Origin of the sequence: Aquibacillus saliphilus, assembly GCF_020404745.1 — a bacterium.
Taxonomy (GTDB): Bacteria; Bacillota; Bacilli; order Bacillales; family Amphibacillaceae; genus Aquibacillus; species Aquibacillus saliphilus.
In genome coordinates, this window is the sequence record NZ_JAIZAP010000006.1 from 1 (window position 1) to 57,671 (window position 57,671).

Annotated in this window: 49 protein-coding genes and 2 riboswitches (1 of these 51 running past the window's edge); of the genes, 9 read left to right on the plus strand and 40 right to left on the minus strand. The window is 37.3% G+C overall.

Annotation, left to right across the window (positions count from 1 at the left end; translation table 11 throughout):
* Positions 1-502 precede the first annotated feature (502 nt).
* Positions 503-1,486, plus strand: a complete 984-nt coding sequence (locus LD272_RS07785; protein WP_369413950.1) for a LacI family DNA-binding transcriptional regulator — start codon at positions 503-505, stop codon at positions 1,484-1,486.
* On the opposite strand, the gene LD272_RS07790 is transcribed toward LD272_RS07785, so the two are convergent.
* From LD272_RS07790 to LD272_RS07825, 8 genes are all read right to left on the minus strand, one after another.
* Entirely contained in the window at positions 1,483-1,854 is a 372-nt protein-coding gene (locus LD272_RS07790; RefSeq protein ID WP_226036046.1) for a hypothetical protein, read from the minus strand. The genes LD272_RS07785 and LD272_RS07790 overlap by 4 nt on opposite strands.
* 76 nt (positions 1,855-1,930) lie before the next feature.
* Positions 1,931-2,341: a Zn-ribbon domain-containing OB-fold protein gene (locus LD272_RS07795; protein WP_226036047.1), complete on the minus strand. Its 411-nt coding sequence runs from the start codon at positions 2,339-2,341 to the stop codon at positions 1,931-1,933.
* On the minus strand, positions 2,338-3,504 hold the full coding sequence (locus LD272_RS07800) for a thiolase family protein (RefSeq protein WP_226036048.1): 1,167 nt from the start codon (positions 3,502-3,504) through the stop codon (positions 2,338-2,340). The genes LD272_RS07795 and LD272_RS07800 overlap by 4 nt, the downstream gene beginning before the upstream one ends.
* Positions 3,504-5,471, minus strand: coding sequence for an acetoacetate--CoA ligase (locus LD272_RS07805; RefSeq protein WP_226036049.1), 1,968 nt, complete (start codon positions 5,469-5,471; stop codon positions 3,504-3,506). Before LD272_RS07805 ends, LD272_RS07800 begins: the two co-directional genes overlap by 1 nt.
* A 63-nt stretch (positions 5,472-5,534) precedes the next feature.
* Entirely contained in the window at positions 5,535-7,040 is a 1,506-nt protein-coding gene (locus LD272_RS07810) for a sodium:solute symporter family protein (protein WP_226036050.1), read from the minus strand.
* A gap of 137 nt (positions 7,041-7,177) precedes the next feature.
* Entirely contained in the window at positions 7,178-8,344 is a 1,167-nt protein-coding gene (locus tag LD272_RS07815) for a thiolase family protein (RefSeq protein WP_226036051.1), read from the minus strand.
* A gap of 106 nt (positions 8,345-8,450) precedes the next feature.
* Positions 8,451-8,556: riboswitch (SAM riboswitch) on the minus strand.
* 8 nt (positions 8,557-8,564) lie between these two features.
* A complete protein-coding gene (locus tag LD272_RS07820; protein ID WP_226036052.1) occupies positions 8,565-8,978 on the minus strand; it encodes a hypothetical protein in 414 nt (137 codons plus the stop codon).
* A gap of 154 nt (positions 8,979-9,132) precedes the next feature.
* Entirely contained in the window at positions 9,133-11,298 is a 2,166-nt protein-coding gene (locus tag LD272_RS07825) for a sensor domain-containing protein (RefSeq protein WP_226036053.1), read from the minus strand.
* A 460-nt stretch (positions 11,299-11,758) separates the two neighbouring features.
* On the opposite strand from LD272_RS07825, the gene LD272_RS07830 reads away from it, so the two are divergent.
* The gene (locus LD272_RS07830; RefSeq protein ID WP_226036054.1) at positions 11,759-12,583 is read left to right on the plus strand and encodes a Cof-type HAD-IIB family hydrolase; all 825 of its coding nucleotides are present in this window, start codon (positions 11,759-11,761) and stop codon (positions 12,581-12,583) included.
* Between the two features lie 243 nt (positions 12,584-12,826).
* On the opposite strand, the gene LD272_RS07835 is transcribed toward LD272_RS07830, so the two are convergent.
* Entirely contained in the window at positions 12,827-14,356 is a 1,530-nt protein-coding gene (locus tag LD272_RS07835; RefSeq protein WP_226036055.1) for a multicopper oxidase family protein, read from the minus strand.
* A gap of 230 nt (positions 14,357-14,586) precedes the next feature.
* Here LD272_RS07835 and LD272_RS07840 point away from each other — a divergent pair, with 230 nt between their 5' ends.
* The 3 genes from LD272_RS07840 to LD272_RS07850 all read left to right on the plus strand — a co-directional run bounded on the left by LD272_RS07840 (position 14,587) and on the right by LD272_RS07850 (position 16,918).
* Complete coding sequence (locus tag LD272_RS07840) at positions 14,587-14,787, plus strand: hypothetical protein (RefSeq protein ID WP_226036056.1); 201 nt, start codon at positions 14,587-14,589, stop codon at positions 14,785-14,787.
* Positions 14,788-15,233: 446 nt separating this feature from the next.
* Positions 15,234-15,323: riboswitch (cyclic di-GMP riboswitch) on the minus strand.
* A gap of 234 nt (positions 15,324-15,557) precedes the next feature.
* Positions 15,558-15,938, plus strand: a complete 381-nt coding sequence (locus LD272_RS07845) for a hypothetical protein (RefSeq protein ID WP_226036057.1) — start codon at positions 15,558-15,560, stop codon at positions 15,936-15,938.
* A gap of 155 nt (positions 15,939-16,093) precedes the next feature.
* Positions 16,094-16,918, plus strand: coding sequence for a nuclease-related domain-containing protein (locus LD272_RS07850; protein WP_226036058.1), 825 nt, complete (start codon positions 16,094-16,096; stop codon positions 16,916-16,918).
* A gap of 86 nt (positions 16,919-17,004) precedes the next feature.
* On the opposite strand, the gene LD272_RS21425 is transcribed toward LD272_RS07850, so the two are convergent.
* From LD272_RS21425 to LD272_RS07895, 10 genes are all read right to left on the minus strand, one after another.
* On the minus strand, positions 17,005-17,127 hold the full coding sequence (locus LD272_RS21425; protein ID WP_255639685.1) for a hypothetical protein: 123 nt from the start codon (positions 17,125-17,127) through the stop codon (positions 17,005-17,007).
* A gap of 203 nt (positions 17,128-17,330) precedes the next feature.
* The gene (gene dmpG, locus LD272_RS07855) at positions 17,331-18,335 is read right to left on the minus strand and encodes a 4-hydroxy-2-oxovalerate aldolase (RefSeq protein ID WP_226036059.1); all 1,005 of its coding nucleotides are present in this window, start codon (positions 18,333-18,335) and stop codon (positions 17,331-17,333) included.
* A gap of 1 nt (position 18,336) precedes the next feature.
* Positions 18,337-19,227, minus strand: a complete 891-nt coding sequence (locus LD272_RS07860; RefSeq protein WP_226036060.1) for an acetaldehyde dehydrogenase (acetylating) — start codon at positions 19,225-19,227, stop codon at positions 18,337-18,339.
* A 10-nt stretch (positions 19,228-19,237) separates the two neighbouring features.
* Positions 19,238-20,011, minus strand: coding sequence for a 2-keto-4-pentenoate hydratase (locus LD272_RS07865; protein ID WP_226036061.1), 774 nt, complete (start codon positions 20,009-20,011; stop codon positions 19,238-19,240).
* A gap of 15 nt (positions 20,012-20,026) precedes the next feature.
* Positions 20,027-20,863, minus strand: a complete 837-nt coding sequence (locus LD272_RS07870) for an FAD synthetase family protein (RefSeq protein ID WP_226036062.1) — start codon at positions 20,861-20,863, stop codon at positions 20,027-20,029.
* A gap of 39 nt (positions 20,864-20,902) precedes the next feature.
* Positions 20,903-21,382 carry a flavin reductase family protein gene (locus LD272_RS07875; RefSeq protein ID WP_226036063.1) on the minus strand — a complete coding sequence of 160 codons (480 nt, stop codon included), beginning with the start codon at positions 21,380-21,382 and terminating at the stop codon, positions 20,903-20,905.
* A 254-nt stretch (positions 21,383-21,636) separates the two neighbouring features.
* Positions 21,637-22,803, minus strand: coding sequence for an acyl-CoA dehydrogenase family protein (locus LD272_RS07880; RefSeq protein WP_226036064.1), 1,167 nt, complete (start codon positions 22,801-22,803; stop codon positions 21,637-21,639).
* 74 nt (positions 22,804-22,877) lie between these two features.
* Entirely contained in the window at positions 22,878-23,873 is a 996-nt protein-coding gene (locus LD272_RS07885) for a VOC family protein (protein ID WP_226036065.1), read from the minus strand.
* 46 nt (positions 23,874-23,919) lie between these two features.
* A complete protein-coding gene (locus tag LD272_RS07890) occupies positions 23,920-25,467 on the minus strand; it encodes an MFS transporter (protein ID WP_226036066.1) in 1,548 nt (515 codons plus the stop codon).
* A 9-nt stretch (positions 25,468-25,476) separates the two neighbouring features.
* Positions 25,477-26,349, minus strand: a complete 873-nt coding sequence (locus LD272_RS07895) for an alpha/beta fold hydrolase (protein ID WP_226036067.1) — start codon at positions 26,347-26,349, stop codon at positions 25,477-25,479.
* A gap of 181 nt (positions 26,350-26,530) precedes the next feature.
* On the opposite strand from LD272_RS07895, the gene LD272_RS07900 reads away from it, so the two are divergent.
* The gene (locus tag LD272_RS07900; protein ID WP_226036068.1) at positions 26,531-28,324 is read left to right on the plus strand and encodes a V4R domain-containing protein; all 1,794 of its coding nucleotides are present in this window, start codon (positions 26,531-26,533) and stop codon (positions 28,322-28,324) included.
* A gap of 685 nt (positions 28,325-29,009) precedes the next feature.
* Here LD272_RS07900 and LD272_RS07905 read toward each other — a convergent pair.
* From LD272_RS07905 to LD272_RS08000, 21 genes are all read right to left on the minus strand, one after another.
* Positions 29,010-31,145, minus strand: coding sequence for an ADP-ribosylglycohydrolase family protein (locus LD272_RS07905; protein WP_226036069.1), 2,136 nt, complete (start codon positions 31,143-31,145; stop codon positions 29,010-29,012).
* Positions 31,118-32,284 carry an ADP-ribosylglycohydrolase family protein gene (locus LD272_RS07910; protein ID WP_226036070.1) on the minus strand — a complete coding sequence of 389 codons (1,167 nt, stop codon included), beginning with the start codon at positions 32,282-32,284 and terminating at the stop codon, positions 31,118-31,120. The genes LD272_RS07905 and LD272_RS07910 overlap by 28 nt, the downstream gene beginning before the upstream one ends.
* Positions 32,285-32,304: 20 nt before the next feature.
* Complete coding sequence (locus LD272_RS07915; RefSeq protein WP_226036071.1) at positions 32,305-33,810, minus strand: extracellular solute-binding protein; 1,506 nt, start codon at positions 33,808-33,810, stop codon at positions 32,305-32,307.
* Positions 33,811-33,856: 46 nt separating this feature from the next.
* The gene (locus LD272_RS07920; protein ID WP_226036072.1) at positions 33,857-34,744 is read right to left on the minus strand and encodes a carbohydrate ABC transporter permease; all 888 of its coding nucleotides are present in this window, start codon (positions 34,742-34,744) and stop codon (positions 33,857-33,859) included.
* A 1-nt stretch (position 34,745) separates the two neighbouring features.
* Positions 34,746-35,648, minus strand: coding sequence for an ABC transporter permease (locus tag LD272_RS07925; protein ID WP_226036073.1), 903 nt, complete (start codon positions 35,646-35,648; stop codon positions 34,746-34,748).
* A complete protein-coding gene (locus tag LD272_RS07930; RefSeq protein WP_226036074.1) occupies positions 35,645-36,544 on the minus strand; it encodes a ribokinase in 900 nt (299 codons plus the stop codon). Before LD272_RS07930 ends, LD272_RS07925 begins: the two co-directional genes overlap by 4 nt.
* Positions 36,545-36,622: 78 nt before the next feature.
* Positions 36,623-37,246: a YesL family protein gene (locus LD272_RS07935; RefSeq protein ID WP_226036075.1), complete on the minus strand. Its 624-nt coding sequence runs from the start codon at positions 37,244-37,246 to the stop codon at positions 36,623-36,625.
* Between the two features lie 24 nt (positions 37,247-37,270).
* The gene (locus LD272_RS07940; RefSeq protein WP_226036076.1) at positions 37,271-38,476 is read right to left on the minus strand and encodes a CaiB/BaiF CoA transferase family protein; all 1,206 of its coding nucleotides are present in this window, start codon (positions 38,474-38,476) and stop codon (positions 37,271-37,273) included.
* A 2-nt stretch (positions 38,477-38,478) separates the two neighbouring features.
* The gene (locus tag LD272_RS07945; protein ID WP_226036077.1) at positions 38,479-39,423 is read right to left on the minus strand and encodes an HpcH/HpaI aldolase/citrate lyase family protein; all 945 of its coding nucleotides are present in this window, start codon (positions 39,421-39,423) and stop codon (positions 38,479-38,481) included.
* An 18-nt stretch (positions 39,424-39,441) separates the two neighbouring features.
* Entirely contained in the window at positions 39,442-40,125 is a 684-nt protein-coding gene (locus LD272_RS07950; protein ID WP_226036078.1) for a FadR/GntR family transcriptional regulator, read from the minus strand.
* Between the two features lie 481 nt (positions 40,126-40,606).
* Complete coding sequence (locus LD272_RS07955; protein ID WP_226036079.1) at positions 40,607-41,596, minus strand: ABC transporter permease; 990 nt, start codon at positions 41,594-41,596, stop codon at positions 40,607-40,609.
* Positions 41,593-43,107, minus strand: coding sequence for a sugar ABC transporter ATP-binding protein (locus LD272_RS07960; RefSeq protein WP_226036080.1), 1,515 nt, complete (start codon positions 43,105-43,107; stop codon positions 41,593-41,595). The genes LD272_RS07955 and LD272_RS07960 overlap by 4 nt, the downstream gene beginning before the upstream one ends.
* 75 nt (positions 43,108-43,182) lie before the next feature.
* The gene (locus tag LD272_RS07965; protein WP_226036081.1) at positions 43,183-44,151 is read right to left on the minus strand and encodes a substrate-binding domain-containing protein; all 969 of its coding nucleotides are present in this window, start codon (positions 44,149-44,151) and stop codon (positions 43,183-43,185) included.
* Between the two features lie 87 nt (positions 44,152-44,238).
* Positions 44,239-44,763 (minus strand): D-lyxose/D-mannose family sugar isomerase, encoded by a 525-nt coding sequence (locus LD272_RS07970; RefSeq protein ID WP_226036082.1) that lies wholly within the window; start codon positions 44,761-44,763, stop codon positions 44,239-44,241.
* 101 nt (positions 44,764-44,864) lie between these two features.
* Complete coding sequence (locus LD272_RS07975; RefSeq protein ID WP_226036083.1) at positions 44,865-45,821, minus strand: substrate-binding domain-containing protein; 957 nt, start codon at positions 45,819-45,821, stop codon at positions 44,865-44,867.
* Between the two features lie 282 nt (positions 45,822-46,103).
* Complete coding sequence (locus LD272_RS07980; protein ID WP_226036084.1) at positions 46,104-47,723, minus strand: response regulator transcription factor; 1,620 nt, start codon at positions 47,721-47,723, stop codon at positions 46,104-46,106.
* Positions 47,713-49,551, minus strand: coding sequence for a sensor histidine kinase (locus LD272_RS07985; RefSeq protein WP_226036085.1), 1,839 nt, complete (start codon positions 49,549-49,551; stop codon positions 47,713-47,715). Before LD272_RS07985 ends, LD272_RS07980 begins: the two co-directional genes overlap by 11 nt.
* 277 nt (positions 49,552-49,828) lie before the next feature.
* A complete protein-coding gene (locus LD272_RS21755) occupies positions 49,829-49,945 on the minus strand; it encodes a hypothetical protein (protein ID WP_439647388.1) in 117 nt (38 codons plus the stop codon).
* 17 nt (positions 49,946-49,962) lie between these two features.
* Positions 49,963-50,787: a type I phosphomannose isomerase catalytic subunit gene (locus LD272_RS07990; RefSeq protein ID WP_439647389.1), complete on the minus strand. Its 825-nt coding sequence runs from the start codon at positions 50,785-50,787 to the stop codon at positions 49,963-49,965.
* A 30-nt stretch (positions 50,788-50,817) separates the two neighbouring features.
* A complete protein-coding gene (locus LD272_RS07995; protein WP_226036086.1) occupies positions 50,818-52,752 on the minus strand; it encodes a PTS fructose transporter subunit IIABC in 1,935 nt (644 codons plus the stop codon).
* 146 nt (positions 52,753-52,898) lie between these two features.
* Positions 52,899-54,821 (minus strand): BglG family transcription antiterminator, encoded by a 1,923-nt coding sequence (locus LD272_RS08000; protein ID WP_226036087.1) that lies wholly within the window; start codon positions 54,819-54,821, stop codon positions 52,899-52,901.
* Between the two features lie 454 nt (positions 54,822-55,275).
* Between LD272_RS08000 and LD272_RS08005 the strand changes: the two genes are divergently transcribed.
* The 3 genes in view from LD272_RS08005 to ulaA are tightly spaced (at most 18 nt apart) and all read left to right on the plus strand, a layout consistent with a single transcriptional unit that may run on beyond the window.
* Positions 55,276-57,336, plus strand: a complete 2,061-nt coding sequence (locus tag LD272_RS08005) for a BglG family transcription antiterminator (RefSeq protein WP_226036088.1) — start codon at positions 55,276-55,278, stop codon at positions 57,334-57,336.
* Between the two features lie 15 nt (positions 57,337-57,351).
* Complete coding sequence (locus LD272_RS08010; RefSeq protein ID WP_226036089.1) at positions 57,352-57,633, plus strand: PTS sugar transporter subunit IIB; 282 nt, start codon at positions 57,352-57,354, stop codon at positions 57,631-57,633.
* Positions 57,634-57,651: 18 nt separating this feature from the next.
* On the plus strand, positions 57,652-57,671 hold the start of the coding sequence (gene ulaA / locus LD272_RS08015; RefSeq protein WP_226036090.1) for a PTS ascorbate transporter subunit IIC. It continues 1,342 nt past the right edge of the window; only the first 20 of its 1,362 coding nucleotides appear in the window; the start codon lies at positions 57,652-57,654; its stop codon lies off the right edge, out of view.

Sequence of the window (57,671 nt, forward strand, 5' to 3'; positions counted from 1 at the left end):
TGGCTGGAGAAGCGACTTGATATGGAGCAACGCATGATAACCTTGATGGTGATACCAGTTTATTTATAAGCTGGTGTCCTGGTGGGAGAATCATGCGTGACGAGGCTCTATGTCAAGTCTTATAGGGGGAATAATATAAAATTTAATAAAAAAGATAGGGAGCAATTTCCTCTGTTTAAAATAAAAAATGAAATTTTAAGAAAGATAGAGTAATTTCAAGTATGTGTCTGAAATTAAGGGGCCCAGCCGCATTTGGGGCGAATAAATGTGTATTTGGGGCGAATAGTTTACTAAAAGGGTTGAATTCACACTTTTTTCAGGCGAATCAACGTGGGGAGGCTCACGAATCTCTAGCAAAAAGCGGAATTTTTCCCAAAGCGTTATAAGATCGGTATATTTTGTCGCAATTTCTATCAACTGCGGCGATTTAAAAGTAACAACACTTACGAAAAGTACCAATATAAAAAAGAAATTACTAATTGGAGGGGATCATATCGCTACAATTCAAGAGGTTGCAAAGGCTGCCGGGGTTTCTACTGCAACCGTTTCTAGAGTGTTAAATAATCATGCATATGTTTCTCCAAAAACACGTGTTATTGTCGAAAAGGCAATTAAAAACTTAAATTATAAACCAAACATGTTAGGCAGAAATTTAAGAAGATCCAGTACGCAAATGATTCTTTTATTTCTTCCCACCATTTCTAATGCGTTTTATACAAAGGTTTTAGAAGGCGTTGAGGATACTGCTAGAAAAAATAATTACTACATCCTTCTTTGCGAGACAAATGGCAACCCAGATATTCAACGTTTTTATCTCAATATGGCTAAACAGCATTTAGTTGATGGCATTATTTCCATGGACCCAAGTGCAGAAGACATCATTTTAAATGAAACGGATCAACACATTCCTATTGTCCAGTGCGGAGAAAAAACCAATGATGACCGCATTCCTTATGTTGGTATTGATAACGTAGCAGCCGGGTATAAAGCAACAAAATATTTACTTTCGATTGGCCGTGACCGAATTTCTTTTATTAGTTCAAGTAAAACATATAATTACGATATCGACCGGAAATTAGGGTATCAACAAGCATTAGAGGAGGCTAATATACCGTTTGATCCCGAGTTAATTGAGTATAGTGATTTAGACTTTGATGCCGGGTATCAAACCATGAAAAACATACTAGCAAATAATAAAGGAATTAATGCGGTTTTCACCGTAGGGGATATGATTGCGATTGGTGCGTTAAAAGCAATTAAAGATAGCGGTCTAACTTGTCCTAACGACATAGCAGTAGTAGGAGTTGATAACATTCCCTTTGCAAGTATGATGAACCCAACACTAACTACGATTTCTCAACCGTCGTACGAAATGGGATCTAACGCAGTACGGATGTTGCTTAATAAATTAAACAACCCTGAACTAGAGGTTAAGTCAATCCTATTACCACACGAACTAATCATTCGAGATTCCACGATGGTTTAGGGACAGGCTAGTCCCACTGGGCAAGTGCGCATTTCACCGCCTCGAGTGAGAATAAATCCTGGACGAGTGCGCATTACATCGCCTCGGGTGAGAATAAACCCCGCGCGAGTGCGCATTACACGACCATGAGTGAGAATAAATCCAGGGCGAGTGCGCATTTCATCGCCTCGAGTGAGAATAAATTCTGGGCGAGTGCGCATTCCACCGCCACGGGTGAGAATAAACCCCGCGCGAGTGCGCATTACACTGCCATGAGTGAGAATAAATCCAGCGCGAGTGCGCATTACACTGCCATGAGTGAGAATAAACCCCGCGCGAGTGCGCATTACACGACCATGAGTGAGAATAAACCCCGCGCGAGTGCGCATTTCATCGCCTCGAGTGAGAATAAATACCGCGCGAGTGCGCATTACGTCAAAAAACGGGGCTCAGACCCTGTCCCACTCACCCAAAAAACGGTAACCAAGTGTCATTGCACTGCACGTAGTGGACGTTTAATGGATCTCCGATTTTTAGCTGGTTTGGTGCGTCTACCAATAAATGGGTCATCATTGATGGGCCTTCTTCAAGTTCTACTACGCCGACTATGTATGGTGTAATAGCTTGCCAGGCAGGGTGTCCTGCTCTATGGACAGTGGACCAGGTTTTCAGTTGTGCTTTTCCTGATGCTTGTTTCCACTCGAGTTGATTGCTCCAGCAATGGGGACAATGTGAACGTGGATAGAATACCCACTTCTGACAGTCCTTACAGTGTTGTAGGATAAATTCGCCTTGCTCGATTGCATCCCAAAACGGTTTTGAAATAGGTGTGATGGTTGGACCGGGGACGGTTAAATCAGCATATTTGTTCATCATCCTTCTCCTCCTAATACCAGAGCAGTAGCTTCGCTTAATGTTGCTCCATTACCTGTGATTAACGAGTATTTTGCGTCTTTTATTTGTCTTCCATCTGCTTCATTACGCAACTGGCGAACAGCCTCAATAATATGTGACATGCCACCGGCGAGGTCTGCTTGCCCAAATCCTAATTGGCCCCCGTGTGTGTTGAGTGGCCAATCGCCATCATGACCAAAGGAGTGGTTTTTCATCCAATCGCCAAACTTTCCGGGTGGACATATTCCTGCATTCTCGATTGTGGTTGCGACAACACTGGTATAACAATCATAAAGAGATAGTAAATTGATATCATGTACTTTAAAGCCCGCTTGACCTAGCGCTTGCGGAATCGCGTAGCTCAGAGGTGCTGATTTTAAATCAGGAGCCTGACTTACTGCCCGGTGGGTTACTTTTTCCCCTGCACCAAGCACGCGAACTGGGGCATGTTTTTTGTTAATGATTGCTTTGTTCGATGTAACGATTACAGCTGCACCTCCACCAACCGGCATGACAATCTCATACAAATGTAGGGGATCGACAATTAGTGGGGATTCCAAAACATCTGCAACCGTTGCAGGTTTCCCGTAAAATATTGCTTCCGGATTTTTTTGGGCATTTTTTCTAGCCCAATGGGCAATCAAGGCGAACTGCTCTTGGGTTGAGCCATATTCCGCCATATGTCTTTGCTTCAGTAAGGCGTAAGATGTATTCGCACCCGACGCTCCAAATGGTACATCAAATTCACGAATCGGATTCCGGTTTGGAGAACGTAAGGGATTGCCTTTTTCATTGATATTGGCAAGTACACAAACAACCGTTTCACACATACCGGCGTCAATCGCTGCTTGTGCTCGCCACAGCATTCCTGCACCAGTCGCTCCGCCTAGGTCAACGACATTAGACATCTTTGGTTCAAGCCCGAGGTATTCACTAACTGTTGCTGGAACATGCTGTGGTGTTTCCCCTACTTGTGGCCCGACTAGTAGACCATCAACCTGGTCTTTCTCGATACCAGCATCTTGCACTGCCAACCGAACAGATTCAGCAATCATCCCTAACGTTGTTTTTCCTTCTGTGTAGCGGGCAGGCTTCAGTTCCCCGATCCCAACAATTGCGGATGCTGGCACGTTTCGTTTAGTCATTATTGATAACTCCTTTCTGACAAACTAGCATACTGTTCTAGACATTCTGGATTTGCTAGAGAAGCCTTGTTTTTAACCAATTCCCCGCGAACAGTGGAACGAACCGCTCCCTCTACCTTTTTATTGTTATTGGTATAAGGAACATCATCGACAACATAAATACGACGCGGTACATGTCTAGGCGATGCTTTTTTCCGAACATCTGACCGAATTCGGCTCACAAGCGACTGAGCCATCTCGCCATCCTCGGTCACCACACATAGAACGATTTCTTCATCATTTTCAACCGGGAATCCGAAAACAACCGAATCCTTGATTTCTGAAATTTTTTCTACGACTCGGTAGATTTCTGCAGTTCCAATTCGAACTCCTCCTGGATTAAGCGTTGTATCTGTTCGACCATAAATAGTGATTGAACCCTCTTTTGTCTGTTCTGCCAGATCTCCATGTGTCCATATTCCTGGACGTTTGGAAAAATAGGCAGAAAAGTAGCGTTGATCCCCGTCTTCACCCCAAAAGGTAATCGGCATGCTTGGAAATGGTGTCGTACAGACTAAATCGCCTTTTTCACTCACGACCGACGCTCCTGTTTCATCCAAAATATCGACTGCCATTCCGAGAGCTTTGCATGAAATTTCACCGCGTATTACCTGATGAATTGGAGAACCCATCACAAAACAACCAATAATTTCGGTACCACCAGAAATAGATGCCAATAAGATGTCTTCCTTCACATGTTGATAGATCCAGTCATACTGTTCATTTATCAGTGGAGCACCACAAGAAAGCACACTCCGGAGTGAGGACAGATCATGATTTTCACCAACCCGGTAACTACACTTCTCTAGTGTTGCAAGATACTTGGGACTTGTACCAAAATGAGTAATCCCAATTTCTTCTGCAATTTCCCAAAGGACTCCACCACCTGTGTTCTTTGGTATTGGCGACCCATCATAGAGCAGAATTCCCGCACCACTTGCAAGTGCCGATACTAACCACGGATACATCATCCAAGCTGTATTCGTGTACCAGAAAACGACATCATTTTGCTTGATATCGCAATGGAGCTGGTGTTCTTTTACGTGTTGCAACAATGTTCCACCAACCGAATGAACGATTGCTTTCGGTAGTCCAGTCGTTCCAGATGTATAAAGAATATAAAGAGGATGATTAAACGGAACACGAGTAAAGGTTGGCACTTCTGCTTGATTCTCACAAAGCTCCTGCCAAGTTAACAGCGTTGTCGCTTGACCTGTTGCTAGATCTGCTTTTCCAGACAAAGTCACAATTGCTGACACACTGTCCAACTCATTAGATACTGCCACTAAATTATCTCGGATATCGTAAAACTTACTATTATACTGGTAATCAACCGATGCAATTAATACTTTTGGTTGCACTTGGCCGATGCGATCGACAATCCCTTTGGCGCCAAAGTCAGGTGAACATGAACTCCACACTGCACCAAGCGAGGTTGTTGCTAACAAGGCAACAAGCCCTTCGATACCATTGGTCACCACTCCCGCTACTCGGTCCCCACGACGAACACCTAGCTGACGTAAGCCTGTTTGAGCCCTTGCTACCCTTACTCGCAAATCAGCCATCGTTACCGTTCTGTTAACTCCCTGCTCATCTGCTTCGTAAACCGCCGTACGCGCGCCATCACCACGTAACAGATTTTCTGCAAAATTCAGGCTAGCACCCGGAAACCAGCTGGCACCAAGCATCCCGCCGCCTGATGCTGGGAGGAACGCTTCTTTTCCCTTTTCACCTTTGATAGTCGCAAAATCCCAGACAGCTGACCAGAACTTGTCTGATTCAGTAATCGACCACTGATGAAGACGATCATAAGGAAGCGTAGCAAATCCAATTTGCTCTCTAAATTGTGTTAAATTAGACTCCTCCACCCACTTTTCTGAAGGCTGCCACAGCACGTTATCACTAGTCACTCTAGGTTGTTCTGTCATTATTTTTCCTCCTCGTTATATCTAAACAAATCTAGGAAACTATTCACGATAGTCTCCTCCAATCTATAATTTATTAGAAAGGGTAACCGCTTCTTGATGACTTGTTTGCGTTTGAGTTACTAGACTAACTACCGCCATTACAATAAATGATGCAACAGAGCTTAAGAACATGGCGATAAAGATATTTCCAATAATACTTTGACTTGTAAAAAGAACATATAGAACCGTACCAGTAATAAGCGCTGCAACCGCTCCAGGACCATTGGACTTATTCCAGACATACCCTAAAGTGATTGGCGCGATAATACCACTAATAATCGCAGAAAAACTAAACTGAATTAAAACCGCTAACGATTCTGGTCGATCTAACGATATATATAAAGTTGCCAGACCAACAAATAGTAACGAGACCTTTGCCACCCTGACTGAGTTTCTGTCCAACACATCAGCTGGTATATGCTTTTTCGATAAAATCGGTGCCAATACTTTGTAAAAATCATTACCAATACTTGATGTGATTCCAAGATACAGACTATCCGTACTAGAAAGAATCGCTGAAATAATCCCGACAACAATAATAGCTGCTACAATTGGAGGAAACGCCTCAAGCACATAGACCGGAATGGCAGCATCTGCACTAGCTAGAGACGGGGCAAGCACCCGTGCCGCTAAGCCACCAATAACCATTAAGGTAGAAATTAAGAATAAAACAATCCCTGCTGATAACGTAAAAGGAGCCAGGTCTTCTTCTTTTTCAATTGACAATACTTTATTTAATAAGTGCGGCATTAATACAAAACTAAACAACAAAAACTGAACCGCCATAATCGCTAACACACTATTGTATGGACCTCCAGTGGATAAGGCGCCAGTCAAGTTTGGATCAATTCCTTCAAGCTTCGTTGATAGCTGACCAAATACATTAAGTCCACCACCAATCGTCCAGAATAAAGAAATTAACACAAGCACAGAAGTGACTGCCATTAAAATTCCTTGAACACCATCTGTCACTAGTTGTGCGAACGCTCCACCAAGTCCAATGTAAAGAATCGTAATTACGACACCAATGATAATTCCCCACACATAAGGGATATTAAGTACCGTTTCAAAAATGGTAGCTAACCCGACATTTTGGCCAACAATGTAATAAACGTTGAATAAAATTAATACGGTAACAAGAACTTGAAGTGCCTTACTGTTGTATCTTCTGCCAAGCCATTCCGGTAAGGTAGATACCCCGCCGAACTTTTTCCCGTATTTCCAGAAGGTTTTGGCAAATAAAAGTAATGCAATCCAAGAAACACCGAAACAACCTAATGTATACCATAGAACCGATGTACCATATTGATAAGCAAGTCCCGGAACACCAATAAATAAATTAGCACTAGCATAGGAGGCAGCAAAACTTGCTCCGACAATCACAGGACTTACCTTACCTCTTGCTGTCGCAAATCCAATCATCGATTTACTGTGACGCTTCCCTTTTTTCCCGATCCAAACAACAAGCCCAAAATAGCCGACTAATAAAATAATAATCGTCCAAAACAAAAGTCCAGTTACAGATTCCATTATTTTTTGCCCTCCCCTTTAGTAGCATAAGATTTTTTCCAGATAACGAGACCAACGACCCATAAAAAGGCGATAAGACCAAAGTAAGTTGTAAACATAGTTATAATCCCCCAAAGTTTATTTTCAAAAAAATCTTTTTACCAGCTTGTTGGAACCTCAATCAAAACAGCCATGCCCTGGCCACCACCGCCACATAAGGACGCGATACCCTTACCACCTCCGCGGCGTTTTAGTTCCTTCGCTAACGTTAAAACAAGTCGAAAACCTGTTCCGCCAAGTGGATGCCCAATCGCAATGGCTCCACCATTAACATTGACTCTGTCATAACCAATTCCAAGCTCCAGGCAACTTGCAACGACGACACTTGCAAATGCTTCATTTATTTCAAATAAATCAATATCATCCAGCGTTAGTTGGGTTTTCTCCAGTACTGCTTTGATTGCCTGTGCAGGCTTTGTATGTAAGCTTGTATCTGGACCAGCAACATCTGCCCAGCCTAAGATTCGTGCCAATGGTGTTCTCCCAAGTTCCTCCGCTTTTTGTTCGGTTGAAATAATCCCAACACTTGCTCCATCTGTCATTTGCGAGGCATTAGCAGCTGTTATCGTCCCCTCACTCCTAAACGCAGGACGCAATTTTGCTAGCTTTTCTAATGTAGAATGATGCCTAATCCCCTCATCCTCATTAATGATTTTTCCATCAAAATTTAACGAAACAATCTCATCTTGAAAGACGCCATTCCGTTGTGCCTTAGATGCTCTCTCTTGTGACGTTTGTGCAAATTGATCTTGGATTTCTCTATCAATTTGATACTCTTTATTTTTTAAATCCGTTAAGACACCCATCGATTCATCTGACAAAGAACACCATAACCCGTCGTTACTTAACGTGTCCGTAAGTGAAAGAGGACCGATTGATTGTTCTTTCCTGAAAGGCGCGGTATAAGGAGCATTTGTCATTGAATCAAATCCACCGGTGATGTACAAATCACCTTCACCAAAATGAATACGACGTACAGCATCGGAAATAGAAGCCAAACCAGCCAAACAGACGTTGTTTAACGTAATAGCAGGAGTAGACAGCGAAACTCCTGCATCCACGGCAACTTTTCTAGCCGGATTTTGCCCCTGCCCAGCTTGGAGAACTTGAGCTAATAAAACACCATCCGCCTCTTTCGCTTCAGGAATCCGCCTCACTAACTCCTTAACAGCATGCGTGCCAATTTCTTTTGCCTCTAAACCAGAAAACATTCCCTTCCACTTTCCAAACGGAGTTCTAACTCCTTCTAAGATGACTGGATTCATTGCACCTCATCCTTTCCTTTTTATCATTGATGTATGATTTTTAGACGTAAAAAAACCTCTTTCAAAAGAAAGAGGTTGAAGTGATAAACATAAAAGTAGCTCCGACCTCTTATCTTTCAGACATACTTGTCTGTTGGAAGTAGCACCGTTCCCATATAGGGTGGTTGCCGGGCATCACAGGGCCAAATCCCTCCGCCTACTCACGATAAGAGTGAAAAATTTATTCAATTGTTTTAATTATTTGATTAATTTGATATTTTAAACAGTAACAGATAACAAACAAATCTGTCAACGTTTTTTTAGATTGTGAGCATGAGGATGTTCCGGGCAAAGGAACAGGGTGGTGTGACCCCCATGAGAATAAATCCTGCGCGAGTGCGCATTCCTTGGCCTTGAGTGAGAATAAATCCAGGGCAAGCGCGCATTCCTTGGCCTTGAGTGAGAATAAATCCTGCGCGAGTGCGCATTCCCTGGCCTTGAGTGAGAATAAATCCTGCGCGAGTGCGCATTCCACTGCCCTGAATGAGAATAAATCCTGCGCGAGTGCGCATTCCTTGGCCTTGAGTGAGAATAAATCCAGGGCAAGCGCGCATTCCTGGCCTTGAGTGAGAATAAATCCTGCGCTAGTGCGCATTCCACTGCCCTGAGTGAGAATAAATCCTACGCGAGTGCGCATTCCTGGCCTTGAGTGAGAATAAATCCTACGCGAGTGCGCATTCCTGGCCTTGAGTGAGAATAAATTCCGAACAATAGCGCATTACGTAAAAAACGGAACACTGAACCTATCCCTATGTCCCGCGAACTTTGCCTGTGGGATTAGGTAGTTGATGTAACTCGGCGGGTAAAGGGTGGCAAAAATAATACCCTTGCCCCTCATCACAAAATTCTTCTTTAAGAAAGGATAGTTGGACCTCATCTTCTATTCCCTCTGCAATAACCCCTAATTTTAATTTATGGGCCAATGAAATAATAGTTGATGTAATTGCCTTTCCATTTAGGTCACTGTTAATGTCTTTAATAAAACTACGGTCTATTTTAACCCTATCAAACGAAAATTCTCTTAAGTAGCTCAGTGAAGTATAACCAGTTCCGAAATCATCAATTGATATCGAAACGCCAATTTCCTTTAACTGGAATAAAATCCTCTTCAGCGATTCACTATTTTCCATAAGAATACTTTCCGTCACTTCAAGTTCTAACCATTTTGCATCTAATCCGGTTTCTTCAAGCACTTCCTTTATTACCTCAATAAAGCTTTGGTGTTGTAGTTGAATGGTGGAAATATTTACTGATATTTTAAAGGGAGAATGCCCTAATTCCTGCCATTTTTTATTTTGAGAACACGCCATGTGAAGAACCCATTTTCCAATTGAGACAATCTGTCCACTTTCCTCTGAAATGGGGATGAATTTATCCGGAGGTATATACCCAAGTTCTGGATGGTTCCAACGTAATAATGCCTCCATGGCACTAAATTCTCCCGTCTCCAAATTTACGATTGGTTGATAATGCAACATAAGTTCCTGATTGCTTAGAGCCGTTTTTAAATCTCTTTCTATCGTAAGTTTATAGGTAGCATTTAAGTCTAACTCTCTTGAATAGACTGTATGGTTATTCTTTCCATATTTTTTTGTGTAGTACATTGCAGTGTCAGCATTTTTTATTAATTCTTCCGGACTCTCAACATTACTATCGCTAAACGCAATTCCGATACTTGCTGAGACGGATACTGAGTGCCCCATAATATCAAATGGTTCTACTATCGCCTTGTTTAGTCCCTCAGCCAATTCAATTGCGTCTTCCTCACTGGTGTTAGGTAGAAGGATAGCAAACTCATCACCCGCAAACCTGCCGACAGTATCTGTCTTACGAAGATTATCTTTTAACCTTTTTGCAATGTTTTTGAGAAACTCATCACCTAAATGGTGCCCAAGTGAATCGTTAATAAATTTAAAACGGTCTAAGTCGACAAAGAGTACGGCATAACGATAATCATTTCCTTCTGAAAGATCAAAGACTTGTTGTAGTCTATCCTCAAATAAATTTCGATTAGGCAAGTTAGTTATTGGATCATAGAAAGCTAGGTCTTCAATTTCTTTTTTATACTTAGTTTTTTCTGTAGTATCTTTAGCAATACCATACGCACCTACTACCTTGCCATCTATTAACATAGGAAATCCTGTAACGTTAATATGTTTTAATTCACCATCTTTTTGGGCGATAGTAATATCATAGTTATTTGTAACTCCATTTATTGCTTCTTCAAAATTTTCAAGGGCAATTGGTAAATCTTCAGAAATAATAAGCGGAGCAAATGACATTTTCATTAATTCATTGTTCGTATATCCTGATAATTCTTCACAACTCGGATTTACATCTGTAAACTTACCTTCTAAATCAAACGTAAAAATGGCATCCGGATTATTGTAAAAAAGAGATCTAAACCGTTCCCTGTTTTCTTTGAGATTGATTTGCGCAGTGACCTCTTCTGTTATATCAATAACTGTTCCCATGATGACTTTTTTGTCATTCATTACAGTTTGCGAGGAATGAAGTTCAACATAAATTAGACTACCATCTTTTTTAAATGCTCTTATCCGGTAGCGTTTATTGGGCACTTCACCTGTGAGTCTTTCGTTAATATTATTTTGTACTAAGGATAAATCATCAGGATGTATGATACTTTCTAACGTTGCTCTTCCGGAAATCAATTCATCTTTATCATAGCCAACAAGGTCGCAAAAACGACTATTTATATACGAATAGGCCGAGTCCTCTATTATATACATGCCTACAGGTCCATTCTGAATCAAGGATTCAAACATTTCTTTATAAAATGTAGGAGCGCTTTGATCGTTTCTATCTTTTTCGTTAACGAGGCCATCCATATCGTCTCGTAATGATTTTAGACTCAAGTTAAGATTATCATTTTTCATAGATTCAAATTTCCCCATTATACATTACCTCCAACAAGATCCAGTAATTCTAATTTAAGTTTCTGCACGCAGCAATTCAACATGGCAGGAATTATCATTTAATAACTTTAAATCAGATGAATCTTATGATTATTTCCTATTAGATTTTCAGAGAAAAACACGTAAGATAATCACATCTTTTCACAACAAATCATCCTGTGAAACCGCGATATATATATATAGCTAAAACACCTAATTTGACATGGTTTATTTTTCTAAACATACTGCTTTTTTCATGGTAATTATTATACATTACACTCACGAACCTTACTACGTAAATCAACTGTACGATAAAAATAAAACCAGAATGAAAGCTCATTCCTGCTCATGAGTGAGAATAAATCATTTTTTCCAATAGAAGGATTATAGATATTTTCCCCATTTTCATTCAAAATCTAGTAGAATAAAAACAATGTTGCAAAAAGAAAGGACTAACTAAATGCCATATAAAATGATCGTATTAGACTTAGATGATACATTACTGCGTGATGACCACACGATTTCTGATCGTACGAAACAAGCTTTAATGAAGGCACAAGAAGAAGGGGTTAAAGTAGTTCTTGCATCTGGTAGACCAACATTTGGAATGAATCCTATTGCTGACGAACTTTCCTTAGATCAATTTGGGAGCTTTATTCTCTCATTTAATGGTGGCAAGATAATAAACTATCAATCAAAAGAAGAATTGTTTAGTAGTACATTATCTGTTAAGGATGTTGAAAAATTATATGAATTAAGCCGCCGTGAAGGGGTCTATATTCATACATATGTTGGAGATGAAATTATTACAGAGGATGAAAATCCATTCACAACGATAGAGTCAGATATTACAGGGCTCCCTATTAAACTAGTAAATAAGTTTATAGAAAGCGTAACAGAACCAGTTGTTAAAACTTTAATGGTTGGTGAACCAGATAAAATGAAGCTAGTCGAAACGAAACTCCAAGCTGAATTAGCTGAAGAATTTAGTACCATGCGCTCGAAACCTTATTTTCTAGAATTCACTGAAAAAGGTGTGACAAAAGGGACAAGTCTAAACCACCTAATCCAAGCATGCGGAATTAAACGCGAAGAAGTTATTGCTATCGGTGATAGTTATAATGACCAGGCGATGATTGAATTTGCCGGTCTCGGAGTTGCGATGGGAAATGCTCCAGATGACATTAAAGAAATAGCTGATGTTGTGGCAGATTCAAATATGAATGATGGTGTTGCTAAGATCGTTGAAACGTTTGTTTTAAACAATCTAGTAACTAATAAATAATAGATTATGAATATAACAAAAGACTGGCTCATGATTACGAGCCAGTCTTTTGTTATCCACCCCTCAATGTGTAAATAAATTATGCAATAGATAGGGATAGGCTTAATAAGAATAAATCCAGAACAAGTGCGTATTCCAGACCCTTGAGTGAGAATAAATCCAGAACGAGTGCTCATTTCACATCCTTGAATGAGAATAAATCCAGGACGAATGCTCACTCAAATCAGTCCTCTTAACGCCCCATCACTCTGAATCAATCACTACAAATGGACGCATCATGTCATGGTCTTCATGTTCGAGTATGTGGCAGTGCCATACGTAATGACCTGTATATGGTCCATACTTTCCAATAACTCGGGTAATCTGTCCAGAAGGGGCCGCTATCGTGTCTTTCCAACCACGTTCGTTTGGTTCTGGTGGTTTTGGTGGCCCCGTGAATATAATTGTTTCATCTTGATTATAACGTTCCAAATCAAATGCCTGTCGACTCAAAACTTGAAATTGGATTAAGTGAATATGCATCGGATGAGTGAACCCTGTAGTATTGATAAATGACCATATTTCGGTCGTACCTACTTTTGGATTCTCTGTGATTGGGTCATTCCATTTTTTGCTATTCAGTAACAGTAGTGGTCGCCCGTATTTATCCGAAGAACCTTCAAGTGTCAAATTTCGTATTGTAGAAATTCTGTTCTGTCTTAATGAAGGAATGGTAGATAATCGTTTAGGAATGATACTTTTATCCTGTGCTGATAATGTTTTTGTGACGTTAAATTTGATGACTTCATTCGTTTCATCATCCGGACTGGCATTAGCTCCAAGATCGTTCTTCAATATGATTTCTTCACCCTCATGCTTAGAAAAATCAACGATTACATCTACACGTTCCGATGGTTCCATCGAAATCTGGTTCATCATTACAGGCCGTTCTAAAAGTCCGCCATCAGACCCAATTTGACACAACGGTTGCCCTGAATCAACATGTAACCGGTAACCACGTGTATTCGAGGCATTTAAAATTCGAAAACGGTATTTGCGCGGTTCAACCTCTAAATAGGGCCATACTTTTCCGTTGACCAAAATCGTATCCCCTGTAAAAGCTGGAACAATCGAAGGATTTGGTAAATCATTAGATGCATTCTCAGGTTGCATCGGATAAGAAAGAGAACCATCCCTGTTAAACGAGCGATCCTGGATGATCAATGGAAGTTCATATTTTCCGGATGGCAGCTTTAATGATTTTTCATGTTTATCTCGTATGATATAGGCACCAGCAAGTCCTGCATAGTTGTTAAGCCTCGTTATCCCCATCGCATGGTCATGATACCAAAGCATTGTCGCCCTTTGCTGATTGTGGTATTCGGAAACCTCTCCTTTGAAAAATGGACCTACCTCTTCGTACCCTCTTGTGAACCATGCCTCTGGATACCCATCACTTGCTGAAGCAGTTTCTCCACCATGCAAGTGGGTTACAGTTCGTACCTCAGGAAGTTTCGGGTCTAGTATCGATTGATCAACCGGCAAAAAATGTTTATTAGGAAGATGGTTAATCCATTTCACTTTAATCGACTCGTTCCGATTGACCTCAATTGTCGGGCCTGGAAATTGACGATTATACCCCCATAAGCGTGTTGGGGGTAAGTCCCTGTGCAACTTTTGGAAAAACTCCTGCATCCTTACTTCATAATAGTTGCCATCAACCGTATTTCGTCTCGTCTTCAACGTTTCTGGAATCGGCAAGCTATCAACAAATTTTTTCAGTTTACGAGTCATTTTCACACCCCTAGTAGTTGTTATTACTACATTAGATGATAAACGCACAGGTTTCGGAAGGGCGGATGCAACAGGTTGATCAATTATTCTCACTGCATCGAACTTTTTCTAAAAAAATAATTTGATTAAAGATGGGTCGAAAATTGATTTTTAGTAAAAAAGTAATGTATATCGACTTGTTTAAATGGGAATAGTAATAACATACATTCCGAAGGCGGTGAATTATTTCAATGCTATATGCACGGGCACGTACTCACGGAGATCCAATCTTTTGGAACACCTTGGATTTTCGAAAAGACTTTAAATTACAACAACACCAATTCACAGACCACTATCGTATAGTAGATCCGGAGAACTACCGTGTTGATACGGGGTTAGATGAGAGCTCAATGAGAAATATTTTCCTGCAAATAACAGAAAATGTTGACTAACAAACCAATAATAAATGTAACGACTAAATGATAACGATTACACATGTACTTCACTTTAATATGTGTACAATTACAGTCTTTGCAAAGTAAATAGACAACAGTAAGGCAATATACCTATGGAGATGAATCTACTGAGGTATGTCGCTTTACTGTTTGTGACCACGAGTAGCGGGTTAAGACCTTATTTTTCCTTAACCGTGGTTACCAGATACCATGGTAATTTTGTGAAAATAGCACAAAAAAAGAGTCGCTATCAAGTAGCAACTCTTCCCAAACTAACTAATATCTTTCTGATATATGATTACACCGGACACAAGGTCCACCGCTAATGTTATACTTATGGATTCCTTTGATCCGGCATTTTATAATCCGTTTAAAATACTCGCGCATAAGCTAATCCCCCCTAGAAACTTCAGAATAATGAATCCTTTTAAGATACGATTATCTTCGGTAACTAGACTGCCATAACTCATCCAGAGAGCGTTAGGTTCTTAGTTTTGCGTCCTTACCTTTCGATAAGTTTGCCTTTTCGTCATGATTACTATAAATCTATTATAGTTAATTTTTACTATTTTTTCAATTGATTCGACAATAATTCCTATTTTTTGACAATCGACCGAATGACACCAGCTTTTAACCTTATTATTGGATTTGATTAAATTAACTACATTATGTTTCAAGATAAGGTGGTATAATAAGCACAAGCCTTCTCATATCTTCTAGTTAGGTCTTTCAGGCAAAACTAATCCAATAAGCGAGGAGAGTTTATCATGTCAGTGAAAAACAATGTTATTGATTTCAGCGACTATAAACGAAAAAGAAATGGATTAGATAAACCGATGTTTGATGAACCAGTAAAAATTTATGTTGGAGATCCGAGTCATCCTAACGCGCATCGCAAGTACAGGGTTGTCTGTAACTTTGTTCGGTTCGACCGTCAATTTTTGGCACTAGAGTGTGAGGATAAACAAGCAGAACACAATGTTATAGTAGAAGGAATCATGGAGAATGGCTCTTTAGCTCAAGTAATCCCGATTAAAGATACGGAATATCCAGAAATTGAAGCACTATTCAAACAGATTTTCTCTACAATTAAAAAAACAGCTCCAAATCAAAAAAACGCTTTGAAATTAGCTCTTAAAAGGCATTAAACCAAATGGCAAGGGGACCGGCACTGGTTCTCCTTGCTTCATCTATTTAATCTCAAGCCTTCAATCAATAACAACTCGAGATAAAACTCATCATAGTAACAAGCCCCTCATACCTTTTACCTATTTAGGAAAAACAACATTTCAAGGAGAAGATTATGTTATTATTTTTAAATTTTTTAAAGAAAAAGAAAAAAGACAAAACAGAACCTAATCAATCTAAAATTACATCACCAATTCCCAAAAAGAGCAATGAACAGATTGCAACTAGAAAAGGTGAAATAGGAGAATACAAGATTGATATACAACTGGACCAGCTGCCAAAAGATTATCGCTACTTAAGTGATTTGCTCGTAAGAAATCCTAAAGCAAAATCAGGATATTCACAAATTGATCATGTGGTTATGACTCCATATGGAATCTTCGCGATTGAAACGAAAAACTATCAGGGTACCATTTATGGCGGAAAAGACCGAAAGACATGGTTGGTTAATGGCAAATTCAAAATGATGAACCCTTTTGTACAAAACTATGGACATATCAAAGCATTAACATCATTGATTGACAAAAAATACCACAATTTATTTATATCGATGGTGTCTTTTACGAAACGTTGTACATTTAAAGTGGGCTTAGATTATCGCAAAATAGCCTCAACTGAAATTATCGTCTATGACATCGAGTTGTCCGAGTTTATTCATCGAAAAGTCTCTGTCTTAAAAATTCAACACAAACAGCCTCTTTTAAATGAAAATGACATCTCAGCAATTTATCATGCCTTTTCCAAAGCAAACATTATTGATTCTAAAATCAGAAACGACCATAAACATGCATTAAATACAAATGTATCACCAGCAAGAACTAACTCACGCGCTACTTGCACCATTTGTAATAAGCCTGTTTCAGATAAGGTTAAGACGTATTGCCTATCGAATAAAAAATTCGACGGTAAAATCTATTGTTATGATCATCAGAAAACTTAGTAAGCATTAAGCCTTCCTTCCTAGGAGGAACCACCGTGGAGGCACACAGTTTAATAGTTAAAACTATATTAAACTCTGCTTCCATGTCATTTACTATATTCCTCTGTATTTGTTTCTAGCCATCCAACAATATCGGATAGTGTTGTCTTTCCCTCTGCAACGGCAACAGTAAATTCCTCAATCTTTTGATCGTTCTTTTTAAGTTTCAAACCATTCTTCTTTAAAAAAACATCCGTCGAAGCAAGAGCTGTCCGCTTATATCATAAATCGTTCAATATCTATTAAACTCACAAAACAGGCCCACTTCCTCAAATGGAAATGAACCTGATAGCTGCTAGTATCATAATTAGACAAAACATTTGTCATTATTCTATTCATTCAACAATATCGATTCTGCAGTAATTGTTAGATGTTATTTGTTTGCGATGTTTGCAGCCACTTCATAAATAAGATCTTCCTGTCCTCCGACAGCTTGCATTTTACCAAGTTCTACTAAGACATCTCTTTCGTCAATTTTGAACTGTTTAGCAGCTTTTTCTGTATGTAAAAGGAAACTAGAATACACTCCAGAATAACCCATCATTAAGCTAGAACCAGTAACCTCTTGGGGACGTGGCATAAATTTTGCTACAACATCATTTGCAACATCTAGAATTTTATAAAGATCAATTCCTGTCTGATATCCCATTTTCTCAAAGATAGCAACCATTACTTCTGTTTGAGTATTACCGCTTCCCGCACCTAAGGCACGTAAACTGCCATCAATATACGTAGCACCTGCTTGCACTGCAGCAACCGTATTTGCCATTGCCATTGAAAGGTTGTTATGGCCATGAAATCCAATTTCACATGAAAGTTCATTTTTTAGTGCGGTAATTCTTTCTGTAACCTCATGGGGTAACAGTGCACCAGCTGAATCAGTTACATAAACAACTTCTGCTCCATAGCTTTCAAATAATTTTGCTTGTTCTACGAGTTTTTCAATTGGTGCCATATGGGCCATCATTAAAAATCCTACTGTTTTTAATCCAAGTTCGCGTCCTAATTCAATATGTTGCTTCGCTACATCTGCTTCTGTCACATGGGTTGCTACACGTACCATGTTCGCGCCTACTTTTACAGCTTCAGTTAAATCTTTCTTTGTTCCAATTCCAGGAATAAGTAGAACAGAGATTTTTGCCTGACTACATTCAGCTGCTGCTGTTTCTATTAATTCCAGCTCATTCACTTTTGATTTACCATATTGCATGGAAGACCCACCTAAACCATCTCCATGTGATACTTCGAAATAGTTCACGCCGGCCTGGTCCAGACCTCTTGCTGTTTTTCTTACTTGTTCCTTGGTAAACGCATGTCTCATGGAATGGCTTCCGTCCCGGAGTGTTACGTCAACAATTTCAAAATTGTGATTCGTCATCTTATTTCACTCCTTCTTTCGCGCTATCCGTTCGTTGTAATGCTAATTGATTCGCTACTCTAGTTGCCGCTGCTGTCATGATATCTAAGTTGCCAGAATAAGTAGGGAAGAAGTCTCCTGCACCTTCCACTTCAATAAAAACAGAAATTTCTTTTCCTGAAATTTGGGGTTCTGTATTCATACGGTAACCAGGTACGTATGCTTGTACTTCCTTCACCATATCTTTGATTGAGTGAAGGATTTCAACTTCTTTTCCTTCTTCTTCTACAGTGGCATGAATCGTATCACGCATCAAAACTGGTGGTTCAGCAGGGTTTAGGATAATAATCGCTTTTCCTTTTTTTGCACCACCGACTTTTTCAATTGCATTTGCTGTTGTTTCCGTAAATTCATCAATATTTGCTCGTGTTCCTGGTCCTGCACTGCTGCTTGAGATTGTCGCAACAATTTCTGCATAAGAAACAGGGCAGACACGATTAATTGCATGAATAATTGGAATGGTAGCTTGACCACCGCAAGTAACTAAATTTACATTTGGTTCTGTTTGTAATTGATTCAAATTCACTGGTGGTACAACAAATGGTCCAATTGCAGCTGGTGTAAGATCAAGAACTTGTTTTCCAATTGAGGTTAGTTTATCACTATGAAATTGGTGCATTTTAGCAGATGTTGCGTCAAATACCATTTCAAAGTTGTCCGAATACTCAAGAAGCCCATCGACACTTTTGATTGTTGTCAGGTATCCACGTTCTTTCGCTAGACGCAACCCTTTTGAATCAGGATCAACTCCAGCTACCATTGTTAATTCTAGTGCATCTGATCGTTCAATTTTATACATTAAATCGGTTCCAATGTTCCCAGAGCCAAGGATAGCAACTTTACATTTCGACATAAAAACCCTCCTAAATTTTAAACGTGGCTGAAACCGTTCCAAGATTTTCAAATACGGCTTTAAAATGATCTCCGTCTTCAATTGGAATAGCTTTGGACAAAGCCCCTGCTAGAATAACCTCTCCAGCGTCCAGTGAAATGTCATAGGCACCAACCTCATTTGCCAGCCATGCAACTGCTTCAACCGGGTTGCCCATTACAGCAGATCCGTACGCAGTATCAATCGATTGATCGTTTTTATATAATGACATTTTTACTTCAGGAAGATCAATTTCACTCAATTGTTTGGAGTCTTTTCCGATGATCGCACCAGCTGATGAACCGTTATCTGCAACGGTATCTTCAAATTTAATCTTCCAATCTCGTATCCGGCTATCAATAATTTCAACAGCTGGCACAACATAATCCGTTGCTTTTATAACATCTTCTATTGTTACTCCAGGCCCCTTTAGTTTCTCCTTTAAAACAAACCCGATTTCGAATTCTATTTTCGGTTGAATAAATTGGTCTAAAGAGATGGCCGTGTCTTCTCTGTACATCATACTGTCAAGAAGATGACCATAATCAGGAGTACTTACCCCTAACATGTCTTGCATAGCTTTACTTGTTAGCCCTATTTTTTTACCAACCACTTTTGCACCATTTTTTTTCCTATAATCGATTATATCTAATTGAATCTGGTAAGCTTCGTCTTTTGTGATTTTTTGATGCGCTGTAAATGCTTCAATGGTTTCTTTTGTTTTTTCTGCTTCAATCAGCGCATCAACAGCTTCCTGTATGTTCATCGACTACTCCCCTTTCTATATAATAGATGCCCTTTTAGAATAAATTTCTTGTGTAGCAGCTATTCGATGTGACCAAATAATGTCTAATTTTTCGTTCAAAAGAAACCTGTGTTTTAGGTTTTCTGTTAAATAGATGCCATTCTGTTTTCCAGGAATAACGACTTCGGTTTCTCTAATCCTTCCTTTTAGTTTAATAGCTACTTTATAAATTCCTTGGGCCGGGAGCATATAATATGGTAATAATTTGAAACACTCTCCGTCCCAGTAGACTTCCGTTTCATAATATCTTTCTAGAACATGTGATAATTGTTCCATTTCTCCTTTAAAGATGAGCTCGCGGATCCATGTAGAGCTAATCTTTTTTCCATGAAAATCTACCTTTTCTACTTTTGTGACGTCAATTCGATTAGAAGAATCAATTTTTAAGCGATCGATATTGCCAGCTCCTCGGTAGCCATAGGAAAAATCAAATCCAGCTACTGCATGACTAACACTCATACCAAGTAGGTAGCTAGATACAAATTGTTCTGGAAGAAGGGAAAGAAAATCCTTATCAAACTTCACCACATAAAACGTATCTACACCCAAGGATTCTAAAATGGAGGCTTTTTTTGAAAGTGGCATTAAATAGTCAAACTCTGTATTGCCTTTGGATAAAATGGTTTTTGGGTGTGGAAAAAAGCTCATTACTGCAAGTGAAAGATTATTCTTTTTTGCGACTTCACCAGCAGTTTTGATCACTTTTTTATGTCCGTTATGAATCCCATCAAAGAATCCCAATGCCATTACATTTGGTGTTGAATGATTTCCCCAGTATTCACGGTTCATGGAATTTAAGTGTATCGTTCTCATAAGGATTTTCTAACTCCTTCTTTTTTTAATTTTAATAGTTTATAAATTAGCCGTTACGGATTTTTCCAATGAACGATATTGTCCTTTTGAAAAGATTAGTGGTTCACCGTCTTCTAAATGAAAATCCGTTACTTGACCAATGAAAATAGAATGGTCGCCTTCTACATATTCAGATTTAACGGAGCAGGCAACTTGTGCAAGTGCACCTGGAATCACTGGCTTTCCGTCCAGATAATCAAATTCGAATTCGCTTTCACTTTTTGCCTGACCAGCAAAAATCATTGACAAGTTCTGTTGATCATCAGAAAGGACGTTAACAGAAAACTGCCCACTCTCCTTAATTTTCGTTAACATGTGAGCATCTTCTTTTAATGAAATAATAATCAGTTTTGGCTCTAGTGATTGTGACATGAAGGCATTCGCTGTCATTCCATGTGCACCTCCATTTGTTTCTGTTGCGATTACAGTAACCCCAGTAGCAAAGCTTCCCATCGCATTACGAAATAAACGATCTTCCATTTAAAACACCCCTTAATGTTTTTTTATAGTAGTAATAGGGTCTTACAATACAGACCTTTTTCCCGTAGCTATGAATACATTGCGCATAAGAATATATAATAAAAGATTAACTTTACATCTTTTTAATTTTCTATTATCATCGTTTTTTAAAATAAAAAGAATATATTGCCACATGGAATTTCTTTGATAAAGAATAACAAACTGCAGGTATCTTAATAAATTCCCAGAAAACCACATGGCAATAGTAAAACCGCTTACCCCATAACAAATACTGGATAATCAAATAAATGTTTACCATAAACATCAATAGCATCTTCATAAAGTGATGTGACATGTGTTGCAATTGCCAATAAATCACGCGTGATTATTTCTATTGGGTGACCTTTAAGTAATGCAGAAGCACCTAAGGTTAGAAGACATTTCACTGCAATATCAACACAGTTTTGAATAATTTCTGCTCGGATCGCTTTAAATTCACTTGGATGATAAGTCTTTTCTTTTGATTCCAACATGTCAATATACGTACGCATTAAACTTTTTGCCGATGTTAGCTTTATTGTTAAAGTGGCTAGTACTCGCTGACTTCTGGGGTTTGCCATCTCTTTTTCACCATCTAGGCGGACACGTCCCATGGTAGATTTCTTAAATTCATCCAATGCTCTTTCAGCCCCCCCAATAGACATAGCTGGGAATCCTACAAAAAAAGCGGGATGGAAAGGTACATGATAATATAAATAATCGACATCATAGTTGTTATGAGCAGGTCTTGCCTTATCTGCCATTTCTTTTAAATCGACAATCATATCATCTGGCACGAAAACTTTATCCGCAATAACAGTATTGCTTCCTGAACCACGTAACCCTAACGAATTCCAATTTTCGATAATCTCAAGATCGTCTGTATTGACAACAAATCCATGCATAGATGGACTTTCTGCTCCTTCAGGCTGATGAAATGCACCTAATGCCACCCAGCCAGAATAGTTAATTCCACTTACATAGTTATATTTTCCACTTAATATAAATCCTCCATCTACCTTATCGATTTTGCCAATTGGAGCAAAAATATCTGCTAATAATCCATCTGAATCGACAATTTCTTGTTGTCGATGTTCTGGTAAGTAGGCAACCCATCCATTGTGTAAGGAGAAGAAATAAGTTATCCACGCAGCAGATAAATTATAATAGCCTACCTCTTTAACCATCTCAGCAAACGTCGTGAAATCTATTTGCGGACCACCAAATTGCTTTGGCAAAATTAATTTATTTATTTGCTCTTCTCGAATTATGTCAATTATATTTTCAGATAGTGTAGCATCTAAATCCGCCTGCAAGGATTCTGCCTCAGCCGCCTTTCCAATTCGACGAGCACTTTCTAAAATTTGCTCTTTAGTTTTTTGTTCATTTACCTTTACGGTCATACATCTTTCCCCTCTCTAAAGCCCATTTTTGAAACCTAAGTTGCTTTAAATTCCAAAGAAAATCAACCTCTGTTTCATTCAATTCCTTGTGTTTCTCTGACAGGTCCAGCATTTAGCATTAGTTCTTTCTTACCTGAAGTGCCTGATTGTTCACCCCAATACGTGAAACCTACCGCCATTTCATCAAATTTCCATTTAACTGGTTCCCAGTCTGGTTCAAAAATGAGATAACCGTTTGAGAATAACTCTAGACGTACACCACTTCCTGGATCCTGCACATAGACATACATCGCTTGGGAAATTCCATGTTTGCCTGGCCCTACAAATTCCAACCCTTGTTCACTTAAAATATCTGCTGCTCGTAAAACATCCTGTGAGTTATCTAGCCAGTAAGAGAAATGGTGAAGCTGATGAGATGTTTCCGCATCTGGTATAGACATTACCGCTATGTCGTGTACCAATTGCGTAACACTCATCCAGCCAGAGATTTGTTTATCACTTGGATCAACCAAATATTCACGCATTTTAAATCCTAATTTCTCTGCAAGGAAATCTGTTACGATTTTAGAATCGATATTTGTTGCAATATTTACATGGTCAATACGGCGTGGTGAAATTCCCTTTGCCCATGCTTTATATGTTTGATTTTTTAACACTGCACGACGGTGTAAGTCTGGCACCGGCTTCTCCATATCAAAGTAAATTTCAAAATTATGTTCACTCGGTAATTGGAAACGAATCGCGTCCCCTTGCCCTGTTTCCGTTCCATCTTTAACAAGTTCTACTTCAACCCCTGCATCTTTTAAAAGGATTGCAAAATTATCTACATCCTCACGACGCTTTGCCTTCCAAGCAATGTGGTCGATACGTGACTCAGACCCTGCAGTAATAGACATTGTATGATGTTCAAAATCACCCCAAGCTCGAAGATAATGCACTCCATCTACTTCAGTTGTTTCTTCTAAGCCCACAATCTCCTTAAAAAACCATAAAGATTTTTCTATATCCGCTGAAATTAATGCTACATGTCCCAGCTTTGCGATTTCTGGTGCTTGGTCGAATTTTTCCATTCAAATACCTCCTCCTTTTATGGTACCGCTTACAATTTTTCGTTAGTTATGCTGATGCATCGACAGACTCTTCTGCTCGCACATATTTTAATTTCAATAATCCTAAACTAATAATAATAAGCCCTATAAAAATGATTAAATTAATTGTCCCAAGTGCATAAATACCAGAAGTTACACTATCTGAGCTCGCCTGTGTTAACAACTGTGTTAAATTAACATCTGTTTGAGCTAGTGTACTTTCAAGTTCAGTTGGTATATTCCCCGTTGTTTGGGCATTTACTAACTGGTTGACTTGGTCTCCTGTTAAACCTAGATTAGCAGTTTCAGCTTGGATAGCACTGTCAAAGCTTCTTGTAGTAGCCATTCCATAAATTGCTAATCCTAATGTAGTTCCTACCGGCAAGCCTAAATCTTTAAACAAGCTGAACGTCCCTGTACTTACACCTTTTTTATCTTTTGGTGTATAAGTTAGAATAATCTTCATCAATGAAGCATTTAAGAAACTAGAGCAAATCCCAACGAAGACCATGACAGACGCGATATACATAAGTGATGAACTCATACTGACTCCAAAATACATCAAAATACCAATCACACCCGACACTAGTGAAACATAGACAAGATATATTGGATTAAAACGATCCAATAAAGAACCAATCATCGGTGAAAATATAGCAGCCGTTGAAAATAACACTGTTGTAATCACCCCAACTTGTAATGCCGACATGTCAGGGTTCTGGGCTGTTAAATAGGTAAGAGACATTAGGATGCTTAACATCATAAAGTTTTGGAATGCGATTAAAATTGCTGGTATATAAACACCTTTTAGTTTTAGAAGTTTAAAGTCGACTACAGGATGCTCCGCCTTTTTCTGAATTTGGAGGAATAGTCCTAACAGCACTGCAAGAAATAGCCCACCCACTAAAGCCGATATTAAACCAAAATTCGTGTAAATAAGTGGAAAAGCAACAAAGAGCGTGATTGCAAGCATAAATACTGTTCCACCCTTATAATCCAATGCCGCTTGTTTTCCTTTTTCACTTTTCGGTACAAAAATACTAATAAGGATTAAACCAATAAGCGCAACCATCGCACTTACCACGAAGACAGAGTGCCATCCCCATACATCAATTAAAGCTCCGGCTACAGCTCCACCAGTTCCTGTTGCAATATAAGAAAACAACATGAATAAACCGATTGCTTTCCCCCTCTTATTCTCCGGAAATAGTTCAGGAATATATGCAAACACGTTCGGGAAAATAAGGGCATATCCAATGCCTTGCAATAATGAACCAAGTAAAAAAATACCGACAAAAGGCGTGAATATTTTAATTGACTGTGCAATAAAGAAAATAATTAAGCCCACGACGATTACTTTCTTCCGCCCTACTTGGTCACCAAGTCTACCAAATAATGGTGCAAACACAATGGCTGCACTACTTGCTAATAAGGTTAATAACCCGCTATTTCCAATGCTTATACCGAAGTATTCACTAATATATGGAAGCGCTGGGGTTGTAAATGCGTTTGCTTCAAGAGCTACGAAAATCCCTAATAACAGTATTATAAAAATAAACCATGGGTTATTTTTCATTAAATTCTTCTACCCCTCAATTAATTCAGTTTTTTTATGCTTACTAAAAAATTGATCAATTAACTCAACAAATCGCTCAAACTTTTCGATTTGAACCCAATGTCCACATTGTTTGAATAATACTAACTCTGCATTTGGAAGATGTCCGAATACTTCTAAACTCGATTCATGAGGAACAAATTGATCTTCATACCCGTGTATTAAAAGTACCTGCTGCTTAATACGACGCAATGCACTTGGTGGAATCGTCAATTCATGGGGCATTGTCGCAAATAAAGTAGGATATAATTCTCGAGTTTCTGGATTCATAATATTTTCATAACGTGTTTTAATAATCTCCTCCAACTGATCTTCTACAACCGATTCATCATACATAAACCATGTAATCAGATTACGAAAAGCTTGAATTGTCGGGTCATTGAAGAACTTTGTCATACGGATAATTTCTGGTGACGGTCCATTCTTTCCTCCTCCACCACCGCTACCCATCAATACGATTTTTTCAAATCGTGATGAATCATACATAATAGCATTTAGAGAAACGATACCCCCCATTGAATTTCCAACTAAATTTGCTTTTTCGATGTTATTATAATCCATAATTTCAAGGATTTGTTCAACTCGTGCAGTTGTCCACTGCCAGAAGGTTATATCTACATTTTCGGGTAAATCTGTATGACCAAACCCAATCATGTCGATTGCAATTACATGATATTTACTACTTAATTCACTTAATACTCGACTCCAATTCGATTCCGAGTTTGCCCCAGGACCAGAACCATGAAGGAAAATTAATGTTTCCTCATTTTCTTTTCCACCTTCACAATAAAAACTATTAAATTTACCTGTCTTAACTTTTTTAGTCTCATAATTTTTCAACACCGTATCACTCCTTGAAAGTTAATTTACATGCGCATGTAATATATTTAATAATAATAGATAAAAAAAGAAAACATAATACTAGTTTTTATTGAATTATCTGAATTAAAAAATAATTTTAATTGTTTTTTAAATTAAGACTATATATACTATTAATTAAACTGTGTGGTAAAGGTGGGGTTTTATGGAAATTAATGATATATTTCAATCTTCCGATCTTATCTTTTCATCTGAGAGCTTTGGTTTACTCCGAGAAACTCTATATCAAAACATAGGAGAAAAAAGAGCTGAAATATTTTTGATTCAATTTGGGGATAAACTTGGTCAAGAAAAGGCTATAAAATTAAAGCAACATCACACGGATAAGGATGAATTAGTTCGTCAAGCTACCTTGACACATGTTAAATTAGGACATGTCTCAGAGGTTAAATCAAGTGGAACCACAGTACTAAATAAAAAGGGGGAATTTATATTCATCGACGCGATAGGCCAATGGATTGATTCATTTGAAGCAGATTTACACATTCATAACCATGGTAAATCTGATACTTGTGTTTGCCACATATTAAGTGGATTTGCCAGTGGCTTTCTGTCAGAAATATATGAAACGGATATTTATGTAGTCGAGCTAACATGTAAGGCAATGGGCTATCCACATTGCACGTTTGAAGTGAATACAAAAAAGCACTGGCTACAAGTAAATCCCTCATATATTGAAAAATTTAATCATCAAACAGTCGCTAAAGAACTAGAAATCACATACGATAAGCTTTTATATCAAAAACAATTGCTCGAGAAGATAACTTATTTTCATAGTCAATTAACCGAATGTGTAGCAAAGGAAAATAGTATTCATGACGTCTTGGACACAGCTTATACTATTTTGAAAATCCCAATTATTATCAAAAACATTCAAACAAATAAAATAATTGCGCTAAAAGGAATGGATGAAACAACTTATGCTAATCTATTATCACAACATTCAGAAACTGAGAGGATAAGCGAGCATAACGAAACTATATTAGAAAAATCAGGGGCAATTCATATAATGACAACCCCTATTTATTTAAACGATAAAGTGTTTGCTAGGTGCACATTCATTTATGAGGATACTAAATATTTAGATAATAATGGCTTTTTATTTCTAGAACGCTTAGCTACTGTTTCTGCTCTTTGTTTCTTAAAGGACAAAATTAGTTTTGAAACTATTGAGCGCTTAAAAATATCCCTCTTAGATCGTCTAATTCATGAGCAATATGAATCAAAAGATGATTTTGAAACACATCTCCATCTTGTATCAAACAAGATAAAGAAACCATATTTGAGTCTAGTGATTCGTTGTAATCATAAAAACTATTTACCAATTGACCATTATGACCAACTACTTCAATTTTCACAAACATTTAAGTATTATTATTTAGATGGGCTTTTCACTAAAAACCACCAAGAAATTTATATTCTTCTAAGTACGTCAACACATCCCAATATAGAAAAACTTTTACTACAAATACTAAATCAAATGCAGGAAAATAATCCTGATCTTACATATACATTAGGAATAAGTAATGAATTTAATCAACTTGAGTTTTTTTCCGAGTATTTAAAGCAAGCTAAGCAGGCAGTCTCATTGCCCCGCAACAAACAAATCGCATATTATAGTGAACTTGGATTACTAGGCAATTTTTTAGAAAATATCAATACTGAAACACTTAAACAGACTGCTTCAGAACAATTAAAAGGTTTACTTAATACTGATTCAAATATGAAGGAATTACTTCATACTTTATACATTTATTTAATAAACGGGAAAAATTTCAAAAAAACAATGGACGTACTAAACCTTTCAATGGGTGGGGTACAATATCGCGTTCGAAAAATCGAAGAAATTACCCAGATAGATTTGAAAGAATCTTATACCTCTTCTTACTTATTACTTTTAATTGAATCACTTATTATTATGAAAGAAATTAAATTATAACTGGTTACTATTCAAAAATACATTTGCCTTTGATCACAGCCACTGAGTTATTGCATCATCTATAAATAGATGAACTATATTATTTTTAACCACGCGTAGAGAATAGCCTTTAACGGAAAAAAACCCTTCACTTGAGGGGTTTTCCATTCTGATGTTGTCTAGAATTCGTTGGCATACTGATTTGGCCAATAAAATGATCGAATGTTCGATTTGAAGATGAATGTGATTTGTCATAAGGGAGTACGAATGGAGACAAACGGTTTGAATAACATCCTCTCTTCTAATAGCCGAAGACCAAGATATTCTATACAATCGTCAAATCATGAAACAAAGAATTCCTCCAAATTACGCGACTTGTACTCCTCAAGTCAGCATACCAAATCAGGCAAAAAGCATCTCTTTACTATTCATAATTGGAGGACAGGTAGATATTCGTTATAGTAGGTATTGAACTGGACACCTAAACACTGGCGTAAACACTTAATATATCAAAACTAGTGCCTAGCTTCAGATAGTAAAGCTTTACGGCATCACAAAAAAGATGGAGTCGCTAATAATTATGTTAGCAACTCCACCCTTTGTTTTTATTGCACCTTGCAAATCAGCATTTTTGACAGAGGTGTATTATTTCCCCTATTTTAGAGATATTCAATTCATATACCGAAACTTCATCTCTAAGCTCTTTCTATTTCTCTACCATTGAGAACGACGTAATCTCAGCTCTTCCCTCTTCTATTAATCCAATTCCTACCATTCCATTTTTGTAGCTATCATCTTTATATTCTATTACTGTTTCACCATTTATTTTAAAAGTCAGCAAATCAGCTTCGCAATACACAGAAAACTTGTAACTCTTATTCTTTTCCCATTCATATGGAGTGGAAGCAAGTCGAGTATATCCAAAATCATTGACAATAAGTGATACTTGCCCCTCACCATCAAAACCTGCAAGATAATGCCGTTGAATACCCATACCGCGGAATAATAGTGAATGATGTTCTCCAACTAATGGGGTTAAATCAGCACTTAGTTCGTAATCACTTGAATAGTAATTCCCCGTATAGGATGTTGCATCTCCATCTGATTCAGCAATCATTTTACCTTCTTGCAATGTCCATTCCCCGCGATTGTGAGAGAAAGGAGTTATACACTTAAATTCCTCATACTGTTTATTGAAGTCTATAGTGTAGTCGGCCTTACCAAAAACTCTAAATCTATCAACATACAGACACCCAAACGCTCGATTCTCTCTAGGTGATGGACTCTCTAAAACAAAGCCTATTTCATCAATTAGAGAACCTTTTGTGTCAGGAATGACAAATTCAACATCTTGCCATTCTTGATTTTTCAATGTAACAGATTCCCCAAACAATTCTTCCTTATTATCTGTTGTTCGTACATAAGGAATAAGAAAAACCTCTTCACCGTACCACTTATCCATCAAAACAGACAGGGACATTGTTTGACCACTGTATACTTTAGGTGAAAAAACAGGTTTGTATCTTTCATCATCAAAGTCTTCTCGTCGATAAAAAGGTTTATAGTAGACATGTTCACGATCACCTTCAAGAAGTCGATCAAAAACAATTTCAAGTGAACCTTTCCCATTTTTACCTTGCGTTTTATGATGACGTGAAAATACCTTTAAAGATTTATCAGAACGGAATCCGTGTGTAGACCCTTCTAAATTGAAGTCAAAGTCTAATTCACTATTGTTTAAATGTTTTTCAAGCTCCTCTGGTATATTTTCATTGGCCAACCTATATCCTAATGCAGCAAGTTCTTTAACGAAAGTTGGGATATCGACATTATTCAAGTAACCAGAGACACTAGAAGCTACTAAAGCATCATTAATTGGACTTCGGTAATGATCAGGGATTGCTTGAACACCATTTAAAACACCGACAATTGTACCTACATTCCCAGCATTACAATCTGTATCCCATCCACACATAGTTGCTATTTCAATTGTTTTCGAAAAATCTCCATTTCCGTATAATAAAGATAAAATACATACACCCGCATTAGGTATAATATGACAAACCCCAGTATATTTATCGTATCCCCATTCTTCTTCTAGGAACTGACGACAAGATCGAAAGTCATCAGGGTTGTTTTCATGAAATTTAATAACTGCGCTTACTAACTCAGCATAAGTGGATGAGCTAGGAATTTCATCATATCCAGCAGCAATTATTTCATCGATAGATTTTGTAGTAAATGCCTTAGAAATACAAGCAGCCATAAACCTTGCACCGTATAAACCATTTTTATCATGGGACACACTTGCCGCTTTTTCGGCATAATCCGCTGCTTTACTAGGATCATTTGGGAAAAGTAGTCCCCACGAATCGATGAAGATTTGTCCACCAATTTGTTCAGCAGATATAAGACCATTCACTTCTGCAGAACCAGACCTTGGAGCACTAATCCCTCTTTTAAGATTCATATAGGAAGTATGCTCGGTACTTACTCCTTCACCGCCCCACCAAAACATACCAATTCCTTCACGAGAATAATTGAGCCAAGCTTTTCCTACATCTTGTGGTTCTAATTCTCGATTTCTAGCATCATCTAGAAGAGCTCTAATAAAGAAGATTGGACCATTTGTATCATCATCTGCAGCAAAATTTTTATAATCTTTTAGATACCCTTCTACATTGCCGTAAACTTGATTGATTAATTTATCTGACCATACAGGTGGTTCTACTGGAGCACCGAGTCGTACTCCAACACTCATACCAAGAAATCCACCATATACTTTGTTAATATAGGAATCCATCATATTACTAATCACTCCATGCTTGAATTGTTTAGCCATTCTTTTCTATCGTTGTTAACACTTAAGTCATCGTTTATTATGCTTTTAGCAACCTCGTAAAAGTTGTCTGCTCTTTGTTCAAGGTCAAGCTTATTAACCTTTTCAAGTTGTTCTATATCATTCATTTTTATAACTTTGTCACCATAAAGAGCTCCCAGAATCACACCAATCATTACTCCTATGGAATCAGTATCTCTACCTGAATTAATTCCATCATAAAGCGATTTATAGTAGTCACCTTTGTTTAGAACAATAAAAGCTAAAGCCATTGGTAGTTCTTCAATAGAGAATAGCCTACTTGGTGTATAATGATTAGACGGGAAACCCACTTTTTCCTCTGACCTGCTCACATCATCTTTCATTGGTGAGTATGGTTCAATAGTTGTTCGCAAAACGTCCATAACTTGGTCCATTCCCGCCCCTTGTTCTCTTAAAGATTTCGCAGCATTGACCATGTCACGAATGGCACGTTTCGTTCCATCCTTCGCATATTCCAACGCAGTGTCTATCAAATCATCTATCGTTGTATTCGGTTTAAATGCTCTAGCTATACAAGCAGCAAGAACCCCGGCAGCTTCTAATCCGTAACTACTTTGGTGACCAAGAGCAAAAAGAATAGCCTCATCATAGGCAGCCTTGGGATGTCCTGCATTTACAACTCCTATTGGAGCTATGTACATAGCCGCCCCACAATTAACCATATTCCCAATACCCGCTTCTCTCGGTTCACAGTTAGCCAAAACGTGACGCATATAGATATATTTCTCAGGATAGAAGAGGCGGTCAATGACCGCTGCTTCTTTCCCAAATTCCGGGATATACTGTTTGCGATGAACAATTTCTTTTATAAATTCATTACCCATATCAAATGCATCGAGGTGTCTTTTTTCTATTTCATAAACATTCATTAATGCAATTGTCATTAGCGTATCGTCGGTTATAATCCCAAATCCTCTTTTTCTTCCTAATGTTAAATCTTTTGACCATTCGTCCTTATACCATTTAACATTTAGGCTTTCAACACGACCATACTGATCTTTTATTTGTTCATAACTTAATTTTTCAATTGGTGCGCCTAGTGCATCCCCTAATGCTGTTGATAGAATTACTCCTCTAACCTTTTCCTGTAAGGAAGTCATGAGGTTATTACCCCCTATATTTATTTAATCGTTTCCTTCGCATGCTTAGTTATTTCATCACCGCCAGCTGCGTACCAATCTTCAACATAGTTGTCAAATTCTTCTATATCGACTGCTCCCTTGATTACATCTGTAGCAAACTCACGATAGATGTTTTGAGTAGCATCCCATGTAGAAACAAACTCCTCCGGAACAACAAAATTGTTATCGGCCTCATAGTATTTCTCAGTAAGTTCTAATGATTTTTGAGCTGGTGGGCTTAACAATCGTTTAGATAATGGCATCTCTGGTTCAAATCCTGATGGTTCCCAGAAACGTGCAAACCATTCACTGTAATATTTATCTGTTACTTCTATTTCACCATCTTTAACATTATAGTGTTCACCCTCGACACCAAGACGATCTAACTTTTGTCCCTCTGGGCTTGCTAGGTAGTCAAGAATTTCAAATGCAATATCTTTATGTTCTGAGTGAGATGATATCGCTACACCACGAGATTCTTTTGATACGTCTGTTGCACCAAAACCTTGATTTATTCCTTTTGCAGGAGGTAATACAGTTAAAGACGCCTCTTCCCCATTTACTTGAGTCATTTTCCCATTATAAATATCGATTACTTTACCAGCTGTTCCAACAATCACACCTGACTCGTTATCATAGAAGGACTGTTCTTTTGTATCCCATTCTTTTGTAACATACTGAGGATCCAATAACCCTTCTTCATAAAGCTTGTTATAAAAAGCTAATTTTTCTTTTTCTTGTTCCGATACACGATAATATTCAAGCTCTCCTTGGTCATTTTTCAACCAAGTTTTATTTAACCCAAAGGCCATATCAAATATATAATTAAACTCATCTATATTTCCAGCTGCAGTCAATGCATATTTAGGGCCATTTTCCAAACTAGTTAATTCTTTAAAAAATTCATAGTAATTGTCTACTGTTGGATTTTCTAATAGGGTTGATCCCGATTCTGTTTGCTCAAGCCAATCCCCTCTTACAACTGGAACTTTCTGCGATAGTGGCTTGATCCAAAGCAAGTATGGGTAGTTTTCCATCCTTTCCATATTATGAGAAAACATTGAATCTTTTATATATTCGGAATCTTCGATGTAAGGAGTTAGGTCTTCAAGAATCCCTTGTTGAGACATATTTAAATCTCCACCCTGAAAGTAAATTACATCAGGGATATCTCCACTAGATAGAAGTAAGTTTAATTTTTCTGCATAGTTACCTGCTGCAACATCTACTAGTTGAATATCAACATCAATATCTTTATCTTCCTTTAACCCTTTCTCAAGTCTTTTAAAGAAAGCATCTGAAACCGGATTTGAATGAGATTCATCTTTCATAACCCAACGAATTACTGTTTTGCCCGACTCCTCTTGATTTTCTGAATCCTTTGAATCATTTTTTGAATCACTGGAATCGTTTTCTGTATCGTTTGTACTCTCTGTATCATCCGCACAACCCACAAGCATCGCTATTGCAATAATACTTATTAAGAATAAAAAAACTTTTTTCATCAAATTCTTCCTCCTTCAATAATTTAGTAATCACCGAACCCCCTAATTAATCCTTTACACCCCCTTCTAAAGTACTGTTTGTGTAATACTTTAAAACAAATGGATATATGATCAATAGAGGAACAATTGCTATAATTATTGTTCCTGCTTGTAAAGCACTATAGTCTAAACTAGCTATTTGGTCATATGACAATAGTGTTTCTGCACCGAGAATTGCTGAGTTATCGCGTTCCACAACAAATTGTCTTAACACAACCTGAAGCGGCCACATTTCCTGACTATTTAAATAAATAGTGGCACGAAAGTATTCGTTCCAATGATACACACCATAAAAGAGACCCATAGTCACAAGCGCCGGAACTGAAAGCGGTAATACAATTCGATAATACGTTTTAAAATACCCAGCACCGTCAATTCTTGCTGCTTCAATAATACTATCTGGAACATCTTCAAAAAATCTCATCATAATAAACAGGTAAAATATATTAACTGTTTTATACAGAATTAAAGCCCAATACGTATCTATTAAACCCAAATCTCTAACGAGTAAATATTCAGGGATCATACCAGGTTCAAACACCATGATAATAATTAAAAATACCATAATTAATTTTCGACCAGGGAATTTCGTCTTGACCAGTATATAAGCAGACATAGATGTCAATAAAAGATTTAATGATGTACCCACTACTGTTATAAAAACTGAATTAAATAAACTTCTAAGGATCATTGGATTTGAAAGCAATATTTCATAATTTATCAAAGAAAAACCTTTTGGAATAATATCAAGCCCACTCATTTCCTGAGAACGAAGTGGATCAGTTAATGAAACTGCTAATAAGTTTAAAATTGGGACCAGAACAGATATGGAGCATAACAATAGCAAAGAGTAGATAATTAATCTAGTAACTGATATATTCTTAATTAATCGCACTCTACCATACCCCCTTACCACTTATTCGTTTGGAGATAAAATGTGTACTGAAAATTAAAACAACACCTATAGCCCCTTTAAATAAACTTGCTGCTGTTGCATACGCATATTGTCCATTGACTAAACCTATCCTGTAAACATAAGTATCAATGATATCAATGACACTTCTTACAGAGTCATTGGTAAAGTTAAATACTTGATCAAAGTTTGCATTCATAAAAAAACCTAAATTGAGTATAAAAACTGTCACAATCGTACTATACAAAGATGGAAGAGTAATCTTTGTCATCTGTTGAAAGGAACTCGCCCCATCAATCTGTGCTGCCTCATACAGTGTTGGACTAATTTTCATAATTGCCGCTAGATAGATAATGGAGTCCCATCCAGCTGTTCTCCATATTTCAGAAAATACTAAAACCCAACGAATATGATCTTTACTAGTCATGTAATCAACTGAAGGTAGTTGAAAAAAGTTCCTAATAATATTAAATCCACCTTCTGTTGGATCTAGCAAACTGATAAATACCCCTGCAATAACAACCCATGATAGAAAGTGAGGAAGATAAAGTATAGATTGAGTGAATTTTCTATATTTATTGCTTCTTACTTCATTTATAATTATTGACAGTATGATTGGGACTGGAAAGAAAAATATAATTTTCATTGTGCTAATTATAATTGTGTTTTTTAGTACATCGATGAACGCTGGTGAACTAAACAATATTTTAAAATGTTTTAATCCTACCCATTCATTAGCACCCATTATTCTGAACTCTTGAAACGCAAGCTTCATTCCAATCAGTGGAATAACATGGAATATGGAAAAGTAAACAAGAGTAGGTAAAAGCATGGCGTAAATGACCCAACTTTTCTTAACCTCTTTAATTAAATTCTGTAATTTCATTTAATCCCTTCTTTAGTCACGAATTTTTCTAGCTCTTCTCTAAAAGGCATCCCAGCTTGTGCTCCCGGTTTCATTATTGATAACCCAGCAGCCTTGTTTGCAAAATGAATAGCATTGTATAGGTCCTTTCCCTCAGCTATTGCCACAGAGAAGGCACCAGTGAAAGTATCCCCTGCACCTGTTGAATCAACTGGAATGATTTCCATAGAAGGAACAAGAATAGTTTCTTTTCCATCTGAATAAGCGACTCCGCTTGCACCCATCGTAACAATTAGTTTCTCTGGGTATTTCCTTAACAGCACATCTATACTCTTGTTCGAATCAAGGACTTTATAAACCTCATGTTCATTCGGAGTTAAGTAAGTTATCATTTCAATCAACTTTTCATCCAACTTCAAGGCTGGTGCAGGGTTTACAATAGTTTTCTTTCCTAATCGATATAGAGTCGGTAATAAGTATTCAATAACAGCCAAAGGTGTCTCAAACTGAAATATGAATACATCAAATTTCTCAAGACATTTTTCTACAGACTGGATATAAGACTTATTTGTCATTCTGTTTGTTCCCGGAATAACAATAATACGGTTATTACTGTTACTAACTTCTATAAACGCGACTCCCGTTACCCCATCTTCCAACTCTTGAAGATAAGAGATATCTACCTTTTCCTTTGTCATAATTTCTTTTAATATACTGCCATTAGAGTCATCCCCCACTGAACCGAAAATAGAAACATCTCCACCTAAGCGGGAAGCAGCCACCGCTTGATTTCCACCTTTGCCACCTGGTGTCATCATAAGATGAGATCCCAACACCGTTTCTCCTACTTCTGGAAATGTATTTGTTTCAATGATATAGTCCATGTTAAGACTTCCAATTACTGCAATTTTACTCATTTTGATCATCCCCTTTGAAAGACCGCTCTGTATAAAAGCGGTTACATTAACTTGAAAAACATTCACACTGAATTGAAGTTAGCCATCCGCTGCTGCTTTTGATGATTTCATAAAGGTTCTATAACTAATCCCCATTGTTAGAAAAGCTAGTAAACTACCACTAATAATTGGCACTAAAACAGGTAATGTGATTACTAAATAAGAATAGGCAATAAATAAAACTACCATAATCAATGTTGATAAAGGATGCGTAATCATCACTATGAATGCATTTTTTAATAGAATGAATACGTTACTATCAAAGTGTACATAAACCGGAAATATATATATAAGTGTTAAGATAAAAATTAAAGATAGAAGCAAATTTGGCCAAATAAGAAAATGAGTAAATACTGATTCTGAAAACCTAAGAAAATTAATATTTACATACATAAGTAATCCGATGGCAATTAATAGTAAACCTAATAGATTTCCTTTTATAAATTCTTTTTTGTAATAGGATACAAAGGTTTTAAAAATAGGTTTATCGATATCATTTTTCAACCACATGCGTATAACAGCAAACATTGCTACTGTAGCAGGGAAAAAACCAAATAGAATCACCCCTAGAAATGTAAATAAAATCCACAAGATGTTCAGATATGTAAATTTCATAACCCATTCACTTAACTTATAAAACCCTCCCATAAAGCCCTCATACATAGGACATCACCCTTTTCCGGTACATTATATTACATTGTTTTCCTTCAATTCCTGAAATTCTTCTTCCGAAATAGAAAGCAACTCCCGGTAAATCTCCTTATTATGCTCCCCCATTTTCCCACCTAAGTTTTTCACTTTACCTGGAGTTCTAGAGAACTTAGCAACCACGTTAGGCACCCTCATTTCACCAAGGTCCTCATCTTCAACAGAAACAAACGTTTCACGGTAATTAAAATGTGGGTCATCATAGAGTTGGCCCACATCATACATTGGACCGACTACAGCTCCAGATTCGTTAAATTCACGAATTACTTCGTCAAAATCCCTTTCCTTAATCCATTCGCCTATTAGTTCATCTAATTCTTTAACATTTTTCATTCTAGACTCGTTAGTGGAGAATTTTTCATCATCAATTAACGATTCTTTACCAATCGCTTTAAATATATTTTTCGTAATTGATTGTGATGCTCCAGATAACGCAACCCATCGACCATCTTTAGTTTGATATGAGTTCCTTGGAGCAGTTGAAACACTTGCATTACCAACTCTATCAGCAATAATACCTAACTGATCAAAAGCCATTAAATGTGGTTCCATAAACCTTAATAACGGTTCATACAAAGAAATATCGATTACTTGACCTTGTTTTTCGGGGTTATTCATTCGTTCATTTAAAGCAATCATTATAGATAATGCTCCAAAAACACTACTCACACCATCAGCTAGTGCAAGACCCGGAAGTGTCGGCGGGCCATCTTCCTCACCATTTATTGACGTAAATCCACTCATTCCTTCTGCAACTGTTCCAAATCCCGGTCTTGATGAATATGGACCTGATTGACCAAAACCAGTTGTCCTCAACATAATAAGCGACTTATTAATCTCTGATAATGTTTCCCAATCCAAATTCCATTTTTCAAATGTACCAGGCTTATAATTTTCTACTACAACATCAACTTCTGCCACTAGCTTTTTGAAGATTTCTTGTCCTTCTGGTTTACTTAGATTTAACGTTATACATTTCTTATTTCTGTTTAGTGTCTTCCAAAAAAGGGGCGTTCCTTCTTTTTGTTGACCATAATTCCTTGCATGATCTCCATATTCAGGATGCTCAATCTTTATAACTTCTGCTCCGAAATCAGCCAAATAGGTACTAGCCCAGGGAGCTGCAATCATAGTTGATGCATCAAGTATTTTTAAACCCTTTAAAGGCATATCTCCACTACCCAAACCTAACTACCCCCTATCCATGATTCTCTTGCTTGTTTCTTTTTAAGTTCAAACTTCAAAATTTTATTGTGTCTATCGAGAACTTTTTTTGCTTTCTCATAATGAGCATAATCAATCATTTTGTTATCTAAAGTATTTGTTGCACTTCCTTGTTCTAAGCTCATTTCAATTTTTTCGACCACTCTTTCTGCAAACACCACTTCTTCTTCCGTTGGTGAAAAGCTTTGATTCAGAATAGCCACATTTTTAGGATGAACACAGCTAGCACCAAGAAATCCGTGTTTATAAGCTAAGGTAGCATTGCGTTTAATATCATTCAGGTCATTATAATTAGATATACTACCCATTAATCCCAATGGAAGTTTATTATAAGCTCGTGCAACAAGGACAACTTGCATTCTTGGAATTAAAAAACCATTTTCTGTTTCCGTACTAATCTCAATACCTGAGTCTACCGAGAAGTCTTCTGTTCCTAAGGTTATAGAATCAATTCTCTCACTTGACTGTGCAATTTCCTTCATATTTAAGTAACCTTTTGTAGTCTCAATAGTAATTCCTAACTTTATTTGTCCTAAAGGGATTTCTCTTTCTTTTTCTAATTTATTTAATAACGATTCAACATTCTCTACTTGCTCTATTGTTTCTACTTTAGGTAGATAAATTCCCATTAACTCCCCGCAAACAGAGGCTTCAATATCTTGTTGTAATAGTTCATCTGTATTATTAACCCTAACTAAAACATCACTACCACCTCTTGAAACAATAGGTATTATGTCTTTTATATTCGTTCTCGTGGACTTTTTTTCTAATGTCGGAATACTATCCTCTAAATCAAGTACAATAGCATCAGCATTTCTTAAGTAAGCCTTTTCAAAAAAGCGGTTTTTATTCGCTGGTATTATTAACCTTGATCTTCTAATTAAATTATCAGGATAATTAATTCCCATTTAAAATTCCCCTTTAGTTCACTCACAATTTAGTCGCTTGCGGATTTGGATGAAATGGTCCGTAACCTTTTGTTTTGCAAGTACAGCATCCCTTTGTTTCAATGCCTTTACGATTTCAATATGTTCCCTTTGCGCTTCTTCAAAATTAGTTAAACTTGCAAAGTTTTTTTGTCGCGTTTGATTTATTACTTCTAAATTAAGTTTAATAAAGTTTAAAATAACTATATTCTTACTGGATTCTGCAAGCGAATGGTGAAAGTAATAATCTACATTCTCCCTTTTAATGTTACTAGGAAGTTTATCAAGGAAGACTAGCCTTTCAAGTTTTTCAATTTCTTCATCTGTCGCCCTTTCACAAACAAGTTCAATCATTCCTGTCTCTAATATTTCTCTAGTTTCAAGTAAGTCCAACATGGCAGCCTTTTGCAAGACATCAAAAAATGACCTCTCATTAGTAATAGCCTCATGAAATCCTTTCCTGAAATACCTACCACCACCTGGTTTTGTCTCAATAATACCTTGTGATTCTAAAACCCGGAAGGCATCTCTTAGTGTTCCACGACTTACATCAAATAGTTTTACTAGTTCTCTTTCAGATGGCAAAGTATCCCCTAATTTTAATTGTCCCTCATTGTATTGCCTCTCTAATTGTAAAATCACTTGTTCATATAATCTCATATGTTTAACTTTCTGTTCTTCCAAGATTCTCACACCTCATTATGGTTTATAGACTAGAATCAGTTTTTCGTTTCAAGTCCAGATTAAGCTAGCTTACAAGACGTTAAAGACATCTCAATTGGATAACTGGATAACTGGATAACTGGATAACTGGATAGACCAATTTTAACTTCACTCTTTTTATATGTCAACAGCATTTGCTGAATTTTCTAAATTTAATTGAATGAAAACTATTTTAAGTTTGGTATGTCCGGCAAAAAACTTCTTATAAACATCATTACCATACCGTTCTTAAACGATAGAATAGTAACCCCTCACACTAACCGTTTTCCCCTAAACCTAGATACAAATTTTCCATAGCTAGGTTCTATTCATGTATCTCTCCAAGCGTATATGCTATCCACCCACAAAAAAAGGGTAGATGCACATTACTTAGTACATCTACCCTTACTTATTTATTCCATTTTAATAAAGAAACAACGACCATTCCTTCTACACTATCAAACTATGATTTCTTTCGTCGTACTCGGTCAATATAAATTGCAAGCACAATAACCAAGCCTTTGATAATCAACTGCCAATAGTAAGGTACGTTTAATAGAGTTAATCCGTTACTTAGAACCCCCATAAATAGAGCACCAAATAAACTACCAACAATAAATCCGACACCACCTACTAGGCTTGTACCTCCAAGAACAACAGCTGCGATAGCATCTAGTTCGTAGCCCATGCCGGCATTTGGTTGGGCTGAGAAAAGACGCGCAGCAAGTATTACCCCTGCAATTCCGGCACAAATTCCACTAATCGTATAAACCCACGTTAAGCTTGAGGTAACCTTAATACCTGTTAATCTAGCAGCCTCTTCATTTCCGCCTACCATATAAATATTACGTCCAAACGACGTGTATTTTAAGACGACATGAGCAATTGCAAAGACCGCAATCATTATGATAACAGGAACCGGAATAGGTCCTAGATAACCTGTTCCAATACTTTTAAAGAAATTTGATTCTACCATTAAAGGATAACCACCCGTTACTACATAGGCAATCCCTCGCAAATACGTCATACTACCTAATGTTACAATTATCGCTGGTAAGCGTGAAACAGAGGTTAGAATTCCATTCACATACCCAGCTAAACCACCGACTGTGATTCCACCAATAATCGCAAGTGGCGCTGGCATAAAGCCTGAGAAAGACACGGCACAAACACCTGCTAGGGCAACAATCGCACCGATGGAAAGATCTATTCCCCCAGTCAAAATAACAAAGGTCATACCCGCTGCTAAAATGGCACTAATTGACGTTTGTCTAGCTACGTTAACAATATTATTCCAAGTTAAAAAATCACTAGATAAAACACTAAATAAGAGACAAAGAAGAACAACAACTACAATGATTCCCATCTTGTTCAGGAATTTTCCGATATTTTGTTTTAAATTAGCACCAGTTGAATTCTTTTTTTGATTTACTTCTGGTTGTGAAACACTCATCCTATTTTACCTCCTGTCGCATAGGTCATAATTGCTTCTTGATTGATCTGATCGCCTGTTAACTCACCGACTACATTCCCTTCATGCATCACATAGGCACGATCAGAAAGGGACATAATTTCAGGAAGCTCAGAGGAAACAACGATTACGCTAAATCCTTCCTTTGCTAACTGGTGGATAATTTCATAGATTTCCGCTTTCGCACCAACATCGACACCTCGTGTTGGTTCATCAAGAAGCAATACCTTAGGAGCAATACTTAACCAACGTGCGATAATCGCCTTTTGTTGGTTTCCTCCACTAAGATTTAGGATCTTCGTAGCAAGGTTGGGAGTTTTTACATTCAACTTTTTCTTGTAATCCTCCTCTATTTGCTGAATCACCTTTCGTTTGATGAAACCAAAATGAGTATTAGTCGGAATTTTTATGACACTAATATTTTCACCTACTCCTAAATCCAGGAAGAGGGATTGATCCTTTCTACTTTCTGGTACTAAGGCAATACCTTTTTGAATCGCACTGCGAGGATCTTTATTATGAATGACTTCTCCATTTAACTTGATGGTACCGGCTTTTGCTTTAGTATGACCAAAAATCGCTTGTAGTAGCTCTGACCGTCCTGAACCAACAAGTCCTGCAACACCGACGATTTCTCCTGAATATACTTCGAGCGTACCGTCAATCAACTCTTTTCCATCTGAAAGTTTGTTGACAGCAAGAACCGGTGTTTCCTTCCTTCGATCGATCTGTTTTGCCACTTTTTTCTTCGTCACATTGACTTCCCGGCCGACCATCAATTTGATAAGCTCTCGTTCATCGGTATCCTTCGTGTTCACTGTACCGACATACTGTCCATCCCGTAACACCGTGCATCGATCAGAAATCTTAAAGATCTCCTCCATTCGGTGGGAAACATAAACAATCGCTACATTTTTTGATTTTAATAGCTCAATTAATGAAAATAACTTATCTATTTCCTTACTAGATAATGTCGCGCTTGGTTCATCCATAATGATGATATCTGCTTGAATCGATAGCGCCCGAGCAATTTCCACAATTTGCTGTTGGGCAACACTTAGCGAAGAAACTAAAAGTTTTGGATCCAAATCTGAACCAATCGATTCCAATAAATCTTTCGCCCGAGTGTTAACCTCATCCCATTTGATTAAACCGAACTTGTTTTTAGGAACCTCAGCCCCCATTAATACATTTTCACCAACCGTTAAATTCGTTGCTAATTTTAACTCTTGGTGGATCACGCTAATACCTTTTTTTCGAGCATCTAAAGGACCACTCCAGCTTTCCTTTTTACCGTGGTAAATAATATCACCTTCGTCCGGAAAATAGACGCCACACACAACCTTCATGAGAGTCGATTTACCTGCTCCGTTCTCCCCCATTAAGGCTAGAACTTCTCCTTGTCTTACATCCATCGATACATTATCCAATGACTTAACACCAGGGAATGTTTTCGTAATTCCTTTTAACTGTAAAATAGGTCCTTCACTCACATGATTTCCTCCTTTATATGAAAGAAATATGAAGGAGCTTGAACCACTCCTTCATCATAATTGTTCTTTTATATTTTAAAATTCAGGTTCAAATTCATTTGCATTTTCATTGCTTACTGGATCAACAGGAACAAGAATTTCTTCTTCAATTTCTTCACCAGCAAGTAGGTCTTTGGTAAGCTGAATTGCTTCAACAATTTCTTGTTCAGGATGTTGTGCAGCTGTAAAGCCGAACACGTCATCTTCTTTAATGAAATCAACTGCTGCTTGTGATCCATCAACACCTACAAAGAAAAGCTCTGTACGATCTGCAGCTTTTGCTGCTAAGTAAGCACCAATCGCCGTTGGATCGTTTACACCGTAAACTGCATCAATTTCTCCTACTGGATTTGATGATAAAATGTTTTCCATTACGCTATAAGACTTATCGCGATTTAGTTCCCCGTTTTGCTCTGCAACAATTTTAATATCTGGATATTCTGAGATAGCTTCTTTAAAGCCATCTACACGGTCAAAAATAGATGTAATTGGGTTTCCATTAACTAACACAACATTTCCTTTTCCATCTAAACGTTCAGCTAAATACTCCCCTGCCATCACACCTGCTTGGTAGTTATCTGACATAACTGTAGCTGTTGTACCACCATCAGCACCAACGTCAACTGCAATGACAGGAATACCAGCCGCTACTGCCTGTTGGACACCACCAGCAATTCCTTGAGAATCAACTGCATTTAATAAGATAACGTCAACACCTTTTGTAATATAGCTCTCAATTTGTGCCTGCTGCTTCGCTAAGTCAAAATCAGCACTATTTATTAATGCTTCAAATCCTTCTTTTTCTGCCTCAGCTTCTAAACTGGTTTGAAATGCTACAAAATACGGATTATCAAGTGTCATCACCGTTAAACCAACTTTTTCTATCTTCTTCGCACCTTTTTCTCCATCCCCACTGCCTGCTGTCTCATCACTTCCTTGTGAACCGCATGCGGCTAAACCAATGCTTACAAATAATACAGTAATAATCATTAATAATTTCTTCATGAAAGTTTCCTCCTTCTATTTTTGTTTCTAGTAATCTGTTTTTTTCCAAGATGAAAGCTCACAAACAATCACCGTTTTAAAGAATGATTAGTTATCCTCCACCCGCTTTATATTTGGGTCTGTAAAAATATCAAACTCATCCCGACTGGTTGTCGAAAACTCAGAAACAATCGCCCCATTGTCACCAGCTTGAAACCAATGCTTTACTCCTGGTTGAATCGTATATTGTTCTCCAGGCTTAAGGACAATTTCGGTGTTAGCGGTATAAAAATCTTCCTTTCCTTTTGGCGGGGAAACAACTGGATTTTCCGTCTGTTCTCCCTCCACATAAAGATACACAGTTCCAAAGCGACAACGGAAGGTTTCCTTTTTTCCTGGCTGCGATCCAATCGAAGGATGAAGATGCTCTGGACAGGTTTGATTGGATAAAAGGATGAGCTCCTTTGCACAATAATCTTCATTATTGATATAGGTAATAAGTTGTAATCCTTCTACCTCTAGGTCTCCTAACGATAAGTCTGTTATCTCTAATTGACTTGTCTCCTTCTCTGTAAGAACGATTCCAGCTTTGTCTAAAAGCGACATAACTCGATTCTTTACACTTTCACTCATTTCCAAAACGCCCCTTTCCTTATAAACTGAAAACGAATACATTCCATTTTAAAATGAGATTCATAAATTAGAGCTTCATACCGGCTTTAACCTATGGATTTTCACTGTATATAGGATTGCTTTGTGATAATTCGGAAAGGAATGTAATTCATATGATCAATTTCCTCTCCTTTAGCTGCCTTTAATGCAAGTTCAATAGCCATAAAACCTTGCTGCTTTGAATCCTGAAAAATAGTACCTAATAGCTTTCCTTTTTTCACAGCCTCAACAGCCTCTGGAATCGCATCAATTCCAACAATATCAATCTCATCTTCTCTACTTGTACCTTTGATAGCATCATAAGCACCTAATGCCATGGCATCATTTTGTGAAATAACAGCATCTATATCAGGTAATTTTTCTAGCCATTTTTCCATTAAATACTTCGCTTGCTCCCTGTTACCGTTTGCAGTTTGCTCCGAAATAATTTTAATTTCGGGATATTGGGATAAAACATTCTTAATTCCAGCATCTCGACTAATTTGTAATGAACTACCACCTTGAAGATGAAGAATGACGATATTCCCTTTTCCTCCTAGTACATTTACAATGAGTTCGGTTTCCATCCTGCCTGCAACAATATCAGCGGATCCAACATAAGCAGTAGCTTCCTCGATGTTCTCCACTTCCCCACTCAATAAGATAAGAGGAATATTGGCTTCCTTTGCTTTTTTAACAGCTAAGACCGTTCCATCCTTCTCATATGGATTAAGGATAATGGCATCCACCTTATCAAAAATAAAGTTTTCAACCTGCATTACTTGGTTTTCAGCTTTTCCTCGACCATCCTTTTCAATAATCGTTACATCAAGCTCCTTCACTTTTTCTTGAATCGCTTCTTGCAGACCCTGTACATATTCACTTTCTAAATTCTCATACGAAACACCAAATCGATACTTACCATTCACTTTGGTTTCGTCGTCTTCTGTACCATTTGATCTTGAATTTAGGAATAAAATTAGCACTGGAATGGCAACAACCAAAAAAACGATAATGAATAAATATTTCTTGCGGAGCATGTGAACTCCCTCCTGAAGCTTATTTTTAGTGTACTACTTAAAGACTTTTAACCTACATAAATAATGTTGGATGATATCCCGAAAAATTTCGTGAAAAGAAAATCTAAAAAGTGCTTGGTCCCACAAAAAGTGCTTCAAACCAATTCGACGGAAGCTTACCTTCCAGCAAAGTGGTCTGAAGCACTCGGGCGACTAACTACTACAACACGAAATAAAAACTTTGTTGATATCAAATTGTATGAAGGCATGCTTTACCAAAGAGATCATGCCATAATCAAGTTTTTACACCGTGAATTTATCGCTAAACACACTTGCAGTCATCCCTACCTGCTTTTTGAAGACGGATCCGAAATAGTCTGGATCATTAAAACCAACTAAATAGGCGACATCGGACACCTTCAGTCGCTGTTCAGATAGTAAATCCTTTGCTTTTTCTAAACGAAGCTGGACTAGATATTTCTTAAAAGGAACACCAAACTCTGTTTTGAAAACCTCACTTAAGTAGGAGCGGTTAATGAAATACCGCTTTGCTAATCCATCAAGCGATATTTCATTATCATAGTAATTGGTTTGGAGATATTCTTGAATTTCCTGTAAAATTTGCTTAGATTCCTTTTTCGATTGACCAGTTTCAGGATTCCCAGATACCTGACTAAAGACAGAAATTAACCCTACTCTAAGATCATCTTTATATTTTAACAAAAACTCACTCAAAGTTAGCGACGACTCTCCCAAAGGCTGTGTTTGGCAATAATTCTCAAAGACCTTAAACATTGCTGAAGACAGGGCAATGGAACCAACTGTGGTCTCTCCCGCTCCGTGGTATAGCTTCGAAAAGTGGTTTTGAACAAATTCCGCACTCATTTTCGCATCACCCAGCTCAAGTAAATGCTCCAAATGCTTTTCTTCTTCAACGGACCAAACATCCCCTAATAATGATTGATCTTTTGAACGAAAGATATCATCTACAAAAAGCAATTCGCTATCCTTTTTTGACTCCTGAAATACGGATGACACTTTTTCATAGCTTGAATACAGCTCGGTTAGATTAGAAAACAATTCACTATTAATGAGTTGTAACTTAATATTTTGGTAGATTCGGATGTTTTTTATAACAGTATAACTATCTTGTTCATTTTTTTCTCTCGAGGCATTCTGTTCGTTTATTCCGATTATGCTAATTAATTCATTGTGATTCACTTTACTAGGAAAACTTACAATCTGAGTTGAATGAACTAGGCTTTCTTTAATAAGATTTTCTAAGCCAAAATAAAGTAAAGATCCCTCAGACGAAAAATAAGATTTCATATCATCAACATTTAAAATATACAAATTCATGATGAGATAGCGGTCATAATTGAACTCGATCCCTAACATCTTTAGCTTTTTTAATAAATCAGTCGCTTGCTTCTGATCACTATAGAGTAAATCATTCATTAAATTATCCTTTAAAAGGGCGGTACTTCGTTTCAGGAGTTGATGATCTTCCACATCACTTTTCACCTTCATTCTCTCCTGGTCAATTCTCCTTTTTACTTCACTGATGGCCTTATATAAATCTTCCTTAATCACAGGTTTCAACAAATAATCCATTGCACCACATTGTAATGCCTTTTGAACGTATTGAAAATCGGAATATCCACTTAATACGATCACTTTAACCTTTGGATATTCAACTCTCAAGATTTCCAGAAAAGCCATTCCACCCATTCCAGGCATCTTCATATCTAAAAAGATAAGATCGGGAATATCCTTTTTAAGTTGCTCATAGGCTGCTTCTGCATTTTTCGCTTCCTCAATCTCAAAGTTACATTGTTCGTATCTTCTTATTTTACCTTTTAAGCTTCTTCGTACGGCAATTTCATCTTCTACAATTAAAATCCTTAGCTGTTTAGATTCCATTTTGATTACTCCTTCTGTCCGTAGTTGAAGCTGGGAATTCGATTTTGATGGTGGTACCCATGTCTTTTTCACTCTCAATCACGAAAGAAAGCTGCTCTTCATATAGCAAAGACAATCTTGAATAAACATTTTTTAATCCCAAGTGATTAGAGCTAGTTGTTAGCGAAAAGCGCTTGTCAGCATCTATTGTAAACTGCCGGAAGTATGTTAGTTTGTTTTCATCAAAACCAACACCATTATCCGCTACCTCCATATAGATACGGTCGCCTAGCTTCTTCACTTTGAGTCTGATTTGCCCTTTTCCAATTTTCATTTCAATCCCATGTTTTACTGAATTCTCAATTAAAGGCTGAATAATCATTTTCATGATTAAATAGGACTCTGCTTCTTTATCTACCTCCATATCAATCGAAAGCTCATCCTCAAATCGACTTTTTAAAATGAAGAAATAATGCTTGATATGGTCGATTTCTTGTTGAATGGTCACAAGCTCACTATCATGGCTTAAGTTGTAACGTAGTAACCGACTTAAGGATTCAGTAATGTCAGATATTTTATAAATTCCTTCCTCATCTGCAATTCCACTTATCACCTCTAGTGTGTTATAGAAGAAGTGGGGATTGATTTGCATAATCAACGCCTTTAGTTCGGCATCTTTTTTGTGAATCTCTGTTTGGTATTGGATTGATACTAAATCATCAATTGTTTTAACCATCGTTTGGAAACGATTTCCTAATTGTGTTAACTCAATATTGGTCTTGGGAATATCAATCTCTGGTTTAAAATTACCTTTTTCAACTCTGCTCATCTGTCGCATTAATGCCTTCAGAGGATTGGTCAAATAACTCGATAATAAATAGGAGAGAATGGATATTAATAAGACTAAAACCAATACACTATAAAACGCGATTTTGCCTAATGAATTAATATCTTTTGTTAAAACATCAAGCGGCATCGATCCCACAATCGTAAAGTTTTCGTTTGTTAGCTTGTTATAAGACATAATGATTTCTTCACCATCAACGTTTTCTTCGATAAACGTATCCGCACTAAGCCGATCTAAATGGTCAAGTAGCTTTTGATCGGCAAGTTGACCAATTAATGTATAGTTCGAATGATAAAGTAATGTTCCATTTTCTTTAATAATTTGTAGCTCTCCACCAAGACGGTTCTCAATTTGTTTGAAATTATTTGTGAATGCGTATAACTCCTTATCAAAACTTAAATACCCAATCTTGACATTATCCTTGGGACTCATAATTGCCCTGGATGCAGTAAAGCTATAGACGCCATTGGTTTCAAGTGGATGGATATCAAAAAGCAACTCATCCTGATAATTATGCTTAATTATTTGTTGCCACGTCTCTTCCTGGTGGGAATCATATTCATATACCTTATTATTAGTTGTATTTGTTGAAAACCCTACAATTTTTCCGTAATTATCATAAGCACGAATACTAATAAAATCATCTCGATTAAATGTATCAAACAGATGCTTATTTTCAGTTAACCAAAATTCAGAACGGTACTCATCACCACGAAGAAGATTAAGATTATAAGAATCTGTATCGAGAATGATTGATGTATATATCGATATTTCTTTGCTCGTTCCTTCCAAAAAAGCGTTAATATTCTTACTTACAGCCTCCATCAATGAATTATAATTCTCAAGTGCGTCCTTTTTCATCGCTGAAATAGACACCTCATAGAATACATAGCCCATCGCAATAAAAGGAATAATTACAATCAATAGATAGGTAACCAGAAGCTGATACTGTAACGTCTTTTGGTGAAAGTACTTGTGTATTAACCTACGAATATAATTCATGAGACTTTCTCCAATATCATTTAGATTAGTAGATTTTATAATAGTGGAGATTGAAAACGATGTCAATAAAGGGTGAAGCAAGGAATGCTAGTCTATTACGCAAACATTTTTGCTACTTTAGTATCGGTATGACGTCCTGAATCGATAAGTATTTATACTGCAATTTGTCACTTAAAATGGAATAGTTCAACAGTAAAATTCCCCACTAGCCGGGACCTAGCAAAAAAGAGAGCCGCCCCATATTAAATAGCAACTCTCTTCCTTTTTAAAATTTGCATTACACATGTGAAACAATAAACTCTGCATCGCCAGACAAGTCATAGTCACTTAACCCATGAGGTAAAATAAAATGACTGCCTTTTTCAACTTCAAACGTCTTTCCATCTACAGTCAATGTTGCTTCTCCATCGATCACACTAACTGTAAGAAATCCTGATTCAGTTTAAGTTCTGATGCTTGCCCAAAAAGATGCCAATGGTAAACAGTGAAATACTTCTCCTCGACTAACTTCTTCACAGTCAATTGATGAACTGTAGATACACTTTGCTCTTTATCTGCATCTTGGTGTGGAACCTCTGTGACTTCTATTGCTCGGTCTAAGTGTAATTCACGTTTGTTTCCTACTGAATCGGTACGATCATAATCATACACGCGATAAGTAATATCTGAACTTTGTTGCGTTTCTAGTATGACAATGCCCTTTCCGATGGCATGGATGGTGCCACTTGGAACATAAACAAAATCACCAGCTGTGACTTTCACTCGACGTAAGAACGTATCCCAATTTTGATTTTCCACCATTGCTGTTAGCTCGTCCTTTGTTTTGGCATGGTGGCCAATCACTAGCTCCGCTCCTGGTTCCGCACTTAATACATACCAACACTCTGTCTTACCATAGGGTACACCTTCTACCTCACAAGCATAGGTATCATTCGGATGAACCTGAACCGACAAATCGTCATTTGCATCCAAAATCTTCACTAACAAAGGATACTCCTCATGATTATCTTTACTTTTGTTGAATAACTCTCCATGATCATTCCAAGCATCAGCTAGTGTTTTTCCTGCCAAGGGGCCATTTTTTATGACACTAGGACCGTTAGGGTGCGCAGAGATTACCCACGCTTCCCCTGTTTGGTCATTCGGAATGGTATAATTAAATTCTGTATGAAGCTTCTTTCCTCCCCAAATTCGCTCCTGGAATTTAGGTTGTAAAAAGATTGGCTCTTTGTACATAAATTCTCACCTCCAAAACGACTATTAAACTTAATGTACTTCCTCTAAAAGCACAAACGCTTCTTGCTTAGAATTTACTTGAAGCAGTTTCTCCCTAAATTGTTCATCCATTAGTTTACGTGATAGCATTTGTAAAATTTTCAAGTGTGCATCTCCTGCACTCTCTTCCGGTACGGCAATCATGAAAATAAGCTTTGCATCGGTACCATCAAGACTGTTCCAATCTACACCTTCCCGCTTGATTCCGAAGGCTACTGCCGGTCGATTCACGGCATTTGTTTTACCATGTGGAATGGCAATATTCATACCAAGCCCTGTTGAACTTTGCGCTTCTCGATCTAAAAGTGCCTGCTTATATTTCTCTTTTGAATGTAAGATTCCTGCTTTATCAAATTCTTCTATTAATTCATCGATCACATCGTCACGCGTGGAACTAGATAGATTTGTATTAATTAAATTCACATTTGTAATATCTACTAATTTATTAATTTCTTTATTAATAGTTTCCGTAGCTTCTTCAACAGAAGGATCTACATCACTATTACTATCTTCTACTGTATCGACACTATCCGTAGTAACGTCCTTTTTCAGAGCATTAACCATAAATGCTGTAACTAGGACACCAGCGATAGCTGCAATAAAGAAAATGACAACATTATCCACTGCTCCTAGTACTGCTACAATCGGACCACCGTGTGCTACTTTATCTCCAACATTACCTAGCATGGCAATCACAGAACCAACGATGGAACCAGCCACGATACTAGGAATTACTCGAATCGGATCCTGTGCAGCAAATGGAATCGCACCTTCAGTAATTCCAAATAACCCCATTGTGAATGATGCTTTACCTGCTTCTTTTTCATTATCATGATACTTTTTCTTATTAATTAGTGTTGCAAGACCCATTCCAATAGGCGGGATACAGATGGCAACAGCAATTGGCCCCATAATTTCATAGTTTCCTTCTGCAATCATCGCAGAACCGAATAAAAATGCTACTTTATTAAATGGTCCACCCATATCAATAGCAATCATCGCACCTAAGATAGCTGCTAGTAAAATAGAACTTGCTCCTTGCATACCTGCAAGCATCGATGTTAATCCTTCGAAAACTTGTGCAACTGGTGCACCAATAACAAAGATAAATAATAACCCTACAATCACTGATGAAATAATTGGAATAAAGATAATCGGCATCACCGGCTGAATCGCTTTCGGTACTTTGATTTTCTTAATTCCAAGTGCAATATAACCCGCTAAGAAACCAGCAATAATTCCCCCGATAAATCCTGCTCCCGCTTCACTTCCATAAAAACTACCAGTAGCAGCAATGTAACCACCAATCATACCTGGTACAAGTCCCGGGCGATCGGCAATACTAACAGCAATAAAACCTGCTAATATTGGTATCATGAACATAAATGCGGTACCACCAAGACTTTCAATTTGTTTCCAAATCGAATCATCAGGTATCACGATTCCTCCAGGTGTTTGTTGACCACCAAGTGTTAATGCGAGTGCAATTAGCAATCCCCCAACAACGATAAATGGCACCATGTACGATACACCATTCATTAAATGCTTATAAATTGGATTTTGTTTTTGTTTACGTTTTTGCTTTAGTTCATCTGAAGATTTTAGATCACCTTGGAAAACGGATACATCTCCACTCTGAATCTTTTGGATTAATTCCTTTGGCATACGGATCCCTTCCTGAACCCCTGTAACGATTAGTTTTTTACCTGCAAAACGTTCTTTAGAAACTTCTTTGTCAGCAGCAATAATGATGCCATCAGCCTCTGCAATATCCTGTTCGGTTAATTCATTTTCCACTCCGATCGAACCCTGTGTTTCTACTTTTATATCAATGCCCAATTCTTTTCCTGCTTTTTGTAAATTTTCAGCAGCCATGTACGTATGAGCAATTCCAACTGGACAAGCTGTTACAGCTAATATTTTCATGTGGTTCCCTCCTAAAACGATTCTTTTTAATTGTTATATTTATTATATCTGCAAGATTGCCCTCCATTGATTCTAATTTTTACCGCAACATGTGGTAAAAATTAATTAATAAAAAAGAGTAGGAATGATGGTTTTATCCACATTCTCTACTCTTTGCTGTTTATATTATTCAAAAATCCCTCAACACTCCTGGCTCCGATTAAAGCATTCAGATGTGCTGGATCCTCACTTATTGCCGCAATCTCCGCGACAGCACCACGGTTTAATTTACGATCTTGATTGGCGATTGCTAGCATGAATACCACCGATACAAGTTCAGAACCCCATTCGATCGGCTTATCCAGAACCGCAACAGCTATCGCTGACTGATAAACCATCTCTGGATTACCATGGGGAATGGCAACTCCTCCACCAATCGAGGTAGCAGACTTTCTCTCTCTAACTAATGCATTGTGTGTAAAAGTCTCGTTTACCAATCCTTTTTGAAAAAGCACATCCCCGAGACTTTCCACCACTTTAAACGGATGGGATTCCTCTAATTGAAGATAAACCATATCACCACGAACTAATTTTGTGAGCCGCCCACTTACATCGTTATCTTTTTCCTTATCATCCAATTCCACCACAAATTGGCTGAGCTTTTCTTTATCGCTCTCTTCTAATAAAGGTGAAATGACGACTTGTGGAACATTGTTCTGATTAATTGGCACGGTGGTAATGATGAAATCTACTTCCTCATGTCGCAAAGACTCTGCGACTTCCTTTTTACTAATACAACCTACTATTTTAATATTTTGGTAGTGATGCTTTAATTTCGCTTCCAAGAGGTGAGAGATACCTACGCCCAAATGACACACAATCAGTGCTTGCTTCTTTTTCTCTCTAATTCCTTCAAGTCTTTCTATCGAAGCTTGGAAATGAAGAACCAAATAGGCTGCCTCATCTTCTGGAATATCTAAATGATACTTTTCGTTAATCTCATTTAGTGAGAGCATGACCATGTTAAACATATAGGGATACATTCTCTTTATCTCTGATAGAAGAGGGTTGGTAAGCGGAAAACCGTACTTAATCCGGTTTATTACGGAGTAAATATGAACGGCGAGTCCTTTGATTAAAACCGTATCCATTTCAAAAGTGAACAGTGTCAACTTATCTATTTTCAGAGTTAAATCCGTAATCACATTCATTAAGTACTCATCAGAAAGGAAGACATCCAGCGATTCATCTTCTCTTTTTTTACCGCTGATCAAATGCCAGGTGAAGTAGATTCGCTCTTCTTCTGGGAAACTAATACGGAAGACAGATTCTAATTTATTAGAAAATGACAACGCATGTTCATATTCTTTATAGCGATAGATGGATTCACTTTCTTCCTCCGGTATAAAGACAGGTGATTTCTGTCTTGTTCGTTTCACCATAATAAGTGCATGGATAAGGAGACTTTCCATTGCGCCATCTGTAAACGACATGTCATATTGTTGCTGTAAATCAAGTAAAGCCCTTTGAACAGTAGATACCTCATATGGTAAAAATAAATCTAAAACATAGTTTTTTTCTTGATCAGTAGATAACAGTTCTGACAAGTGAGCTAACGCGCTCCGTTTATTAAGCTCCATTCCTTCAATCGTATTTCCAATCCGTGGTTTGGAAACTAGTTCAAGACCGTACTTCTCTACCCATTTTTCTATCCGGTCTAGATCCTTTTTAATTAGTCCGATAGGAACATAATAACGATTTACTAATTCCTTTATAGTTATTGATTTATCGCTTATCAATAGCTGATAAGCAATTTCCACAAAACGGTCTTCTGTTGATTTCATCTCATTAGAAAATAGCGATTGAAAAATACGAGAACGGTCTAATTCGTCAATTTTAAGTGAAATTCCGATACCAGGTTTCCGAACAAGTTGGGCACTAGGGTATGCAGTCAAAATCTCTTCCATTTGATTCAAATCATTTCGAACCGTTTTTTCCGAGCACTTCAGTTGATTGCATAAATCACTAATGTTTGTGCTTTCTTTCTGCCGTAATAAAATTTTCAGCAATTCCTTCTGCCTATGATTCATTTTTGCACCCACTTAAATTATTCATTCCGCTCTTGATAATTCACTAATTAGTTTACCACCTTAGGCTATGAAAGAGAAACTGAACATAAGATTAGGAAAATAATACTTTTAACAAAGGCTTAGACGGGATTTTATTAGCTAAGTGAATATGTCCGCGGTGACATCCTCTCCGCTATTAAAATAGTGAGCTTCCAAAGTGAAAGTAAAGGTGATTGCTCGCTAACATGGAGACGAATAGTGTTGATGCTGCCGCGTCAGTTGTTCCTCTTCAGACCCATGTATCGAACACAATAACCATACCTAGTTCACTAGGCTCCCATATCAGATTTTGCTCAGGTACTATCCCTACTCCAGTGCACAATTTTATTTTATGTTGTCCACAATTTTTGTACTAATCGGACATTCTTAATGAAAGCGCTTAATAATATATTAATTACAGGAGGGATCCCTACCTATGCTTGAAGAAAGACCATCTTATTTATTAGAACAAATAGTCTTTAATCAATCTCTCACGATTCAACAATTATGCGAAAAGACAAATTTGACAAGGAGGCAAATCGAATATGACTTAAATAAAATCAATGCTTGGCTAAAAGAAAACGAGTTGCCGTCTATACACTACAGTGGGGTAAAACAAGTTAATCCACCAAGTGAAATTAAACATTTCATTATCAACACAAGATTTAAGCTTCCTAATAGCACCTACTTTTCTTATGACGTACGGGATTTTATGACTTATTTGTTTCTCTTCACTAGACAGGAATTTATTTCTTCTCAGCATTTAAATGACTTTTTTGTTGTAAGTAGGAATACTTCGATAAATATTATTAAAAAAACGAATAAATACACGGAAAAACAATTGGTTTATGTGAACTATACGAGAAATAAAGGCTACCATTTAAAAGGTACAGAAGAGGATAAAAGAACGTTAGCTCTCCAATGTATAACTAACCTACTACAAAAAAAAAGTGGAAACATGGCAATTAGAGCCCTATTAAATTACTGGAACTATCCATCTAATATAGTGTTCAGTGATGTAACACCCGAAAATATCATAGACAATCTTAAACACACCTATAAACTTTCATTTGTTGAAGGACGCTTAAAAGACTTTAAAGTTTTTTTATCATTCTATTTTTTACGCATCTCCAAAGGAAAATTTATCTCTTACCACTCTACGAGCAAGCAACAACTATTAGAAAATAAGATGTATGCTCCAGCAAAGGATATACTTGACCATGTGATTTTTACAATTCCAAATGATGAAATTGCTTATGTCATCACTCACCTTTTAGGCTTATCACTAGGGGATTCACCAACTAAGGATGACTTTCTTTTCAACCTTTGCGAAAAAATGTTCTATGATTTTGAACAAAGAACCTGTATATATCTAAAAAACAGGGAGCAAAATCTACTTAATCTCTATCAACATCTTAAACCAGCATACTACCGAATTATGTACCGAATTCCTATTATAAATGTATTACTAGACCAAATTAAACATGAGCATTCTGAGCTCTTTACTATCATTAGAGAAATTGTGCTCCCCATCGAAGATATACTGAATACTAAATTTCCAGAAGACGAAATTGGGTACTTAACCATTTATTTTGGTTCTCTACTTGAAAACCCTAAACAGGAACTTAACAAACTAGAAGCAATAATTGTATGCCCTAACGGCATTAGCTCATCCTTAATGCTAAAACATCAACTTGCTTCTCTTTTCGGTAATTTCAATTTTGAAAAAATGATTTCCGTTGAAGACTTTAATACCATACCCATTGATTCTTACGACATCATTTTTTCTACTGTCTTCTTGGAGACAGATCAACCATTATTTATTGTTAATCCGCTAATGACAGCCATAGAAAAATCTTTACTAGAACAAGAAATCTATTCCCGATTCTTCAGGACAAAACCAAGGAAACCATTTATTCAAACTTTACTGAAAGAAATAAAACAATATGCTGTCATTCATGATGAACAAGGATTAAAGAAAAAACTACATGCATTGTTATCGAATGACAATGGGAAGGCAGATAGGGGGAGTCACCCAGTGCTTGATGAGTTAATTACAGAGACAATGATTGAAATTAAACCTGCTATTGACGATTGGGAAGCAGCAATTCACTGTGTCGCTGAGCCCTTAATAGCAGAACAGATCATAGAAACCCGTTACGTAGACGCAATTATTTCCAAAGTAAAAAATTATGGTCCCTATATCATTATTGGACCTGGTATCGCCATTCCACATGCGCGACCGGAAGACGGTGTAAATAAAATTGGTATGAGCATTTTGAAATTAGATCAACCGATTCATATTTTGAACAATGGGAAAGAGCCTGTCCATGTATTTATTTGTATAGCAGCTATCGATAACGTTACACACTTAAAAGCAATGGCACAGCTTACTAGGTTACTAAACGTGGAAGAAAATCAACGAATACTCAAAAATGTTACGTCAAAACATGAAATATTAGCACTTATAAAAAAATATTCCCATACAGAGGGATAAAGGAGATGGACAAAAATGAAAATATTAGCTATTTGCGGCTCAGGTTTAGGTAGTAGTTTCATGGTTGAAATGAATATCAATGACATTCTTAAGGCGGAGAACATCGAAAATATTGAAGTAGAACACTCTGATTTATCATCAGCCACACCTGGCATCGCAGACTTATATGTAGTAGCGAAAGACCTTGAAGACAGTTGTACGAATTTAGGTGACATGATCGTTTTAAATAATATTGTCGATACAGATGAGTTAAAAACTAAGTTGTTAAGTTACTTAAAAGAAAAAGACATTAGTTAAAAAAGGAGGAGAGTTATAATGACAGGATTTTTAAATTT

Excerpts from the sequence above, each read along its gene's own strand:
- LD272_RS07790 (WP_226036046.1), bottom strand. The coding sequence starts at position 1,854 with ATGCGCACTCGCGCGGGGTTTATTCTCACTCATGGTCGTGTAATGCGC.
- LD272_RS07795 (WP_226036047.1), bottom strand. The coding sequence starts at position 2,341 with ATGATGAACAAATATGCTGATTTAACCGTCCCCGGTCCAACCATCACA.
- LD272_RS07800 (WP_226036048.1), bottom strand. The coding sequence starts at position 3,504 with ATGACTAAACGAAACGTGCCAGCATCCGCAATTGTTGGGATCGGGGAA.
- LD272_RS07805 (WP_226036049.1), bottom strand. The coding sequence starts at position 5,471 with ATGACAGAACAACCTAGAGTGACTAGTGATAACGTGCTGTGGCAGCCT.
- LD272_RS07810 (WP_226036050.1), bottom strand. The coding sequence starts at position 7,040 with ATGGAATCTGTAACTGGACTTTTGTTTTGGACGATTATTATTTTATTA.
- LD272_RS07815 (WP_226036051.1), bottom strand. The coding sequence starts at position 8,344 with ATGAATCCAGTCATCTTAGAAGGAGTTAGAACTCCGTTTGGAAAGTGG.
- LD272_RS07820 (WP_226036052.1), bottom strand. The coding sequence starts at position 8,978 with ATGCGCACTAGCGCAGGATTTATTCTCACTCAAGGCCAGGAATGCGCG.
- LD272_RS07825 (WP_226036053.1), bottom strand. The coding sequence starts at position 11,298 with ATGGGGAAATTTGAATCTATGAAAAATGATAATCTTAACTTGAGTCTA.
- LD272_RS07830 (WP_226036054.1), top strand. The coding sequence starts at position 11,759 with ATGCCATATAAAATGATCGTATTAGACTTAGATGATACATTACTGCGT.
- LD272_RS07835 (WP_226036055.1), bottom strand. The coding sequence starts at position 14,356 with ATGACTCGTAAACTGAAAAAATTTGTTGATAGCTTGCCGATTCCAGAA.
- LD272_RS07840 (WP_226036056.1), top strand. The coding sequence starts at position 14,587 with ATGCTATATGCACGGGCACGTACTCACGGAGATCCAATCTTTTGGAAC.
- LD272_RS07845 (WP_226036057.1), top strand. The coding sequence starts at position 15,558 with ATGTCAGTGAAAAACAATGTTATTGATTTCAGCGACTATAAACGAAAA.
- LD272_RS07850 (WP_226036058.1), top strand. The coding sequence starts at position 16,094 with ATGTTATTATTTTTAAATTTTTTAAAGAAAAAGAAAAAAGACAAAACA.
- dmpG (WP_226036059.1), bottom strand. The coding sequence starts at position 18,335 with ATGACGAATCACAATTTTGAAATTGTTGACGTAACACTCCGGGACGGA.
- LD272_RS07860 (WP_226036060.1), bottom strand. The coding sequence starts at position 19,227 with ATGTCGAAATGTAAAGTTGCTATCCTTGGCTCTGGGAACATTGGAACC.
- LD272_RS07865 (WP_226036061.1), bottom strand. The coding sequence starts at position 20,011 with ATGAACATACAGGAAGCTGTTGATGCGCTGATTGAAGCAGAAAAAACA.
- LD272_RS07870 (WP_226036062.1), bottom strand. The coding sequence starts at position 20,863 with ATGAGAACGATACACTTAAATTCCATGAACCGTGAATACTGGGGAAAT.
- LD272_RS07875 (WP_226036063.1), bottom strand. The coding sequence starts at position 21,382 with ATGGAAGATCGTTTATTTCGTAATGCGATGGGAAGCTTTGCTACTGGG.
- LD272_RS07880 (WP_226036064.1), bottom strand. The coding sequence starts at position 22,803 with ATGACCGTAAAGGTAAATGAACAAAAAACTAAAGAGCAAATTTTAGAA.
- LD272_RS07885 (WP_226036065.1), bottom strand. The coding sequence starts at position 23,873 with ATGGAAAAATTCGACCAAGCACCAGAAATCGCAAAGCTGGGACATGTA.
- LD272_RS07890 (WP_226036066.1), bottom strand. The coding sequence starts at position 25,467 with ATGAAAAATAACCCATGGTTTATTTTTATAATACTGTTATTAGGGATT.
- LD272_RS07900 (WP_226036068.1), top strand. The coding sequence starts at position 26,531 with ATGGAAATTAATGATATATTTCAATCTTCCGATCTTATCTTTTCATCT.
- LD272_RS07905 (WP_226036069.1), bottom strand. The coding sequence starts at position 31,145 with ATGGCTAAACAATTCAAGCATGGAGTGATTAGTAATATGATGGATTCC.
- LD272_RS07910 (WP_226036070.1), bottom strand. The coding sequence starts at position 32,284 with ATGACTTCCTTACAGGAAAAGGTTAGAGGAGTAATTCTATCAACAGCA.
- LD272_RS07915 (WP_226036071.1), bottom strand. The coding sequence starts at position 33,810 with ATGAAAAAAGTTTTTTTATTCTTAATAAGTATTATTGCAATAGCGATG.
- LD272_RS07925 (WP_226036073.1), bottom strand. The coding sequence starts at position 35,648 with ATGAAATTACAGAATTTAATTAAAGAGGTTAAGAAAAGTTGGGTCATT.
- LD272_RS07930 (WP_226036074.1), bottom strand. The coding sequence starts at position 36,544 with ATGAGTAAAATTGCAGTAATTGGAAGTCTTAACATGGACTATATCATT.
- LD272_RS07935 (WP_226036075.1), bottom strand. The coding sequence starts at position 37,246 with ATGTATGAGGGCTTTATGGGAGGGTTTTATAAGTTAAGTGAATGGGTT.
- LD272_RS07945 (WP_226036077.1), bottom strand. The coding sequence starts at position 39,423 with ATGGGAATTAATTATCCTGATAATTTAATTAGAAGATCAAGGTTAATA.
- LD272_RS07955 (WP_226036079.1), bottom strand. The coding sequence starts at position 41,596 with ATGAGTGTTTCACAACCAGAAGTAAATCAAAAAAAGAATTCAACTGGT.
- LD272_RS07965 (WP_226036081.1), bottom strand. The coding sequence starts at position 44,151 with ATGAAGAAATTATTAATGATTATTACTGTATTATTTGTAAGCATTGGT.
- LD272_RS07970 (WP_226036082.1), bottom strand. The coding sequence starts at position 44,763 with ATGAGTGAAAGTGTAAAGAATCGAGTTATGTCGCTTTTAGACAAAGCT.
- LD272_RS07975 (WP_226036083.1), bottom strand. The coding sequence starts at position 45,821 with ATGCTCCGCAAGAAATATTTATTCATTATCGTTTTTTTGGTTGTTGCC.
- LD272_RS07980 (WP_226036084.1), bottom strand. The coding sequence starts at position 47,723 with ATGGAATCTAAACAGCTAAGGATTTTAATTGTAGAAGATGAAATTGCC.
- LD272_RS07985 (WP_226036085.1), bottom strand. The coding sequence starts at position 49,551 with ATGAATTATATTCGTAGGTTAATACACAAGTACTTTCACCAAAAGACG.
- LD272_RS07990 (WP_439647389.1), bottom strand. The coding sequence starts at position 50,787 with ATGTACAAAGAGCCAATCTTTTTACAACCTAAATTCCAGGAGCGAATT.
- LD272_RS07995 (WP_226036086.1), bottom strand. The coding sequence starts at position 52,752 with ATGAAAATATTAGCTGTAACAGCTTGTCCAGTTGGAATTGCTCATACG.
- LD272_RS08000 (WP_226036087.1), bottom strand. The coding sequence starts at position 54,821 with ATGAATCATAGGCAGAAGGAATTGCTGAAAATTTTATTACGGCAGAAA.
- LD272_RS08005 (WP_226036088.1), top strand. The coding sequence starts at position 55,276 with ATGCTTGAAGAAAGACCATCTTATTTATTAGAACAAATAGTCTTTAAT.
- LD272_RS08010 (WP_226036089.1), top strand. The coding sequence starts at position 57,352 with ATGAAAATATTAGCTATTTGCGGCTCAGGTTTAGGTAGTAGTTTCATG.